51 protein-coding genes and 2 tRNA genes are annotated in these 54,488 nt (G+C 42.6%); 27 read left to right on the plus strand and 26 right to left on the minus strand.

Features of this window, described 5'->3' with window-relative positions:
• Positions 1-293 precede the first annotated feature (293 nt).
• Positions 294-1,535 (minus strand): HDOD domain-containing protein, encoded by a 1,242-nt coding sequence (locus F0227_RS16465; protein WP_253822123.1) that lies wholly within the window; start codon positions 1,533-1,535, stop codon positions 294-296.
• Positions 1,536-1,928: 393 nt separating this feature from the next.
• Between F0227_RS16465 and F0227_RS16470 the strand changes: the two genes are divergently transcribed.
• Entirely contained in the window at positions 1,929-2,228 is a 300-nt protein-coding gene (locus tag F0227_RS16470) for an isoamylase early set domain-containing protein (protein WP_171754336.1), read from the plus strand.
• 117 nt (positions 2,229-2,345) lie between these two features.
• Here the strand turns inward: F0227_RS16470 and F0227_RS16475 are convergent, their stop codons facing one another.
• The 6 genes from F0227_RS16475 to uvrY form a co-directional block, all read right to left on the minus strand.
• Positions 2,346-2,861 (minus strand): EamA family transporter, encoded by a 516-nt coding sequence (locus tag F0227_RS16475; RefSeq protein ID WP_171754337.1) that lies wholly within the window; start codon positions 2,859-2,861, stop codon positions 2,346-2,348.
• A 208-nt stretch (positions 2,862-3,069) separates the two neighbouring features.
• Positions 3,070-3,145: transfer RNA gene (locus F0227_RS16480), tRNA-Gly, on the minus strand.
• A 22-nt stretch (positions 3,146-3,167) separates the two neighbouring features.
• Positions 3,168-3,241, minus strand: a tRNA-Cys gene (locus tag F0227_RS16485).
• Between the two features lie 166 nt (positions 3,242-3,407).
• On the minus strand, positions 3,408-3,965 hold the full coding sequence (gene pgsA, locus F0227_RS16490) for a CDP-diacylglycerol--glycerol-3-phosphate 3-phosphatidyltransferase (RefSeq protein WP_171754338.1): 558 nt from the start codon (positions 3,963-3,965) through the stop codon (positions 3,408-3,410).
• Positions 3,966-4,011: 46 nt separating this feature from the next.
• A complete protein-coding gene (gene uvrC / locus F0227_RS16495) occupies positions 4,012-5,844 on the minus strand; it encodes an excinuclease ABC subunit UvrC (RefSeq protein ID WP_171754339.1) in 1,833 nt (610 codons plus the stop codon).
• Complete coding sequence (gene uvrY / locus F0227_RS16500) at positions 5,844-6,488, minus strand: UvrY/SirA/GacA family response regulator transcription factor (protein WP_171754340.1); 645 nt, start codon at positions 6,486-6,488, stop codon at positions 5,844-5,846. Before uvrY ends, uvrC begins: the two co-directional genes overlap by 1 nt.
• A gap of 287 nt (positions 6,489-6,775) precedes the next feature.
• Here uvrY and F0227_RS16505 point away from each other — a divergent pair, with 287 nt between their 5' ends.
• On the plus strand, positions 6,776-9,139 hold the full coding sequence (locus F0227_RS16505; RefSeq protein WP_171754341.1) for a DNA polymerase II: 2,364 nt from the start codon (positions 6,776-6,778) through the stop codon (positions 9,137-9,139).
• Here F0227_RS16505 and F0227_RS16510 read toward each other — a convergent pair.
• Complete coding sequence (locus tag F0227_RS16510) at positions 9,136-9,909, minus strand: nucleotidyltransferase domain-containing protein (RefSeq protein WP_171754342.1); 774 nt, start codon at positions 9,907-9,909, stop codon at positions 9,136-9,138. The genes F0227_RS16505 and F0227_RS16510 overlap by 4 nt on opposite strands.
• A gap of 225 nt (positions 9,910-10,134) precedes the next feature.
• Here F0227_RS16510 and yeiP point away from each other — a divergent pair, with 225 nt between their 5' ends.
• Entirely contained in the window at positions 10,135-10,704 is a 570-nt protein-coding gene (gene yeiP / locus F0227_RS16515) for an elongation factor P-like protein YeiP (RefSeq protein ID WP_171754343.1), read from the plus strand.
• Between the two features lie 12 nt (positions 10,705-10,716).
• On the plus strand, positions 10,717-11,055 hold the full coding sequence (locus F0227_RS16520) for an HI1450 family dsDNA-mimic protein (RefSeq protein WP_171754344.1): 339 nt from the start codon (positions 10,717-10,719) through the stop codon (positions 11,053-11,055).
• 115 nt (positions 11,056-11,170) lie between these two features.
• On the opposite strand, the gene rluB is transcribed toward F0227_RS16520, so the two are convergent.
• From rluB to F0227_RS16535, 3 genes are all read right to left on the minus strand, one after another.
• Complete coding sequence (rluB, locus tag F0227_RS16525) at positions 11,171-12,064, minus strand: 23S rRNA pseudouridine(2605) synthase RluB (protein ID WP_171754345.1); 894 nt, start codon at positions 12,062-12,064, stop codon at positions 11,171-11,173.
• Between the two features lie 182 nt (positions 12,065-12,246).
• Positions 12,247-12,867, minus strand: a complete 621-nt coding sequence (locus tag F0227_RS16530; protein WP_171754346.1) for an L-threonylcarbamoyladenylate synthase — start codon at positions 12,865-12,867, stop codon at positions 12,247-12,249.
• Positions 12,868-12,869: 2 nt separating this feature from the next.
• Entirely contained in the window at positions 12,870-13,742 is an 873-nt protein-coding gene (locus F0227_RS16535; RefSeq protein ID WP_171754347.1) for a PHP domain-containing protein, read from the minus strand.
• A 289-nt stretch (positions 13,743-14,031) separates the two neighbouring features.
• On the opposite strand from F0227_RS16535, the gene F0227_RS16540 reads away from it, so the two are divergent.
• The 15 genes from F0227_RS16540 to F0227_RS16610 all read left to right on the plus strand — a co-directional run bounded on the left by F0227_RS16540 (position 14,032) and on the right by F0227_RS16610 (position 28,658).
• Positions 14,032-15,603: an anthranilate synthase component 1 gene (locus F0227_RS16540; protein ID WP_171754348.1), complete on the plus strand. Its 1,572-nt coding sequence runs from the start codon at positions 14,032-14,034 to the stop codon at positions 15,601-15,603.
• Positions 15,603-16,190 carry an aminodeoxychorismate/anthranilate synthase component II gene (locus F0227_RS16545; RefSeq protein ID WP_171754349.1) on the plus strand — a complete coding sequence of 196 codons (588 nt, stop codon included), beginning with the start codon at positions 15,603-15,605 and terminating at the stop codon, positions 16,188-16,190. The genes F0227_RS16540 and F0227_RS16545 overlap by 1 nt, the downstream gene beginning before the upstream one ends.
• Positions 16,191-16,226: 36 nt before the next feature.
• Positions 16,227-17,225, plus strand: coding sequence for an anthranilate phosphoribosyltransferase (gene trpD / locus F0227_RS16550; protein ID WP_171754350.1), 999 nt, complete (start codon positions 16,227-16,229; stop codon positions 17,223-17,225).
• Between the two features lie 6 nt (positions 17,226-17,231).
• Positions 17,232-18,629, plus strand: coding sequence for a bifunctional indole-3-glycerol-phosphate synthase TrpC/phosphoribosylanthranilate isomerase TrpF (gene trpCF / locus F0227_RS16555; protein ID WP_216613451.1), 1,398 nt, complete (start codon positions 17,232-17,234; stop codon positions 18,627-18,629).
• 9 nt (positions 18,630-18,638) lie between these two features.
• Positions 18,639-19,829, plus strand: coding sequence for a tryptophan synthase subunit beta (gene trpB, locus F0227_RS16560; protein WP_171754351.1), 1,191 nt, complete (start codon positions 18,639-18,641; stop codon positions 19,827-19,829).
• Positions 19,829-20,635: a tryptophan synthase subunit alpha gene (trpA, locus tag F0227_RS16565; protein ID WP_171754352.1), complete on the plus strand. Its 807-nt coding sequence runs from the start codon at positions 19,829-19,831 to the stop codon at positions 20,633-20,635. The genes trpB and trpA overlap by 1 nt, the downstream gene beginning before the upstream one ends.
• Positions 20,636-21,201: 566 nt before the next feature.
• On the plus strand, positions 21,202-22,494 hold the full coding sequence (locus F0227_RS16570) for a cation:dicarboxylase symporter family transporter (RefSeq protein ID WP_171754384.1): 1,293 nt from the start codon (positions 21,202-21,204) through the stop codon (positions 22,492-22,494).
• Between the two features lie 129 nt (positions 22,495-22,623).
• Entirely contained in the window at positions 22,624-23,160 is a 537-nt protein-coding gene (locus F0227_RS16575; RefSeq protein WP_171754353.1) for a septation protein A, read from the plus strand.
• A gap of 50 nt (positions 23,161-23,210) precedes the next feature.
• Positions 23,211-23,612: an acyl-CoA thioester hydrolase YciA gene (yciA, locus tag F0227_RS16580; protein ID WP_171754354.1), complete on the plus strand. Its 402-nt coding sequence runs from the start codon at positions 23,211-23,213 to the stop codon at positions 23,610-23,612.
• Between the two features lie 84 nt (positions 23,613-23,696).
• Positions 23,697-23,993, plus strand: coding sequence for a YciI family protein (locus tag F0227_RS16585; RefSeq protein ID WP_171754355.1), 297 nt, complete (start codon positions 23,697-23,699; stop codon positions 23,991-23,993).
• A gap of 1 nt (position 23,994) precedes the next feature.
• Positions 23,995-24,393 (plus strand): GspS/AspS pilotin family protein, encoded by a 399-nt coding sequence (locus tag F0227_RS16590; RefSeq protein ID WP_171754356.1) that lies wholly within the window; start codon positions 23,995-23,997, stop codon positions 24,391-24,393.
• A 166-nt stretch (positions 24,394-24,559) separates the two neighbouring features.
• Entirely contained in the window at positions 24,560-25,705 is a 1,146-nt protein-coding gene (locus tag F0227_RS16595) for an ABC transporter substrate-binding protein (RefSeq protein WP_171754357.1), read from the plus strand.
• An 11-nt stretch (positions 25,706-25,716) separates the two neighbouring features.
• Complete coding sequence (locus F0227_RS16600; protein WP_171754358.1) at positions 25,717-27,405, plus strand: thiamine ABC transporter permease; 1,689 nt, start codon at positions 25,717-25,719, stop codon at positions 27,403-27,405.
• Complete coding sequence (locus F0227_RS16605) at positions 27,371-28,021, plus strand: ATP-binding cassette domain-containing protein (RefSeq protein ID WP_171754359.1); 651 nt, start codon at positions 27,371-27,373, stop codon at positions 28,019-28,021. The genes F0227_RS16600 and F0227_RS16605 overlap by 35 nt, the downstream gene beginning before the upstream one ends.
• On the plus strand, positions 28,011-28,658 hold the full coding sequence (locus tag F0227_RS16610; RefSeq protein ID WP_171754360.1) for a CDP-alcohol phosphatidyltransferase family protein: 648 nt from the start codon (positions 28,011-28,013) through the stop codon (positions 28,656-28,658). The genes F0227_RS16605 and F0227_RS16610 overlap by 11 nt, the downstream gene beginning before the upstream one ends.
• Positions 28,659-28,739: 81 nt before the next feature.
• Here the strand turns inward: F0227_RS16610 and pepT are convergent, their stop codons facing one another.
• The 4 genes from pepT to F0227_RS16630 form a co-directional block, all read right to left on the minus strand.
• Positions 28,740-29,963: a peptidase T gene (pepT, locus tag F0227_RS16615; protein WP_171754361.1), complete on the minus strand. Its 1,224-nt coding sequence runs from the start codon at positions 29,961-29,963 to the stop codon at positions 28,740-28,742.
• Positions 29,964-30,143: 180 nt separating this feature from the next.
• Positions 30,144-31,076, minus strand: a complete 933-nt coding sequence (locus F0227_RS16620) for a class I SAM-dependent methyltransferase (RefSeq protein ID WP_171754385.1) — start codon at positions 31,074-31,076, stop codon at positions 30,144-30,146.
• A 5-nt stretch (positions 31,077-31,081) separates the two neighbouring features.
• Complete coding sequence (locus F0227_RS16625; RefSeq protein WP_171754362.1) at positions 31,082-31,762, minus strand: TIGR01621 family pseudouridine synthase; 681 nt, start codon at positions 31,760-31,762, stop codon at positions 31,082-31,084.
• A 184-nt stretch (positions 31,763-31,946) separates the two neighbouring features.
• Positions 31,947-33,380, minus strand: a complete 1,434-nt coding sequence (locus F0227_RS16630) for a sodium-dependent transporter (RefSeq protein WP_171754363.1) — start codon at positions 33,378-33,380, stop codon at positions 31,947-31,949.
• 522 nt (positions 33,381-33,902) lie between these two features.
• On the opposite strand from F0227_RS16630, the gene cls reads away from it, so the two are divergent.
• Both cls and F0227_RS16640 read left to right on the plus strand, forming a co-directional pair.
• Entirely contained in the window at positions 33,903-35,357 is a 1,455-nt protein-coding gene (cls, locus tag F0227_RS16635; protein WP_171754364.1) for a cardiolipin synthase, read from the plus strand.
• 66 nt (positions 35,358-35,423) lie between these two features.
• Positions 35,424-36,617, plus strand: a complete 1,194-nt coding sequence (locus F0227_RS16640; protein WP_171754365.1) for a cystathionine beta-lyase — start codon at positions 35,424-35,426, stop codon at positions 36,615-36,617.
• Positions 36,618-36,764: 147 nt separating this feature from the next.
• Here F0227_RS16640 and F0227_RS16645 read toward each other — a convergent pair whose 3' ends face one another.
• The 8 genes from F0227_RS16645 to pspA form a co-directional block, all read right to left on the minus strand.
• Complete coding sequence (locus tag F0227_RS16645) at positions 36,765-37,424, minus strand: PilZ domain-containing protein (RefSeq protein WP_171754366.1); 660 nt, start codon at positions 37,422-37,424, stop codon at positions 36,765-36,767.
• Positions 37,425-37,643: 219 nt separating this feature from the next.
• The gene (locus F0227_RS16650; RefSeq protein WP_171754367.1) at positions 37,644-38,207 is read right to left on the minus strand and encodes a DNA-3-methyladenine glycosylase I; all 564 of its coding nucleotides are present in this window, start codon (positions 38,205-38,207) and stop codon (positions 37,644-37,646) included.
• 74 nt (positions 38,208-38,281) lie between these two features.
• The gene (locus F0227_RS16655; RefSeq protein ID WP_301338371.1) at positions 38,282-41,401 is read right to left on the minus strand and encodes an efflux RND transporter permease subunit; all 3,120 of its coding nucleotides are present in this window, start codon (positions 41,399-41,401) and stop codon (positions 38,282-38,284) included.
• Positions 41,394-42,500: an efflux RND transporter periplasmic adaptor subunit gene (locus F0227_RS16660; RefSeq protein ID WP_171754368.1), complete on the minus strand. Its 1,107-nt coding sequence runs from the start codon at positions 42,498-42,500 to the stop codon at positions 41,394-41,396. The genes F0227_RS16655 and F0227_RS16660 overlap by 8 nt, the downstream gene beginning before the upstream one ends.
• A gap of 1 nt (position 42,501) precedes the next feature.
• A complete protein-coding gene (locus F0227_RS16665; RefSeq protein WP_171754369.1) occupies positions 42,502-43,536 on the minus strand; it encodes an efflux RND transporter periplasmic adaptor subunit in 1,035 nt (344 codons plus the stop codon).
• A gap of 141 nt (positions 43,537-43,677) precedes the next feature.
• A complete protein-coding gene (gene pspC, locus F0227_RS16670) occupies positions 43,678-44,070 on the minus strand; it encodes an envelope stress response membrane protein PspC (protein ID WP_171754370.1) in 393 nt (130 codons plus the stop codon).
• The gene (gene pspB / locus F0227_RS16675) at positions 44,063-44,296 is read right to left on the minus strand and encodes an envelope stress response membrane protein PspB (protein ID WP_171754371.1); all 234 of its coding nucleotides are present in this window, start codon (positions 44,294-44,296) and stop codon (positions 44,063-44,065) included. The genes pspC and pspB overlap by 8 nt, the downstream gene beginning before the upstream one ends.
• A 12-nt stretch (positions 44,297-44,308) precedes the next feature.
• Complete coding sequence (gene pspA, locus F0227_RS16680; protein ID WP_171754372.1) at positions 44,309-44,977, minus strand: phage shock protein PspA; 669 nt, start codon at positions 44,975-44,977, stop codon at positions 44,309-44,311.
• A gap of 192 nt (positions 44,978-45,169) precedes the next feature.
• Here pspA and pspF point away from each other — a divergent pair, with 192 nt between their 5' ends.
• From pspF to F0227_RS16710, 6 genes are all read left to right on the plus strand, one after another.
• The gene (pspF, locus tag F0227_RS16685) at positions 45,170-46,162 is read left to right on the plus strand and encodes a phage shock protein operon transcriptional activator (RefSeq protein WP_171754373.1); all 993 of its coding nucleotides are present in this window, start codon (positions 45,170-45,172) and stop codon (positions 46,160-46,162) included.
• Positions 46,163-46,403: 241 nt separating this feature from the next.
• Positions 46,404-48,026 carry an ABC transporter substrate-binding protein SapA gene (gene sapA / locus F0227_RS16690; protein WP_171754374.1) on the plus strand — a complete coding sequence of 541 codons (1,623 nt, stop codon included), beginning with the start codon at positions 46,404-46,406 and terminating at the stop codon, positions 48,024-48,026.
• Positions 48,026-48,988, plus strand: coding sequence for an ABC transporter permease subunit (locus tag F0227_RS16695; RefSeq protein ID WP_171754375.1), 963 nt, complete (start codon positions 48,026-48,028; stop codon positions 48,986-48,988). Before sapA ends, F0227_RS16695 begins: the two co-directional genes overlap by 1 nt.
• Positions 48,975-49,862, plus strand: coding sequence for an ABC transporter permease subunit (locus F0227_RS16700; protein WP_171754376.1), 888 nt, complete (start codon positions 48,975-48,977; stop codon positions 49,860-49,862). The genes F0227_RS16695 and F0227_RS16700 overlap by 14 nt, the downstream gene beginning before the upstream one ends.
• The gene (locus tag F0227_RS16705) at positions 49,862-50,857 is read left to right on the plus strand and encodes an oligopeptide/dipeptide ABC transporter ATP-binding protein (RefSeq protein ID WP_171754377.1); all 996 of its coding nucleotides are present in this window, start codon (positions 49,862-49,864) and stop codon (positions 50,855-50,857) included. Before F0227_RS16700 ends, F0227_RS16705 begins: the two co-directional genes overlap by 1 nt.
• Positions 50,854-51,648, plus strand: coding sequence for an ATP-binding cassette domain-containing protein (locus F0227_RS16710; RefSeq protein WP_171754378.1), 795 nt, complete (start codon positions 50,854-50,856; stop codon positions 51,646-51,648). Before F0227_RS16705 ends, F0227_RS16710 begins: the two co-directional genes overlap by 4 nt.
• 59 nt (positions 51,649-51,707) lie before the next feature.
• Here the strand turns inward: F0227_RS16710 and F0227_RS16715 are convergent, their stop codons facing one another.
• The 3 genes from F0227_RS16715 to F0227_RS16725 all read right to left on the minus strand — a co-directional run bounded on the left by F0227_RS16715 (position 51,708) and on the right by F0227_RS16725 (position 54,133).
• The gene (locus F0227_RS16715; protein ID WP_171754379.1) at positions 51,708-52,547 is read right to left on the minus strand and encodes a transporter substrate-binding domain-containing protein; all 840 of its coding nucleotides are present in this window, start codon (positions 52,545-52,547) and stop codon (positions 51,708-51,710) included.
• 230 nt (positions 52,548-52,777) lie between these two features.
• Positions 52,778-53,158: a DUF2750 domain-containing protein gene (locus tag F0227_RS16720; protein ID WP_171754380.1), complete on the minus strand. Its 381-nt coding sequence runs from the start codon at positions 53,156-53,158 to the stop codon at positions 52,778-52,780.
• A gap of 69 nt (positions 53,159-53,227) precedes the next feature.
• Entirely contained in the window at positions 53,228-54,133 is a 906-nt protein-coding gene (locus F0227_RS16725) for a manganese-dependent inorganic pyrophosphatase (RefSeq protein WP_171754381.1), read from the minus strand.
• Positions 54,134-54,488: the final 355 nt, after the last annotated feature.

Genomic DNA, 54,488 nt, shown 5'->3' on the forward strand with positions numbered 1-54,488 from the left:
ACTTGAACCGGCACAGCGCGAACGCCGAGGGATTTTAAATCCCTTGTGTCTACCAATTCCACCACCAGGGCACGCAATTCTTTATTGCGATGCTGTTAACTGAAAAGTTATGACACCATCTTAATACTGAATTAAATTCAATATTCAAAATTTGTTTTCCGGTCAACAATGTTATCGCTGTCGGAACAGGGCTGTACTTTACTGGATTCAGAAAATGAGTCAACCCTATTTTTTGACCTTTTGATTCGTATGACTATTTTTTAGTCTAAACGGTGGCAAAAACGCCCTTTTAACTACATTGAAAGGGTCAATTTACCCGGAGAACGTGCGACAACCTCTTTAATAGCCCCACCATCCATTTGAACATTAGCAAACCAGAAAGGCGCATGCTTATCTACAAACGCATTACTCTGCTTCATCAGGTCATAAATCGAAAATGCTTTTGCCTGACCAAGAGCGACACCATGCAAACTTCTCTCCAAAATAGGCACCTCTTCGATATCTTCTAAAAGCGCATTTTTTAGATGTACAGCTCGTGGGCCCCACTCAATATAGTCAACAACTTTACGAGAAATCGTCTTATCAAGTTTAAACAGTACGTTGGGTAACACAGACAGAGTCGGACTCACTTCAGAACATAAGTCATACTCATCGGTCTGCTTATCCGCAATATACCGTCTCATCACTAACGTTAATGCCTCGTCAAACACCTGACTAAATAGGTTACATATTGCAAAATAAGAACAGGCTCTAACCATGCCAATAAGTACGCCTTCATCAGGCTCTTTGTAATTAGCATCTTCTAAACGCATTCTGGTTACATTTGCCATCACCACCGCATGTTGCCACAACTTCGGTGCGATAAGACGAGTGTTTTTATCCGACCATTTCAGTAGTGGCTTAGCCATTAGAACCGGAAACAGCTTTTTACAATTATCGATACCAATAAATCCGATGGCGACTTTAGGATCGTCTGTGTTTTTAGGGTACTTACCTAATAGGTTACAAAAACTGTCGTTACTCACCAGATCAAGCACATTACTTGTTAAAGAAGGACTTTCAGTAGCCAAGGAACCTAGCCGAGAGAAACTCAATGATGCAGAGTAAGCAAATGAGGAGAAATGTCCGTAATCAGGAAAATCTTGAAACAACTGCTCAGGCTTCATCTCTTGCAGTTTCTCTAGCATCAACCTTTCAGTGGTTACTGAAACATTCTTCACCACCATATCTAACATCATCTGCTGTTCTTCAATCTTCTCAATACGCTCAACCACTTTCTGTCTTTCACAGTCCAATAGGTCACGCTGAATCTCTGTTACTCGGTGTTTCTCTTCATTTGAGGCAGGGTCACTATATTGCCCTTGCTGGCTCAATAAGCTGTCGACATTTGACTGTTCAACAACGTACTTCATGTTCACCAACCACTGGGAATAACGTTTAGTCGTCTGTAAAGATATTTTCTGAGCAGCAAGCTGCGCTTTACTATCATAGCGTTTATTCGTAAATAACTGTTTTGTAGAGTCAGATAGGTTCAATCGTTTTTACCGCTTTCTTGCTGATAACCATAATTATAAACAATTACAGCACAATATCTCCGAGGTACATAGTATCCATGGTAGAAACTGACTATAAATTGTCAAACATCGCTGTTTGCTTAAGTAACGAATGCAAACATTTCAAAAGTTGAAATTTGGTAGGATTATACAGAAATTCGTTAGCGAAATAGAATAATCTACTATTTTTTATAGTAACCCATTGGTTTCATATCAATTTCTTCTCTGCAACAACTTTTTTATTATTCTGTAACTACTGAATTTTCATAAAGTTACCATGTTTTTTACATTAAAATGACTTGAACTAGCGGTAAAAATACACTAAACATTAACCTTTGAATGTATGTTTATATTTTGTACTTATAGGAAGATAAGATGTTAAAGAAGCGTTTTTTTAAGACCAAAGATGAAGTTGAAGTAACTTTTGAATGGCCTCAAGGGGAAGAGTCTAGCGTTGCAGTTGCCGGTGATTTTAATGGCTGGGAAGCGGCTCCTCTCAAGCTGAATAAGAAGAACAAAGCTTATTCACTAAGAGTGAGATTAGCAAAAGACTCAAGTTTTCAATTTCGCTACCTTATTGATAATGAAACTTGGGAAAATGACCCTGCGGCAGATGACTACGTTAGAAACAGCTTCGGCTCAGATAACAGCTTAATCTCTACCGCAGCAGAATAAGCGTCACGCAGATACAAACAGAGAGAGCCTAATCGCTCTCTCTGTTTTATTGATCATTAAATATGGAGTTTTGACTTTCTTATCCCGAGTTGAGGTTAGTTAGTCAGCTTGGTCTCTTTAAGACTCGACATCAATAGCCTGTGTTACCACATGCTGCTCACTCGCTTGTTCATTAACAACTTGAGCTGGCTGTTTGTACTTATTACCTAACGAAAATAACACCACGGTGAGTAGAGCACAGACAAATGCCGCCCAATGATAGCTATTAAATGTCTCCTTAAACAGCCACAGGCCAACAATCAAAGAGGTGGTTAGTATTGAGAGTACCGCATATAAAACGTAGCTTGTGGTTCCATAGCGGGAGTAAAGTAGATAAAAGCCTAAGTAAGTTAGAAACAGCCCCACCCCACCAATAGTTACCCACTGCCAGTTCTCTCGCAACACTTCTCCATATCGACTACTGCCAATAAATGGAGAAATAACAACCGCAAGAATGACGCAAATCACCGACGTTAAGACCATAAACGACAATGGCCCATCTTCAACAACGACCTTTTTTTGGCCGGCAGCAAACATCGCGTTACCCACCGCCGCAATAAGAGCAAAAAACAGTGCACCAAACAGACTGGTCATAATACCTACTTTTCTATCTTGTCATGGAAAGAGAAAACAGCCACTCATTTCTGATACGGCTATCCACTTTGAAGTGACGCACTAGGTTATCTTCTTTAGAACATTAGGCGAGAACTCACCTCAATAAGGTGATTCCCTGCTAACTGAGCGAATGTCACTTCTTTGGAAATGTAAAAAGCCCCGACATTTCTGTCGGGGCTTCAAAATTTGGAGCGACACACGAGGTTCGAACTCGTGACCTCAACCTTGGCAAGGTTGCGCTCTACCAACTGAGCTAGTGTCGCAATATATTTTCATAAGAAAATATGGAGGCGCGTCCCGGAGTCGAACCGAGGTCCACGGATTTGCAATCCGCTGCATAGCCACTCTGCCAACGCGCCTTCTTGAGTGTGGAAGCTTGTTCCTGACTACGGGGAGGCATTTTACGGATTCACTCTACTGAGTCAACTCAAATTTTCTATTTTTGATTTGTTTGATTATTTAAACGTCAAAATAGGTCAAAACAATCTATTGAGCCACCACATTTACTTGATAGATCGCGGTTTATTACTGATGCTCTTCGTTTAGCAGATCATCTTTTGCTGCGGCTAAGTACTGCATCATAGACCAGTAGGTTAAGAATGTCGCAACGTATAGCGCGCCATAACCAAGCCAAACCATCCAATCATCATAACGCCATACCAATACCCATAAAGCGAACATCTGCGAAACCGTTTTTACTTTACCAATCCATGATACGGCAACACTTGAACGTTTACCTATTTCAGCCATCCACTCTCTAAGAGCAGAGATAATAATTTCTCGTGCAATCATGGTAATGGCAGGGATGGTTATCCAGATGCTGGCGTAATGCTCGGTAATCAAGATTAGCGCAGTCGCCACCATCACTTTGTCTGCAACGGGATCTAAAAACGCACCAAATCTTGATGTTTGCCCTAGCTTTCTCGCTAGCATACCGTCTAGATAATCCGTCACTCCTGCTACCCAAAATATCATAGCGGCAACAAAAGGGGCCCATGTGTAAGGAAGATAGAATATGACAACAAAAACTGGGATCAATACCAGCCGAAGAAGTGTAAGAATATTGGGTATGGTAAAACGCATTTTATTAGGCTCTTATAAATGGCCTGCTAATGGTGCGGGAAAAACGTTACTCTTTCAATGCCTGATGTATTTTTTCTGCTAAAGAATAGCTAATTCCTGGAATTTTGCTGATATCTTCGACACTTGCTCGCTTAAGCTCTTGCAAACCGCCCATATATTTAAGCAAAGATTGACGCCTTTTAGCACCAACACCTTCAATTCCTTCTAACGGGCTCGTTCTTCGAGTTTTCGCTCTTTTCGCTCTATGTCCGGCAATAGCATGATTATGGCTTTCATCTCTTATATGCTGAATAAGATGTAACGCGGGAGCATCCGTAGGCAGATTAAACTCATCACCTTCTATTGTGATTAAGGTTTCAAGTCCTGCTTTTCTTGTCACCCCCTTAGCAATGCCGATGAGTCTTGGGCGTTTTGGCCAATCATCCCAGTGAGAAGAGATGATCTCTTTCGCTCGATTCAATTGACCTTTACCACCATCGATAAAAATAATGTCCGGGATTTTTTCTACATCGAGCTGCTTGCTATAACGACGCTCTAGCACTTGACCCATTGCAGCGTAATCATCACCTCCGGTAATACCGGTGATATTGTAACGCCGATACTCTTGCTTCACCGGACCTTCCTGATTAAACACAACGCAAGACGCAATTGTGCTCTCTCCCATTGTATGGCTGATATCAAAGCACTCCATACGTCGGATAGAGGTAATGCCCAGTTCATCTTGCAGTGCCGTAACACGTTGATGAATGGTCATTTTATGATTAATTTTGCTGGTAATGGCGGTTAATGCATTGGTGTTAGACAGTTTAAGGTAACGGCCTTTGGTCGACGTTGGGCTAAGGTGTACCATCACTTTCCGTCCGGCAAGCTCGGTTAACACGTCCGTTAACGGCGCAATATCATCAACCAGTTCTTTATTGACGATCAACCGGTTAGGTATGGTTCTTGTTTCGCTATGGTTGAGATAATACTGACTTAAAAAGGCGTAAAATACCTCTTCTCGTTCGGTGTTATTTGGAATTTTAGGAAAATGACTCCGGCTGCCCAAAATCTTACCCTGACGAATCATTAAAATATGTATACAAGCGATGCCGTTCTCTTGTGCGAAACCAAGTACATCCATATCTTCCATGGTATCTTCAGAGACAAATTGCTGTTCCTGCACACGTCGAATCGCTTGGATCTGGTCGCGAAGTTTCGCTGCTTCTTCAAAGCGTAATTCTTGGCTCGCCTGCTCCATTTTGTTGACTAACTGAGTCATCACCATCTGATCTTTGCCCTTTAAGAACAGGGTCACCAGATCAATGAGCTCAGCATACTCATCATCAGAAATTAGTTTAGAGACACAAGGAGCGGCACAGCGACCAATTTGATACATAAGGCAAGGACGAGAACGGTTACTGTAAACCGTATCTTCACACTGTCGCACCGGCAGGATTTTCTGCACAAGATGGAGTGTTTCTCTTACTGCACCAGAATCGGGGTAAGGTCCAAAATATTCGCCTTTTCTCTTTTTCGCACCACGATGCATAGAAAGCCGTGGATGACGATGATGACTTAAGAAAATATAAGGATAGGATTTGTCGTCGCGTAACAGTACGTTGTATTTGGGCAAATACTGTTTAATGTAGTTATGTTCGAGAATCAATGCTTCTGTCTCGGTATGGGTGACCGTGACATCAATTCTGTCTATATGGCTAACCAGCGCCCTAGTCTTCTCGCTGTCTACTTTGCTACGAAAATAGCTGGAGAGACGCTTCTTAAGATCTTTGGCTTTACCGACATAAATAATATCAGCATCGGCGTTATACATTCTGTATACGCCGGGCTGATTGGTAACCGATTTAAGAAAGGTTTCTGAATCGAAATTGGAGGGCACTAAAGAGTCTCTGTATCTAACATTCCATGTCTAATCGCTAAGTGAGTAAGTTCAACATCACCATTGATATCCAGCTTACTAAATAGACGATAGCGATAGCTATTGACGGTTTTAGGGCTTAAGTTTAGCTGTTCAGAAATATCTGTCACACGTTGGCCTTTGGTAATCATCATCATGATTTGAAGCTCACGTTCTGACAAATCTTTAAACGGATTTTCTGATGCAGATGAGAATTGGCTTAATGCCATCTGCTGAGCAATTTCAGGGGAAATATAACGTTGCCCACTATGCACAACACGGATAGCGTTCACCATCTCGTCAGGGCCGGCTCCTTTGGTTAAATAACCAGACGCGCCAGCCTGCATCACTTTAGTTGGAAACGGGTTTTCCGTATGAACCGTTAACACAATGATTTTAATATCAGGATTAAAGCGTAAAATCTTTTTAGTCGCTTCCAAACCGCCAATTCCTGGCATATTCATATCCATTAGGATAACGTCAGCATGGTTGCTGCGACACCATTTTACAGACTCTTCACCGCTGTCAGCTTCCCCTGCCACGTTCATTCCACGGACGTCTTCAATAATACGTCTTATCCCTGTGCGAACCAGCTCGTGATCATCTACAAGGAAAACATTAATCAAACTTGTATCTCCACACAACTCACATTGGTTCTGCACTCACCACAAGCGGTGAAGTGCAACAAACTCAACTATCTTAACTCATTTTGCGCAACTTTGCGTAGCAACAATATGCTTTATTCCACAAAGTTTAGCAAAAACTTATTTAGTGTAACTATCAAGCTTCTAATTTCTCGAGCTTTTTTAATTGTCGATGGTTAGCATCGCTGTATAACAGTACCTGTTCATCTTTCTATTTTCCATCATTAATTGTTACTATCGACACATAATCATCAATCAGCATAAAAATATTGAATATTAACAACGGATTTATCCTCACTCGTCAGGTGCGAGACGTACAGGACCAAACAGTAATAGAGCTGTGGCTAAGTACCGCAGAAGGGCCAACAAAGCTGACCATTTTGTCTGAGCAACCCGTTGTGTTTATTAACAGTGATGATGCCGTTTTCATTGAAACCCTACTACAACGCCATCCCTTATCCATAACGCTTTCCCCTCTTGAGCTGAAAACCTTTCAAGGTCACAACGTAACGGGGTGTTATGCACCTACCAATTTTGTTATTAATCAGTTTAATCAGTTACTAAAAGATAACGAGATCATCAGTTTCGAAAACGACGTTAAACTTGCAGATCGCTTTCTTATGGAGCGTTTTATACAAGGGAGCGTTGAGTTTGCTGGCAATAGGGAAGATAAGCGTGATCATCTGCGTTTTCATGATGCTAAGTGTCGCAAAGGGAATTATCACCCGACTCTTTCTTATGTCTCTCTAGATTTAGAGTGCTCTGAAAAAGGCATTTTATACTCTATTGGTTTAGCGTCACCACTTAACGAAGTGGTCATAATGATTGGTGAGCCCGAACAAGCGGATACGGCGATTTTGTGGGTCAAAGATGAAAAAGCCCTTTTGCTGGCGATGGTCGAGTGGTTTAAAAGGTATGACCCAGATTTAATAGTCGGTTGGAATGTTATCGACTTTGACTTTCGCCTATTAGATAAGCGTGCGCAATGGCACAATATTAAACTCAATATGGGCCGGGATAACAGTGCCATCTATTTCCGCCAGTCTAATCAGTCCCAGCAAGGTTTTATTACCATTCCCGGACGCGTTGTCCTTGATGGTATCGATACCTTGAAAACCGCCACTTACCAATTCTCTTCATGGTCTTTAGAGTCAGTATCTCAGCAACTATTAGGAGAAGGGAAAGCGATCCATAACGTCCATGATCGTATGGATGAAATAAATCGAATGTACCGCGACGATAAGCCCTTGCTGGCAAAATATAACTTACAAGATTGTCGATTGGTCAACCGCATATTTGAAAAAACACACCTGATAGAGTTTGTTATTCAACGAAGTAAATTAACCGGTTTAGAACTTGATAGAATGGGAGGCTCAGTTGCCGCGTTTACCAATTTGTATCTACCAAGATTGCACAGAGCCGGTTATGTTGCACCCAATTTAACCACCGAAGAGTGGCTAGCGAGTCCCGGTGGTTTTGTGATGGACTCTATTCCCAACCTCTACGACTCCGTTTTAGTGCTGGACTTTAAGAGCCTTTACCCATCCATAATCCGCACTTTCTTAATTGACCCTATGGGGCTTATTGAAGGATTGAAACTCGACGAGGGTAAAGAGCCAAATCAAGCAGTCAGCGGATTTATTGGTGGACAGTTTCACCGAACAAAACATTTCCTACCGCAAATGATAGAACAGTTGTGGGCAGCCCGAGAAAGTGCGAAAGCATCCAATGAACACGCCTTCTCCCAAGCCATTAAGATCATCATGAACTCATTTTATGGGGTATTAGGCTCAGCAGGATGTCGATTTTACGATGCTCGCCTCGCCTCCTCTATCACCATGCGCGGTCATGAGATCATGAAACAGACTAAAATATTAATTGAAGAGAAAGGTTACCAAGTCATTTATGGTGATACCGACTCTACTTTTGTCGCGTTAAACGGCCCTTATAACCAGCAACAAGCGGATAACGTGGGTGCTGAGCTTGTTTGCTACATAAATCAGTGGTGGACCGAACATATTGAATCTCAATTTGGTCTAACTTCTTGTTTAGAACTTGAATATGAAACCCATTATAAAAAGTTTCTTATGCCAACCATTCGAGGCGCAGAGGTTGGTTCAAAGAAACGTTATGCCGGACTTGTAGAACGAAATGGAGAGCAACAGATTATTTTCAAAGGTCTGGAAAGTGCTCGAACAGACTGGACAAAATTAGCGCAACAGTTCCAACTTAAGCTTTACCAGATGGTTTTTAACAATGAGAATCCTTGCGACTATATCCGACAGTACGTAGAAGCAACCTTGTTGGGTGAGCATGATCATTTATTGGTTTATCAAAAGCGATTAAGAAGAAAGTTGAGTGACTATCAAAAGAACATCCCACCGCAAGTGCGTGCAGCAAGGCTAGCAGATGAACACAATGCGAGACTCGGCCGAGCACTGCAGTACCAAAATAGAGGCCGTATAGAGTATCTTATTACGGTTAACGGCCCTGAACCCTCTGAGTACCGCCAAAGCGCCATCGATTATCAGCACTATATCGATAAGCAATTAAAGCCCGTTGCTGATGCTATCTTGCCGTTTGTCGGTTTCGATTTTGACGGGTTAAACGCCCCTCAGCTTGATCTATTTTAACCAATTCTAAACTCGGTTTTTTTAAAAGCTTTGACTAGCCAATCGCCAAAATCATCAATTAACCCAACCACAGAACGTTTTGGGACGTAGCGGCCAGAGAGCAGTATTTCTAAACGTTTTATCTGCTGCTCTTTCTCCGGGTGATAGCGAAGAAAATGTTGACCGCACTCTATCGGGTCATCAAACCAATGCTTATCTTTATGCATGATTAACGAGTAGCTGGCTCGCAATAATTTTTTGGCTAAAACAGCTTGATGCCTAATCTGTTCAGACTGAGACTTAGCTAGCGCGATTTTACGTCGATAGTGTTTAACCCACTCATCGACGTCCATATTCCAATATTTTGCTATCTCCCAACTCGGCTCAAACTCTCCATACCGACTAGAGAGATCATCACCATATATGCACACCGAACAGTGCTTAAGCATAAAGCCCCAAGTGAATATGCTTTCCAACTGCAATATTTCATGAGCTTTAACAAACTGAAATGACAGCTCAGTGATAAATGGATACGCTTTTTTGAAACGCCATTTAATGGTATTCACTAGTGTTGTGGTTCTGTCATCCAAATTACCATTTGTCACCACGATGATATCGACGTTTGAGCGTCCTTCAATGGCGGTTTTTCTCGCTACACTTCCATAAAGATACAGGCTATGTAGATTGGGGCCAAAACCACCACTAAGGGAATGAATAAGCTCTTTTACTACTGGCTGATAGGCATACTGAAATGGTTTATCAGGATCAATTAAGGGTAATGTTCTTGTCACGGCGATGTTCTAAAACCTTGGGTTGATCAAAATGAAGTGATTAACGCAATTATGCGCGAATCGGTTTGGATTTCAACAAAGACGTTGTATTCTACTCTTTTGCCCCAATTTAATCGCTATGACCAAGTAACAAAATGATGCTTGCTCGGCGAGTTGAGTAAATTGAATAAATACAATAAATTTAGAATATTTTAAGAATAAATAGATTAACAAAGGATAAATCCCATGCCTAAGGCAAGTGAACTAAAAAAAGGTTTTGTTATTGAATCTAACGGCAAAATGTTGCTTATTAAAGATATCGAAATTACCACTCCAGGTGGTCGTGGCGGCGCAAAAATATATAAACTTCGCTGCGCTGATCTAGCAAACGGCTCAAGAATAGATGAGCGTTTTAAATCCGATGAAGTTGTTGATACTGTTGAGATGACCAAGCGCTCATCCACATTTTCCTACACTGACGGTGACGAATATGTGTTTATGGATACTGAGAACTTTGACCAGTACAGCTTTAACAAAGAAGATATTCAAGACGAACTGCTATTTATTACCGAAGATATTCAAGGTTTATTCGTTATCTTGGTAGATGGCAAAGCGGCCTCTATAGAATTACCAGCCTCCGTTGAGTTGGTGATTGAAGACACTGACCCATCCATTAAAGGTGCGTCTGCATCCGCCCGTACTAAGCCAGCTCGTTTTGCTACGGGTTTGTCTGTACAAGTTCCTGAATACATCGCCTCTGGTGACAAAATTAAAATCAACACCGCTGAGCGTAAATACATCAGCCGTGCAGACTAATAAGGAGTCATAATGTCGGATCAAGAAAATTCATTAGAGCTAATGTCGTACGATGATGTTATTGAAACGGCTTACGATATTTTTTTGGAGATGGCTCCAGACAATTTGGAAGCCGCTGATGTCATCATCTTCACTGCTCAGTTTGAAGATAGAGGCGCTGCCGAATTAGTAGAAACCGCAGACGACTGGATAGAACATGTGGGTTTCGACATTGATAAAGAAGTGTACGCTGAAGTGCGTATCGGTCTGGTCAATGAAGAATCTGATGTACTGGATGAAGTGTTCGCCCGCTTGCTTATTAGTCGCGACGCAGAGCACAAGTTTTGCCATGTGCTTTGGAAAAGAGACTAAGACAGAGAGCCACAACTCTGTATCGCGTTACTCAAGTATCACGTAACTCATCTACCAAGTAACATAAAGGGGCTAGCTAGCCCCTTTATTTATATCTGTTGTCTCGACCAAGTCACTACTTACGAGAGCGACGGCGCTGTTGGTTGCTGCGTCCCTTTGGAGTACTCACTCGCTCTTCATGGCGCTTAACTGCGCGGCGAATCTTCTGGCTACGAGAGCGCTCACGTTTACGTGAGGTATTATTAACATCGATTAAACTGGTTTTCTCTGCTGGAAGTTCAACTAACTCTCTTAAGTAGTTTACTTCTTTCAGCTCCAGCTCCATCCATCCACCACGAGGCAGTGTCTTTTCTAAGAAGATATCACCATAACGAACACGCTTTAGACGACTTACTGTGGTGTCTTGAGATTCCCACAATCGACGTACTTCGCGGTTTCTACCTTCATTAATCACCACATAAAATGTGTGATTCATTCCTTCGCCACCAGCATGAACAATATCTTCAAATCGTGCCATGCCGTCTTCTAACTTAACGCCTTTAACGAGGTTACGAACGTTTTGTTCGGTAACATCACCAAATACACGTACAAGATATTCACGTTCAACTTGTCGGCTTGGGTGCATCAGTCGATTTGCCAATTCACCATCCGTCGTAAATAACAAAAGACCAGAAGTATTAGCATCTAGACGACCAACTGAAATCCAACGTGAACCACGAATTTTAGGTAAGCGGTCAAAAACAGTGCGACGACCTTCAGGATCATGACGAGTACACAGCTCACCTTCAGGTTTGTAGTAAGCTAATACACGACAAACAGCAGCTTCGGTTGTTTTTAAATTAACGGTATGCCCATCAATACGTACTACAGCGTTGTCATCTTCCAGACGCTCGCCTAGCTTAGCTACAATGCCATTAACACTAATACGGCCCGCTTTAATTAAAGCTTCTAGTTCACGTCGTGAACCATGCCCGGCAGTTGCGAGTACTTTCTGTAATTTTTCGCTCATCTATAACCCTTTTCTGTCGTCTTCACAGACGTCAATAATTTCAATTAACTAAACACTAATTTAAATACGCTAAATTTTTAGCAGCTGGGAATTATACATCAATTGAATTATTTTATTGCAGTATTTTTGACAAAAAAATAGCAGCCAAATCTGACTGCTACATAACGCGATTACGGAATCGATTACTCAAACGGAGTAGGATCCCCGGCACCACGTCTAGCGACGACTGCTTCGTCTTCGCTAAAGTCAATAACCGTCGTTGGTTGCTCACCTAAATAACCACCGTTCATGATTAAATCTACTGCGTGTTCCAATTTGTCACGAATATCTTCAGGATCAGATTCCGTATCATTGCTTCCCGGTAGAATTAACGATGTCGACATTAAAGGCTCACCTAATGCTTCCAGTAAATCCAAAGCGATTTTATTATCTGGAACACGAATACCGATGGTTTTTCGCTTAGCATTCATTAATCGACGAGGTACCTCTTTGGTCCCTTTAAAAATAAAGGTATAAGGCCCAGGGGTATTATTTTTTAATAATCGAAACGCGGTATTATCTATCCGTGCGTAGATTGAAAGCTCAGATAAATCTCGGCATAGCAGAGTAAAGTTATGCTTATCATCTATTTTACGAATGCGACATATTCTTTCTAATGCTTGTTTATTTTCCAACTGACACCCTAGCGCATAGCCAGAGTCGGTTGGATAAACCACCACACCGCCATTTCTAATAATTGCGACAGCTTGGTTAATTAATCTAGCTTGTGGATTGTCAGGGTGTAAATAAAAAAACTGACTCATTGTTACTCCTTACCACCGATAATCTCGGTATTTTCTACTGGGGTTATGCCCCAATCTTTCCATACAGGCTCTACACCAGAAGGCAGCCAGAGGTTTCGACCAAGCTCCGTCCAAGGGGAAGGATAATGAAAGTCAGAACCTTGTGAGGCTAATATACTGTATTGTATAGCATAATCCGCCAAGTTTCGCCTCTCTTGTTGCGACTGTTGAGGTAACGACACTTCCATCGCGTCTCCTCCGGCTTCTACAAAAGAGGAAATCAGACGTTTAATCCATTTTGCCGTCAGCTTATAACGGCCGGGATGCGCGAGAACAGCTTGTCCTCCGGCATCATGAATAGCGGAGACCGCTTCTTCAATCGAACACCAACTTGGCGGCACATAACCTGGGTTATTTCGGGTTAAGAACTTTTTAAATACCTGCTGCATCGTTTTGGCGTGGCCATTTTCCACCAGCCACTTAGCAAAATGCGCACGGGTTATCGGTGCTCCATCTGCAATGATAGATACTTCATCATACACTGGTGCGTTCACGGCTTTAGACAAACGTTCAGCCATTAACTTGGCTCTATCCACGCGTCTCTGCTGTTGTTGCTCAATCAAGGTGGTCATCGCGACATTGTTGTTATCGATGTTAAGCCCAACAATATGGATGTCTTTGTTTTGCCATAACGTCGATATTTCTATCCCGCTAATCAGCTGTATAGGTAAGTTCTGCTGCGCAATATAACGTTGAGCAGCGAGTGAACCTATTACCGTATCATGGTCGGTAATAGCCAGCACATCGATAGAAAACTCTAACGCTCTATCAACGATGGCTTCCGGTGTTAAGCGACCATCTGAAGCTGTTGTATGACAATGAAGATCTATTTTCATTTAAACCTTGACTTTACTCGCAAGTACTAGTTTACTAGTACGAAATATCAAACAGGAATCGAAACGCCCATGTTACTAGAAACCACTCAAATGCCTAGCACTAATGTTACAAGCCAAACGCTTGTTGCATCATGGTGGCGTATTTGGATAGAGTTTAGTGGGCGATGCTATTAGGTCAAATATCTAGAATAGTTTATAAAGCCCGCTAATTGAGCGGGCTTTTTTGATCCACTCCCCTTTTAGAACAAAGAAATAGATTTCGATAAAATGACTGAGTTAAGGACGTCTTATGAATAAGGCAATAAAAATAGAACAGAAGGGACAGTTAGATGTTTTGACGCTGACGGTTCCCTATTGCGCGGATCCAACAGAACTGTTTCAAGTACTTTGCGCAGATAAAACCAACAGTCTTTTATTAGAATCTGCAGATATCGATTCAAAACAAAACCTAAAAAGTATGTTGTTGATCGATACAGCGGTGCGAATTGAATGCCGTGGCAATAACGTGGTTTTAACGGCACTAACAGAAAATGGCTCACACGCGATTCAACGTATCGCTTCCCATATTACTGATGAAGTGCAATCGACATACTCTGACAACTGTTTAGAGTTGAAATTCGTCACTCCCGATACAGAATTAGATGAAGATGGTCGCATGAAGGAAGCGTCTTCTTTCGATGCACTGCGTATTGTTCAACATAGCTTTGACATTGAAGGTAAAGATAACTTCTCACTATTTATGGGCGGGCTGTTTGCTTTCGATCTGGTTGCTAATTTTGAGCCTATCGGAGCTGCAACACAAATTAACAACTGCCCCGATTATGTCTTTTATCTTGCTGAAACATTAATGACCATTGATCACCAGCAACAATCATGTACCGTCCAAGGCAGCGTATTTGATGGGACTCAACAGACCAAGCAGCGATTATCTCAACGTCTAAACGACATCTCCACGCTAAGCCACAAACCGGCGCCGTTAAAAAAGGCACAGAAGTTAAAAGAGTGTGCCGTTACTACAAATATCTCTGATGACGAGTTTTGTAACACCGTCACCGATTTAAAAAAGTTTGTGGTACAAGGGGATGTGTTCCAAGTTGTTCCGTCTCGACAATTTACCTTACCGTGCCCTTCTCCACTGGCCTCATATAAACAGTTGAAGCAGAGTAACCCTAGCCCATATATGTTTTATATGCATGATGCGCTGTTTACTCTATTTGGCGCATCTCCAGAAAGTGCGCTCAAATATGAAAAACAGTCTAACCAAGTTGAAATCTACCCCATCGCAGGAACTCGATTAAGGGGCAAAAATGCCGATGGTTCAATCAACCTAGATTTAGACGGACGCATTGAGCTGGAACTGCGCAGTGATAAAAAAGAGAACGCCGAACATATGATGCTAGTTGATCTCGCCAGAAATGATGTGGCGAGAATCTCCGCGCCGGGAACCCGTTATGTTGCGGATTTACTGAAGGTTGACCGTTACAGTCACGTCATGCATTTGGTATCCCGAGTTGTTGGCCAACTGCATGATGATCTCGATGCGTTACACGCTTATCAGGCTTGCATGAATATGGGCACGTTGACCGGTGCACCGAAAATTCGAGCCATGCAGTTAATTCGTCAAGTAGAAAAATCTCGACGAGGCAGTTATGGTGGCGCTGTTGGTTACTTAACGGGTCAAGGGGATCTCGATACTTGTATTGTTATTCGTTCTGCGTATGTCGAAAATGGCATAGCGCAAGTTCAAGCTGGAGCGGGTGTGGTTTACGACTCGGATCCACAAGCTGAAGCTGATGAAACCCGCAACAAAGCACAGGCAGTTATCTCAGCCATTCAACATGCTCACTTGGAGAATCTATAATGGCGAATGTTATTTTTATCGACAACTTTGATTCGTTTACTTATAACTTAGTCGACCAGTTTCGCGCTCTTGGTTATCCGGTAACCATCTATCGAAATCATATCTCTGCCGCCGTCATTGCAGCTGAGATAGACAAGCTAGACAATCCTGTCGTCGTGCTTTCTCCCGGTCCCGGAGAGCCCAAAAACGCTGGCTGCATGCCAGAGTTGATTCAGCGCTTAAGAGGCCATGTTCCTATGATTGGGATATGTTTAGGTCATCAAGCAATCGTCGAAGCCTATGGCGGTACAGTGGCCGGAGCCGGAGAGATTGTCCATGGCAAAGTATCTATGATGGCGTATACCCCCCACGTGATATACCAAGATTTACCCGCCAACATCGCTATCGCCAGATACCACTCATTAACTGCGATCTCAGTCCCTGAGACACTGACCATCACCGCAGAAGTTGATGGACTGGTTATGTCGGTGCTAAACGAACAAGATAAAGTGTGTGGATTTCAGTTTCATCCAGAATCCATTATGACTACCTATGGTGCTAAGCTGTTAAAAAACACCATTGAGTGGGCGTTATCCAATCATCAATAAATTAAAATAGACCCAACAGAATAAATAGGAAGTCAGATGCAAGATATTATTAATAAATTATATGATCAAACCTCCCTTAGCCAACAAGAGAGTCACGCGCTTTTTGACTGTATCATCCGAGGCGAAATGGATCCTTTACAGTTAGCATCGCTGCTTACCGCGCTGAAGATAAAAGGCGAAACACCTGACGAAATCGCAGGAGCCGCAGAAGCGTTGCTCGCTAACGCCAATCCATTCCCGCGCCCCGATTACGAGTTCGCCGATATCGTTGGTACCGGAGGCGATGGGTCAAACACTTTTAATATCTCTACCACCGCGGCTTTTGTCGCGGCGGCATGTGGTGTCAAAGTCGCCAAGCATGGTAACCGAGGAGTGTCGAGCAAATCCGGTTCTTCCGATTTATTGGACTCTTTTGGCATCAACTTAGCCATGTCTGCTGACGATACGCGCAAAGCCGTTGATGACTTGGGTGTTGCCTTCTTATTCGCTCCTGAATATCACGGTGGCGTACGACACGCTATGCCCGTCCGTCAGGCGATGAAGACACGTACCATCTTTAATATTTTAGGTCCGTTAATTAATCCGGCTCGGCCCCCCATTGAACTGATGGGCGTGTATGATCAATCATTGGTTAAACCTATTGCTGAAACGATAGCCAAAATGGGACTTAAACGAGCGGCGGTTGTTCATGGCAGTGGCTTGGATGAAGTCGCCATCCATGGGGATACCGTTGTGGCAGAGATCATTGATGGTGAGATAACAGAGTACACTTTGTCTCCTGCGGATTTTGGTGTTGAACGCTACTCTTTAGACGACATAAAAGGTGGAACACCTGAAGAGAATCGCACCATTATCAGCAATATATTGACCGGAAAAGGTAGCGAGGCTCAAACCGCCGCCGTTGCCGTTAATGTTGCGCTACTATTGAAACTATTCGGCAATGAAGATCTAAAAGCAAATACTCAACAGGCGATTTCTGTAATGAAATCAGGCAAAGCATTCGAGCTAGTTCAACAACTGGCCCAGCGAGGATAACCGCAGATGTCGACTACATTTACTCAACAAAATCGCGAGATGGCGCAAGTACTGTTCAAAATTGTCGAAGATAAAAAACAGTGGGTTGAGCAGCGTAAAGCTACCCAGCCATTGGCAAGTTTTATCGACACTCTAGAGCCATCAGATCGAGACTTTTATCATGCTCTTTCGGGCGACAAGGCGGCATTTATCCTTGAATGCAAGAAAGCATCCCCATCAAAGGGCTTAATAAGAGAAGAGTTCGATCTGGATTACATTGCGTCCGTTTATAAAAACTATGCTAGCGCCATTTCTGTTCTTACCGATGAGAAATACTTTCAAGGTAGTTTCGATTTTATAAATCAAATCAAAAACAACGTTGAGCAACCGGTTCTGTGTAAAGACTTCATGATTGACCCTTATCAAGTCTATTTGGCTCGCTACTATGGTGCCAATGCCATTTTACTGATGTTGTCTGTGCTTGATGACGCTCAGTACCTGAAACTCTCTGAGCTAGCTCACTCTCTCAACTTAGGCATTTTGACCGAAGCGAGTAATCAAGAAGAAGTGGAGCGAGCCATTGCGCTAAAAGCGAAAGTCATCGGAATTAACAACCGCAATCTACGAGATCTCTCTATAGACCTAACTCGTACTCGCGAACTTGCCCCACAAATCCCCGCAGAGACCGTTGTTATTTCTGAATCAGGAATTTACAGCAATCAGCAAGTACGTGACTTACGACAATATGTCGACGGTTACTTAATTGGCAGCTCATTAATGTCAGAAGAGAACTTAGAGCTAGCGGTAAGAAGCGTACTGGTTGGAGATAATAAAGTGTGTGGCCTAACCCACCCTGATGACGCTGCGGCCGTTTATCAAGCCGGCGCGGTGTACGGCGGCCTGATATTTGCCAATGGTTCTAAGCGACAGGTGGATATAGAACAAGCTCGCCTTACTATGAGCGGTGCACCACTTAAATACGTTGGGGTATTTCAAAATCAAAGTCTGGATGATGTTATCTCTACAGCGAATCAACTTGGCTTATCCGCGGTTCAGTTACATGGCAAAGAGTCTCAAGACTTTGTTGACCAACTAAGAGCTCAATTGAACAAACATTGTGAAATTTGGAAAGCGTACGGGGTCACTGACACCCTGCCTGAACTGTTAAGCAGTAACGTGAATAAGCATCTTCTCGACAGCAAAGTCGGCACGCAAACGGGTGGTACCGGACAAACATTTGATTGGCAATTGGTTAGCCAAACAAAAAACATCATGCTTGCTGGCGGTTTATCACCAGAAAATGTGAAACAAGCCGCTTCACTCGGCTGCCTCGGTCTGGATCTCAACTCAGGTGTAGAAAGCGCTCCCGGAAAGAAAGATGCTCAATTACTGCAACGCGCATTTGAACAAATTAAAAACTATTAAGGATATTGTATGGCTAAGTTAGACGCCTATTTTGGTGAGTATGGTGGTCAGTTTGTACCTCAAATACTGGTTCCTGCACTGGAGCAACTTGAACAAGAATTTATTGATGCTCAACAAGATCCTCAATTTCAGAGTGAGTTTATGACGCTACTGCAAGAATATGCAGGCAGACCTACCGCATTGACATTGTGTCGAAATATCACCAAAGGTACCAAAACAAAACTGTACCTAAAACGAGAAGATCTACTGCATGGCGGTGCACATAAGACCAACCAAGTATTGGGGCAGGCATTGCTAGCAAAGCGAATGGGCAAAAAAGAGATCATTGCCGAGACGGGGGCCGGTCAACATGGTGTTGCAACCGCACTAGCCTGCGCACTGTTAGATCTAAAATGTCGCGTATATATGGGAGCGAAAGATGTAGAGCGCCAAAGCCCTAATGTGTTCCGTATGAAATTGATGGGTGCAGAAGTGATCCCCGTTCACTCAGGTTCTGCCACACTAAAAGATGCTTGTAATGAAGCACTACGAGATTGGTCTGCCACCTATCAAGATGCTCACTATTTACTTGGAACAGCCGCTGGCCCACACCCTTTCCCAACCATAGTGAGAGAGTTCCAGAAAATGATCGGCGAAGAGACCAAGAATCAAATACTGGCTCGTGAAGGACGTCTACCTGATGCTGTCATTGCCTGTGTTGGCGGCGGTTCTAACGCCATAGGCATGTTTGCAGATTTTATTGAAGAAGAGAGCGTCGAGTTAATTGGCATTGAGCCGGCAGGTAAAGGCATTGATACTGACCAGCACGGCGCCCCACTAAAGCATGGTAAAACAGGCATATTCTTTGGTATGAAAGCACCACTGATGCAAGATGAACACGGACAAGTAGAAGAGTCTTACTCTGTTTCTGCTGGCTTGGATTTCCCATCTGTTGGGCCACAACATGCTCATTTAAATGCCACGGGTCGAGCCAAATATCACTCAGCTACCGATGATGAAGCATTAAATGCGTTTCAGCAGTTAGCCAAAACAGAGGGAATTATCCCGGCATTGGAATCAGCACATGCCCTCGCCTATGCCGTTAAACAGGCTTACGCAGAACCAGATAAAGAGCAGCTTTTAGTGGTAAACCTGTCTGGTCGAGGTGACAAAGACATATTTACTGTTCATGACATACTACAACAAAAAGGAGAGCTGTAATGGATCGCTATCAATCACTTTTTCAACGGTTAAAAAACCAAAATGAAGGTGCCTTTGTTCCTTTTGTCACGGTAGGCGATCCAAATAAAGAGCTCTCTCTACAAATTATGGACACCTTGGTAGAAGCCGGTGCGGATGCCTTAGAGCTGGGGATCCCATTCTCTGACCCGTTAGCAGACGGCCCGACCATACAAGGCGCAAATATCCGAGCTCTGGACTCAAACGTCACGCCGAGCATATGTTTTGAGTTGATTTCTCAAATTCGTCAGCGCTACCCTCAATTGCCGATAGGCTTACTTATGTATGCCAATCTAGTATACGCGAACGGCATTGATAATTTTTATCGCCGATGCGCCGAAATAGGGATAGATTCGGTGTTGATTGCCGATGTACCAACAAATGAAAGCGCGGACTTCATTCAAGCGGCGAAGAAGCATGGCGTTCACGCTATTTTTATCGCACCTCCAACAGCCAGTGATCAGACCTTAAAATCGGTTGCAGAGCTAGGCGGCGGCTACACCTACCTACTTTCAAGAGCAGGGGTTACCGGTGCAGAAACCAAGGCCAATATGCCCGTCGCTCACCTAATGGATAGATTAAATCAGTTTTCAGCACCACCCGCCCTGCTTGGTTTTGGCATTTCTCAACCTGAACAAGTCGTGGAAGCGCTAGATGCAGGTGCTGCGGGTGCTATCTCTGGTTCCGCTGTCGTTAAGATCATCGAATCAAATCTGGATGACGCTCAAACCATGCTCAATGAGCTCGCTACTTTTGTTGGCAGCATGAAAGCAGCAACAATACGTTAGTTACTTAGGGTCTGTTGACCTTTCGCGACTATTTTTGCAGCAGTTTGTTGTTATTTTATACAAGGCAGCACCTGTGAAGTGTAGCCATCTACACAAATCAGGTGATAACGCAGTAGAAAGCAACAACAAACGCTGCCCGAAGGGTTCATCTGAAAACGTCTTGAGCTGTGTTATGAGTCGTTTACATAGAATAACTATGCTGCTCTCCTCATGCCTTGCTCAAACCGTTTTCAGATTGAACAAAATCTGTTCTCGAAAGATCAACAGACCCTAAGCATTTTAATCAAGTAATTAACCCTTAATCGCCATGCACGCTCTCTGCAAATTCAGAGAGCGTGTTGTCATTCATCTCGACTGTTTATTTAGTGCAAACTTCACGGTAAAACCCCTTCCACAGGTTAATTTATTAAAGTGTCGCCGCGATCTCATTCTGGTAAATGACAGCTTACTCATTACTTAACCTACGTCATTAAAATAACAATTGATCATCGGAATTATTTGTAAATCCAATTCGAACTGTGTAAAAGGTTTTACGGAATTATTGTCTGGCTTTTAACGCCGAATCGATACTAATCCCCAAGATTGTTCACTTTCCACGTACGGAGGTTGTTGTAGTGGCCGAAAAGAAAAACTTATTAACTAATATTGGTGTGCAAGTTGTTATTGCCATGATTCTAGGTACCTTAATTGGTGCTGTTATGGGTCAATCTGCTGCCATGTTTGCACCTTTAGGTGCGATTTTTATTAACCTGATTAAAATGCTCGTTATCCCTTTAGTCGCGGTTGCCCTAATTTCAGGTGCAGCGGGTCTAGGTGATAGCCATTCTGCTGGTAAAGTTGGTGTTACAACGCTAGGATTTTTCGCTTTAACGTCAGCGCTTGCTGTTGCTTTAGCACTATTCATGGGTGAAGTGTTCCAACCAGGTACTGGTATCGATGTATCGTCGGTTGAAGGTATGTTCTCTGCTGAATATGCATCTAAAGGTGAATTGCCAACATTTTGGGCAACGGTTGTAGGTATGATCCCTACTAACGTTTTCCAATCATTGAATGAAGCAAACATTCTGCAAATTCTCGTTTTCTGCTTGTTCTTTGGTATCGCCATTTCCAAATTGGAAAAAGAGCGCCGCGCTCCGTTAATGAATGGGGTAAATTCCATTGTTGACGCTATGGTTTGGATGATCAATAAAGTAATGATCATTGCACCTATTGGCGTATTTGGCCTAATGGCTGAAGCGGTAGGTACATTTGGCTTCGGTGCATTGATGGTGGTATTTAAGCTATTCATCGTATACATCGCCGCTATCTTAATTTTTGGCTTTATTGTATACCCAGCCCTAATTCACTTGTTCACTAAGACATCGGCTCGTAAGTTCCTAACGGTAATGAAAAAGCCTCAAGCGGTTGCGCTATCAACGGCTTCTTCTATGGCGACACTTCCTGTCACTATGGATGCGGTTGAAAACGAACTGGGTGTACGTAACTCTACTGCGTCATTTGTGCTGCCATTAGGTGCAACAATCAACATGAGTGGTAACGCAATTTACTACGGTTTGGTTGCGATTTTCTTTGCACAGCTGTTCCACATTGACCTAAGCATGGGTGCTTACATTGCCATCATCATTACGGCAACATTAGGTGCGGTTGGACAAGCAGGTGTTCCTGGTCCTTCATTCTTGGTAGTAGCGGTACTTCTTGCTGCTGGTATCCCAATTGAAGGCTTACCACTTCTGTTCGCATTGGATCGTATTTTTGACATGATTCGTACTGCATTGAACATCACTGGTGATGCTGCATGTGCCGTTATTGTTGACTCTATCATCGAAAAAGATTTAGAGCTGCAAAAACAACAAGCATAAGTAGTCACAACCACTAAACGGATGGCCGCAATTTGCGGCCATTTTTTATATCTAATTTCTACAAACTGTTTAGCATTGCCGCTAAATTCGTTAGACTGTGTACAATTTTCTATCCTATAGTAATGAAAAATGAAACAACTTATTGATTTTATTCCATTAATCATATTTTTTGCACTTTATAAAATGTACGACATTTATACCGCTACAGGTGCATTAATTGTCGCTACCGCCATTCAAATCGCTCTAACCTACTTCATTTATAAGAAAGTAGAGAAAATGCAGTTGGTGACATTTGTTATTGTTACCGTCTTTGGTGGAATGACCATCTTCTTCCACGATGATAACTTTATTAAATGGAAAGTTACCATTGTCTATGCGCTATTCTCACTTGGCCTGTTTGTTACTCAACTTATGGGTAAGCCCGTCATTAAAGGAATGTTAGGTAAAGAGATTACCTTGCCAGATTCTGTATGGGCTAAAATCAACTGGGCTTGGGTTGGGTTCTTTATTTTATGTTCATTACTCAATATTTATGTCGCTTTCAATTTGCCTCTGGATGTTTGGGTCAACTTTAAAGTCTTTGGCTTGTTGGCGGCAACCTTTGGTTTTACCTTGCTTACGGGTATCTATATCTACAAGCACCTACCTAAAGAAGAATCTAAATAAAATGCTGTACTCTCAACCTCCCGGTTGAGAGTTTTCTATTGGAATGTCTTATGAACAATGATGTTAGCTCCGCACCTCGCGGGCAAATGTTGCTGCGTACTCTTGCGATGCCAGCAGATACCAATGCCAATGGTGATATTTTTGGTGGTTGGATTATGTCTCAACTCGATTTAGCCGGGGCGATTCTGGCAAAAGAGATCTCTTCAGGACGTGTGGTAACCGTTTCTGTCTCCAGTATCACCTTCAAACAACCTGTTCGCGTCGGTGATGTGGTGTGCTGTTATGGCGAATGTATTAAAATTGGACGCACATCAATGTCGGTGAATTTACAAGTCTGGGTAAAACCTGTAAATGTAAATGGTATCGGTGATCGTTATCAAGTATGTGAAGCAACGTTTAATTATGTGGCGATAGACAGTAATGGTCGACCTCGTCCAGTAAAAAGTGTGTAAACTTACACTTCTAATACACGGCTACGATGCACAACGATAAATCTTGTATTATGTAGCCTATCAAACAAGTAAAAGGATAGATTCATGTGGTATGTCATTTTTTCTCAAGATGTTGAAGATTCTCTACAAAAACGCATGAGCGTAAGAGACAAACATTTGGCTCGTTTACAGCTATTACAAGATGAAGGACGTCTTCTGACAGCAGGACCAATGCCTGCCATTGATTCTGAAAACCCTGCAGAAGCGGGCTTCACTGGCTCAACAGTTATTGCTGAGTTTCCTTCTTTAGAAGACGCCAAGCAGTGGGCTGATGCCGATCCTTATATCGACGCTGGTGTCTATGAAAACGTCATTGTGAAACCATTTAAAAAAGTATTCTAGAATGACCTCATTAACTCGATACACTCTCTTATCACTCATTGCCGTATTTCTTTTCGGTTGCAGCGGCAATACCGATAAACAACGCCAAATTGAAGCGATCGCTCAGCATCGAGCAACAACGCTATCCAATAGCTTACCTATTGAGCACGGCCCCTTAACCATTATGCAAGCGAAAGCCGTTGGAAACAGTGTTCAGCTTATGATGATATATAATGGTGAGGCGGCATCATCTGCTCAGCAGCTGCTTGAAGGAAGCATTCGTTACTATTGCAATAACTCTGAAGTGAAGGCAAATCTTGTACACGGCGTAATCTACAATATTAAGTTACGCAGTCCGCGAGGAAAATTACTGGCTGAAAGAGTGATAACTGAGAACAGTTGCGCTAAAAAAGCAGAGTAATCACACACCAATTAATAGGAGCACTATCCGTGCTCCTTCAATTATTGCTACCTTTTATATATCCATATAAATATTTTCATTCATAATGAATAGAAAGCGTATGATGTCCGGTCTACTGGGTAACATTGACGTTTTGTCATTAAAATGCAACTTTGAAAGGAAGCTTATGAAGAAAATAGCACTACTCGCCACTGCAATTGTTGGTTTATCCTCTACCGTCGCCTATGCGTCCGATTGGCAACAAATAACAGACAAAGCTGAAGGCCAAACTGTCTATTTTCATGCGTGGGGCGGAAGCCAAGAGATCAACGCTTATTTGAAATGGACGGGTAACCAACTTAAGCAAAAATATGACATTAATTTTAAGCATGTCAAAGTCACGGACATTGCAAAAACCACCTCACAACTGATTGCAGAGAAAACTGCTGGTAAGTTAGAGAATGGCAGCGTTGACATGGTATGGATTAACGGTGAAAACTTTAAGTCCATGAAGAATAATGAGCTTTTATACGGCCCTTTTGTAGAAAAGCTACCTAGCTGGAAGTACGTTGATAAATCTCTACCTGTCGATAGCGATTTTTCAGAGCCAACTGATGGTCTCGAAGCACCATGGGGAGTTGGACAACTGGTCTTTATTCATGACAGTAAAACACTCAGCAATCCACCAGCATCATTTTCTGAGCTTCTTAGTTACAGCAAAGCGTTCCCGAATCGCATTAGTTACCCTAAACCACCAGAGTTTCACGGAACCAGTTTTCTTAAAGCACTGCTAATTGAGCTTACCAGTAGTGACCCCTCTCTTTATAAGCCCGTTAACCAACAAGATTTTGATATCATAACCAAACCGTTGTGGGACTATTTAGATCAACTGCACCAGTCGGCATGGCGTGAAGGTAAACAGTTTCCGGCTAGCTCATCTGAAATGGTTCAACTATTAGATGATAGACAGCTTGATTTAAGTATTACTTTTAATCCTAACGCTGTCTTCTCAGCACAAAACAGTGGCAAATTGGCACCGTCAACTAAGACTTATGCCATGGATGCGGGTGCTTTATCGAATATCCATTTCTTAGCCATTCCATTTAATGCCAACGCGAAAGAAGCGGCGATGGTCTCAATCAACTTTTTATTGAGCCCTGAAGCGCAGTCCCGTAAAGGCGACCTTTCAATATGGGGTGACCCCTCTGTGTTAGAGAACCAATACCTGCAAGGAACGGCAAAAGAGACTCGTTTGTTTAAGTCGCTACCAGAGCCTCACCCTAGCTGGCAAGTCGCGTTAGAAAAAGCGTGGCTAGAAAGATACGGTAATTAGTTGTCATTACTATGCTAAGAGCGGCTTATCTACTTCTCATTGTCGTGTGCATCTTGCCTATCGTTCCCGGAGCGATAGGCGTTGTGCTATCTTCACTAGGTTATCTGCCGCCAATTGGTTTAACCACCGTCTCATTTGATGGTTTTGCTGCGGTATTCAGTTGGAGTGCGGTGTGGAAATCGATTTCACTCACCTTGAGCAGTACAATACTAAGCAGTGTTATAAGCTGCTTTCTGGCATTTTCGATTATTCAAGGTGCTTGGCATAGTAAGTTTTGGCGCATCATAGAGAAGTCCCTTGCACCACTGCTCGCCATGCCGCATGTTGCCTTTGCCATTGGTTTTGCATTTCTGTTCTCGCCAACCGGTCTGTTTTCTCGCCTATTTGATACACTGTTTGAATTAGATTCTATCTCGTTCTTAGTGAAAGACTCGTTTGGTATTGGTTTATCTTTAGCACTTGCGTTAAAAGAAGTGCCCTTTTTGCTGTTAATGAGCATCCCAATACTAAAGCAACTGAAAATCGATCAGTTAGCAAAAGTCACCACCAGTTTAGGCTATGCGCCTGCACAGTTTTGGTGGAAATGCATCTTTCCACAATGGCTGGTTAAAATCCGTTTTCCACTTATTGCCATTATTGCCTATAGCGCCTCAGTGGTAGATCTAAGTTTGATTCTGGGCCCAACTAATCCGCCGACATTTGCCGTTCTAGTGTGGCAGTGGTTCTCGGAACCAGATTTATCACTGTTCCCAAGAGCGGGGGCAGGTGCTGTGATTTTGTTCTGCCTCTGCTGCCTTTTAATTGCTTTATTAAGGTTCATTGAGTGGTTCGTTATCCAGCATAAAAGAGAGTGGCAGTACTCTGGGCGTAGCGGAAAAATGCTGTCAGGAAAAAACAGTTTCTCGCTACTTTTGTTGATCAATATTTTAATCGTTCCAATCACTCTGCTTTGGTCTTTTGCCGGACGGTGGCGCTTTCCAGATATTGTTCCAAGCCAGTTCACCACAAGGTTCTGGACAACCGAGTGGGCGTCAATATGGCCAACCATCAGCGACAGCTTTTTATTGGCATTTGTCTCTGCAACGTTAGCGCTATTTTTTGCTCTGATTGCTCAGGAGTACCAAAAGAAGCATCATGTGCACATTCCTAAGCTTTTAATTGCGATTCCGATACTGGTTCCTCAACTCTCTCTACTGTTCGGTATCCAAGTTGCCACCTTATACGTAGATAGCAATAACTATCTGCTTTGGGTTATCTGGTCGCATATATTCTTTGCTTTTCCCTATGTTTTCTTAGCGCTAGACGGCCCTTGGCAGAGCTATGATGATGGCTACAGCAAGACGGCATTAAGTTTAGGCAAGTCTCCTTTTTATGTATGGCTAAAAATCAAAGCCACCATTCTATTTCCTGCCATTATGTTTGCTTGGGCAACAGGGGCAAGTGTTAGCTTAGCGCAATATTTGCCGACATTAATGTTAGGTGCTGGACGCATATCAACCATTACAACAGAGGCCGTCGCACTGTCGAGTGGTTTTGACCGACGAGTAACCTCTATTTATGCTTTATGGCAAGCATTGTTGCCGTTACTCTTTTTTAGCATCGCTTTTTTGCTAAGCAGAGTTAAAAACTTATCTTTCTCAAACCATAATAGGAAACCAATAACCAGTGGCTCTTATTCTAAAAAACCTCGTCATCTATAATCGAGAAAAAAATGCCCTATTTGATCCCATTAGCTTTCAGGTTAATCCGGGAGAGACATTAACCTTAATGGGGCCAAGTGGTTGTGGTAAATCGACTCTGTTAAGTGCCATAGCTGGTCACTTAAATGATGAGTTTTGTTATCAAGGTTCTCTATCCCTGAATGAACAAACACTCGACGACAAGCCAGCACATAGTCGAGATGTGGGTATCTTGTTTCAAGACGACCTGCTGTTCCCTCACCTATCTGTTTGGGAAAACCTTGCTTTTGCCCTACCCAACTCGGTAAAAAAAGAGCAGCGTAAACAGCAAGCGCTGCAAGCTCTGCAAACGATTCATTTACATAAACTGGCCGACGCTAAGCCAGATCAGTTATCTGGTGGGCAGCGTGCCAGGGTTAGCTTATTACGAATGTTACTGGCAAAGCCTAAAGCCATTCTTTTGGATGAACCTTTTAGTAAACTCGATAAAGAGTTAAGAGAGCAATTTCGAGACTGGGTGTTTGAGCAGATAACACAAGCACAAGTTCCAGCGCTGTTGGTTACGCATGATAGTTCAGATGTTCCGCAATCAAGTCGCTGTCTCGTTTGGCCTTGGAGGGATGAAAATGCTGGATAGATTTGCTATTCAAGTGATTCGCTCACCTCTGGCAATGTGTGCCAAGGTGATTGATCGTGCTGGTATTTCCGCTAATCAAATTACTCTGGCGGGATTTGTCATCGGCTGCTTGGCACTGCCTGCCTTGTACTTCCATTACTACTCAATCGCTCTGCTATTTATCATTTTAAATCGGATCTTTGATGGTTTAGATGGTGCAATCGCACGTATTCAAGGAATTACCGATTCTGGTGGCTTTCTAGATATCAGTTTGGATTTTCTCTTTTACTCACTGATCCCATTTGGCTTTGTGTTGGCAGATCCAGAAATGAATGCCGTAGCGGGAAGCTTTCTCATTTTTGCATTTATTGGCACCGGCTCTAGCTTTCTGGCATTTGCGGTTATGGCAGGCAAACGGGAAATAGATAATCCCGTCTACAAGAATAAGTCTCTGTACTATATGAGTGGGCTAACAGAGGGCACGGAAACCATCAGCTGCTTTATCCTGTTTTGTCTTTTTCCTGCTCATTTCTCCGTCATCGCGTACGTATTTGGCTTAATGTGTTGGTTTACCACTATCAACCGAATCTGGGCTGGTTTTACAACCTTAAAAGATATTGAGCAGAGAGATGAACAACAAAGTCACGGTATGAGTTAGAGACAGAGACAGAGACAGAGACAGAATGATGACGTAAATAGGAGATTTACGCCATCAAATAGATGTTTATAGAAGATGCGGCTATTTACGCGCAACGTTTTCTGCGATTTTTACAATAACGTCAACCGCTTGCTTCATGCCATTAATGGTAATAAATTCATGGATACCATGAAAATTATAACCTCCGGTAAAGATATTAGGGCAAGGTAATCCCATAAAGGAGAGTCTTGCTCCATCGGTTCCACCTCGAATAGGCACGATATCAGGCTCGACTCCACACTCTAACATCGACTGTTTGGCAAACTCGATGATATGTGGATGTGGCTCCACCATCTCTTTCATATTGAAGTAACTATCATTAATCTCGACGCTAACACTTCCCTTATCTAGCGTGGCGTTCAACTCATCAACTTTGCGGCTGATAAACTGTTTACGCTGCTCAAGACCATCACGTTCAAAATCACGAATGATGTATTGTAGCTCTGTTTTGGCAATGCCCGATTTAATAGAGGTTAAATGATAAAACCCTTGGTAACCATCTGTGCATTCCGGTGTTTCTTCACTAGGCATAGACAATTGGAAACGTGCAGCAATATTCATTGAATTAACCAAGGTGTCTTTTGCCGTACCGGGATGAACACTCACGCCGTGACAGATAACATTGGCGCTGCTGGCGTTAAAGTTTTCATACTCTAGTTCACCAATTGAGCCACCATCAATAGTATAAGCCCACTCAGCGGCAAATTTTTCCACATCAAACAGGTCTGCACCTCGACCAATCTCTTCGTCTGGTGTAAAGCCAATGCAGATGTCGCCATGGCGAATTTCTGGATGAGCCATTAAGTACTCGACCGCCGTTAAAATCTCGGCAATACCGGCCTTATTGTCTGCCCCTAATAAGGTCGTTCCATCCGTGGTAATCAGGTCGTGGCCATGTAAGTCATTCAATTGAGGATATTGAGTTGGCGACAGTTTCTCACCACTATTACCCAAAGCAATCTCCCCACCTTGATAGTTGTTAATGATCTGAGGGCGAACATTTTTCCCTGACTCATCAGGTGCGGTATCCATGTGAGCAATAAAGCCAATGGCAGGAACCTGATCACCACAATTAGATGGCAGCTTCGCCATAAGATAGCCATTGTCATCCAAACTGACGGATGTTAACCCTAATGACTCCATTTCTAATTTTAATTGTTCTGCAAGTTCCAACTGCCCTTCACTACTCGGGCATTGACTATTATCACTGTTCGATTTTGTATCTACCGCAACATAACGTAAAAAACGCTCTACTAAATTTTCCATTATTTCCTCTTATTTTATTTACTTTAACGTGATTAAACGTCAAAAGTGTCTCATTCAGCGACAGACGCGCACCCTAGCCAGCAAAATTGATCATCTTAATCAGTGCTTCGATACGTCCATCTTTATTAACCCGGCATGGATAGTTGAGGACTGATTTCGCCCTCTCGTCACCCATTGAGATTATTTAAATACCAATACTTTTAAGCTGGCGTTTTCATCAACATCAGCAAATTCAGCGGGGTTTTCTAATCGATACTGGTAGCTCAGCTGCGGTGCTTCTAACTGCATTGAGTCAATCAAAAAATCAGGGGTCACACTAGGCGAGTTAACACAGGCTAATACTTCGCCATTTTCAGTCATTAGTTCAGGCAAACGTCTTAATATTTTTTTGTAGTCTTTGGTTAAAGCAAAACTGCCTTTTTGAAATGATGGCGGGTCAATAACGATTATGTCATAAGGGCCACTCTTGCGGATTTTCCCCCAAGATTTAAATATATCGTGAGCCATAAAACGGACTTTATTCAAGTCATGATGATTTAGACGGTGGTTCTCACGGCCTTTATTCAATGACGCTTTTGCCATATCCACATTCACCACTTGATCTGCACCACCTTCAATAGCCGCTACAGAAAAACCGCAGGTATAAGCGAACAAGTTCAACACGTTCTTGTTATGACTTCTTTCTTGCAACCATTCCCGCCCTAATCGCATATCTAAGAACAGACCAAGATTCTGATTTCTTCCTAAATCTAACTGATATTTAAGGCCGTTTTCTATTCCAATAGGGTGGCTTTCGACGTCATCAAAAACAACTTGCGACGGCGCACCATTCTCATAACGGTGTTGGAGCAAAATTGACTTGCCAAGTTTCTCTTGCCATAACGCGGTTTTGGCTAATGCTTCTAGCGACTGAAGCAAGGTTTGCAGAAACAGCTCATCGACAGGTTTAAATAGTGCAACAACTAAGTGGCCTTGAAGCCAATCACACGTTAACTGCTCCAATCCCGGCCATTGCTGACCTCGGCCATGAAACAGACGACGCAGCTCATTTGGCGTGTGTTCGAGTTGTTCAATAATATGATTATAAAAAGTTGATATTTGTTGATGATTCATAGGATTTACTTGATTTTTGGCCAATCTAATTGCCATGGTTTATCCCACTGATTTATGCACTTTTGTGCTTCCGAAGAGAGCCATTTTTCGCCATCAGTAGGGTGTGAGATAAAACTGTAATCCATGCCATCTAAACGAAAACGCATAGCATAGGCATGCAAATAGCCTCTATCAGTCTTAGATTTGGTATTGTAAATAGGATCACCAAGAATAGGCGAACCAATCGAGTTTAATGCCACTCGAATTTGATGTGTTTTCCCGGTATAAGGTTTACAAATGAACCAACGTTCACCTTGTTGCCCTGTTTGAGAGAAAAACTGAGTAATGGCCGGGTTTACATTACTTTTGAGTAGCTTCCATGATGCTCGTCGAGAACGTTCCATGTCACCAATAATGCTGCCCTGTTTCTTTTTAGGCTTGCTCTCACCAATAGCGAGATAATATTTTTCTATCTTTCTAGTGGCAAACAGTTCAGATAACTGTTTTGCTGCGTGAGAATGTTTCGCTAATAGCAGTAAGCCCGATGTCATTTTGTCTAGACGATGAACCAGATATAGTTTGTCGCACTTAATCGCCCTTGCGACCTCACACAACAACATAGTGTCTCCATCATCTTTATGGACGCTAATCCCTTGATGTTTATTGATCACTATAAAGTCATCGTACTGATAAAGAATATCAAACATAGTAGCCACTCCTTTATGGAGGCTGAGTATATACCTCTTTCTATGCATTGCGCGATATTTTCTTCTCTCGCTACATGAAAACAGCGAATAAGATGAAATAATAAACAACGAAAAAGCGGGAGCCATTACTGGCTCCCGCTTATTAATACACTCTTTATGTAATAAAGGTTTTAGCTCACGACAACTATAGTTTCTTAGAGAAGAGACCTGTCAACGCGATGATACCAATACCTAGCAACATGATTTCCCCTTTACCACTGTCAAAGCCACTCTTAATACCAGAGAAAGCAACGATAGCGATAGCAAATGGAATCACATATTTTACTAAGTTGTACCATAAGCCAAATAGTGGGAATGATACTTTACCGTCATTGGTGATCTCTTTTTCAAGTTCTTCACGAGTCAGTCTCCAGCCAGCGAAGATACAAACCAGCATACCACCCACAGCAAGGAAGATTTTGTCTGTCAACAAGTCAAAGATATCAAATGCACCAGTACCAAACAGCTGAGGTCCAACGCCACCCAACGACAGAGAAGCGAAGACACACAGAACAGCCATTACAGAACTTGCTGTTAGAACTGCCGTTGTACGTTTCATGCCTTTCTCATCAATTAGGTATGAAACCACAACTTCTAGTAGAGAAACAGACGATGTTAATGCCGCAACACTTAAACCAATGAAGAATAGCAACGCAAGCAGTACGCCAATGATGCCACCCATTTCAGCAAACAATTGAGGTACAACAACGAATACAAGACCCGGACCAGCCGCTGGTTCCATATTGAAAGCGAACATCGCAGGGAACATCGCCAAACCAGCCAAAATAGCAACACCGGTGTCCATAGCGGTTACCATCGCAGTAGTCTGAACTAAGTTTTCCTTCTTCTTAAGGTAACTACCATAAGTCATCATACAACCCATACCAAGGCTTAATGAGAAGAATGCTTGTCCTAGCGCCGCTAATACAACGTCACTATTTACTTTAGAGAAGTCAGGTTTGAATAGGAACTCTAAACCAGCCGTCGCACCTGGCAGGCTTAAGCCTTTCACTGCAACTAAAATTAAGATGACGAAAAGTAGAGGCATCAAAATCTTACCGGCTTTCTCAATACCGCCTGAGATACCTTTTACTACCACGACAATGTTAAGTAGCAGGTAGAAGCCCATCCACATTAGTGGTTGAACAGGATCAGAGATGAATCCGCCAAATGAGTCGCCAATAGCGGCTGGAGTACTGAGCAATCCAGTTGCTATCTTATAGATGTAAGCAACGGCCCATCCACCAACAACAGGATAGAAACCCATTATCAAAAGACCAGCAAATACACCCATCACACCGACAAACGTCCAACGGCGATCGGTTGTCTTAATTGCACCAACCGCTGATACACCTGATTTACGACCAATAGCGAATTCGGTCAGCATGACACTAAAACCGATAAAGATAACGAATAACAGGTAAATAGCGACAAATGCACCACCGCCACTTTCTCCTGCTGTGTATGGGAATTTCCAGATATTACCCAGACCAACAGCTGAACCCGCTGCGGCCATAACGAAGCCTAATTTTGATCCCCAGGTATCACGGGGTTTTGTGGTTGTATTACTTGTTGCCACGGTTACTCCAAATATTCTGTTGTGTTTGCATATTTTTATTAGGCGTCTATAAAAAGGAATAAGTGTAAACTATACTGTACACCATTCTAAAAAATGATTAGCGCCCTATCAGTAGCAAGTAAAACAGTTTGCGAGTAAAATTAAAAGCCCAATGAGTGTATTTTTCGTTAAATTATCTAATTATTAATGTTAAATGCTCTAAATTTGAACAATATCAAATTTCTCTCCTATCTTTGGCTATATTCAGCCAATAATTAACTGATCGCATATCTACCTCGTGAATATTCGACTCAATTGGCAATTTTTCATCAATTTCTCCTATCTACCGATTCACAAACAGTCAACAAATCATTAAATTTAACATTTTCATAAACGATTTTTACAAACAAACCGATCAATATAACCCGTTGTTAAAATTTGTCATATCATCCATGCAACGGCATGGGTATACTAAGATTTGTTGAAAAACATGCGCGTAAAATCAACAGACCCTAGCCTTGCTATAACCACAACAGAGAGCATATGGAACAGTTTTATCAACTATTGGCACTGATTGGTGTTGGCTTGTACTGGATATTGGTTGCCGGTGTTACTTTACGAGTCGTATTGCGAAGAAGAGCAGTCAGTGTTTCATTAGCATGGCTGATGATTATCTATATCATTCCTGTTTTAGGTGTATTTTGTTACTTCCTATTTGGTGAGCTCAATCTAGGCCGTAAACGCGCCCAACGTGCTCATGAAATGTTTAGTCACTACGAAGATTGGTTCAATCAACTACACGACTGTCAAGCTCATCTACCGGACTTAATGAGTCCTCAAATAACCAAGATTGATGAGCTCTGCACCAATAGAATGGGGATTCCTGCTCTCTGTGGTAATAACCTGTCTCTACGAAGTTCTCCCAGTAACATCTTACGTTCAATTATCGAAGATATTGAATCCGCCCAATCGCACATTCGCATGGTGTTTTATATTTGGAACCATGGCGGCCTCGTTGATGCGGTAGGTTCGGCACTTATTCGTGCCGCCAAACGAGGTGTTGATGTAAAAATCTTACTCGATTCTGCTGGGAGTCATCGTTTCTTCCGCAGTCATTGGGTCGACATGATGACCAAATCAGGCATCAAAATAGAGCAAGCATTAGCAGTAAGCCCATGGCGGGTCTTTTTACGACGACTAGATTTACGTCAACACCGAAAAATCATTGTTATTGACGAGCAAGTTGCTTATACCGGCTCTATGAACATGGTTGATCCGGCCTTCTTTAAACAAAATGCTGGGGTTGGAGAGTGGATAGATGTCATGGTTCGTATCACAGGGCCAACAGTCAATGTCTTATCGGCAATCCACGCTTGGGATTGGGAAGTAGAAACTGGAGAGCGCATTTTACCGCAACTTCCCCACTGTGTTGTACCTCAGACAGAGAACCCTCTCCCTGTTCAAGTTGTGCCTTCCGGTCCCGGAATGCCGGATAACTTAATTCAACAAGTATTAACCCTCACTATTAATCAAGCACAAGAATCGGTGCGAATAACAACACCCTACTTTGTTCCCAGCGAAGAACTTCTTGAAGAGCTAAAAATGACCGCTCAACGAGGGGTAAAAGTCGATATTATTCTGCCTAAGAAAAATGACTCTGTTATGGTTCAGTGGGCTTCTCGAGCATTCTATGAAGAACTTTTGCAGTGTGGTGTAAGAATATATGAGTTTGAAGGCGGTTTACTGCACACAAAATCAGTGGTGGTGGATGGAATATACTGCTTGGTAGGCACAGTAAACCTTGATATGAGAAGCCTTTGGCTGAATTTTGAGCTGACCCTAGCAATAGATAACGTAACGTTTACAAAGCAGATGTCAGAACTGCAGCAGAGTTATGCGGATTTATCGGTCCCTGTTAGCCTTGAAGAATGGCGGCAGCGAAAAATGTACTATCGCTTTTTAGAAAGGATATTTTTCTTGTTTAGTCCGCTGCTATAACACTTGCCATCTTTGTTACAACATGGTTTAAATAGTGTTATACCGCTTACAGAATAGGAAAGTTCGATGACCGAACATAAGCAAACAAAAATGGTCACCGCTGGTCGCAGCAAAAAATGGACTAATGGCGTAGTAAATCCTTCCGTACAACGCGCTTCCACGGTTGTTTTTGATACCGTTGCAGAAAAGCAGCACGCCACTAAAAACCGAGCAAAGCAAACCCTCTTTTATGGTAGACGTGGCACCAGCACTCATTTTGCCTTGCAAGATGCCATGGTAGAAATTGAAGGTGGTGTTGGCTGTGCGCTATACCCTTGTGGTGCAGCCGCTATCACCAATGCCATACTGGCATTTGTTAAAACCGGTGATCACATCTTGATGGTGGATACCTGCTACGAGCCAACTCGCGATTTTTGCCAACAAGTGCTAAAGAGAATGGGCATTGAAACCACCTATTATGATCCTCTAATCGGCGAAGGCATTGCTGAACTGATTCAACCCAATACACGGGTTCTATTTCTTGAATCTCCGGGCTCTATCACGATGGAAGTGCAAGATATCCCAACGTTGAGTCATATCGCCCATCAGCACGATCTCGTGGTAATGCTCGATAATACCTGGGCAGCTGGTGTTAATTTCTCACCGTTTGAATTTGGCGTAGATATTTCCATTCAAGCAGGTACAAAATATATTGTCGGCCATTCAGATGTAATGCTGGGAACGGCGGTTGCCAATCAACGCTGTTGGGATAACTTAAGAGAACAGAGCTACCTGATGGGACAATGCATCTCTCCTGATGATGCTTATCTTGGCTTACGAGGTCTTCGTACTCTTGATGTACGATTAAAACAGCATCAGCAGAATAGCATCACCGTTGCACAATGGCTCGCAGAGCGACCAGAGGTTGACCATGTAAGGCATCCCGCGATGAGCAGCTGTCCCGGACACGAGTTTTTCTTGCGTGATTTTACTGGCAGCAATGGACTATTTTCATTTGTGTTAAATACCAGCAACAGCAAAGCGACAACCGCTCTGCTTGATGGAATGAAACACTTTAGTATGGGTTACTCTTGGGGGGGATTTGAAAGCTTGATTTTGGCCAACGAACCCAGCTCATTTAATGCACTTAGAACCGTGGCTCATCCAAAGTTCACTGGCACCCTCATTCGTTTGCATATCGGTCTTGAAAATGTAGATGATTTAATTTTAGATCTTGAACAGGGTTTAGCTCGATACGCACAAGTACTGTCAGAGCAGTAACGATATTACATTCTACGGCATGAATCCGTAGCACAGAGCAGGAGTCAATAAAGCGCACCCTTTGGCAGCGTCCTGTACCATCAGGTCACTTAAATAAAAAAACGTCGGCATTTCTGCTGACGTTTTTACATTCAAATCAATCATTTTTTAATGATCCAATACGACATGCTGTAGTACTTCTAATCTCAACTCGTCGGATATATCCAGATAATGGTCAAATTCAATGCCTAACACAACACCATCCAACTGTTTCCGGAAATTGACGACTGAACATTTAGGGTGAACGTTTTGTAGATGCTCTATTTCGGGATCAACAGCAATCTCTGTCCCTATCTCTACCTCTAACGGCTCTTTGATGAGCAATGCACATCCAGAGATAGAAATATCTAACAGTTCAGCACGGTAGTTTTTCTTGCCAATTTTTGCCGATGCACCAATATGCACCTTAAAACGTCGGTTCTCTCGAATGGGCTTACTTTCAACTGCTACCGGATAGTTAACAAACATCAACCAAGTACCAAATAACTTTATACCCGCTATTCGAGACTTAAATGCAATAACATGCCCTTCTTCGGTATCTGCCATACCACGAACAACAACAGATACATTATTCACTTTGCGAACAACTAACTCTTCCATTGAGCGGTTATTCAATTCAAAAATTAAGAAGTTATTCTCTTTTAAGCCAACAAACTGGCAACCAACCGTATATTGATCTTTTGGACCAAAACTTATAACTGCAGAAAGCCGCATACCAAACTGAAGGTACTTCTTAAGGTCATGCAATGTTGGATCAGCCACGCTCATTCAATACAACCTAATTTAAGGTTTCTAACCGTCTCTATTCATTTACTAGATCATTCTGCTTTCAAATCAGAACCTTGATCTACAGCCAATACAATCTAGGTGGACAAGCACTTAAAGATTACTTGAGTATAAGTATATTAGAATATCCAATATATAATTGAGGTCAATACATATTAACTATAGATATAAACGTTGTATTTATCCTTAACACTGTCGACGCTATTTATTCATTTTACTTGGACAGCCAATTAAATGGTCATCAACCATTCCTACTGCCTGCATAAACGCATAACAGATGGTTTCCCCGACAAATTTGAAGCCTCTTTTTTTCAAAAATTGACTCATTTGCTTAGATTGTTCCGTTGATGTCGGCACCTCTTCCATTGAGTTCCAGTGATTTACCATCGGCTCTGATCCAACAAACTGCCAGAGTGCCTTGGAAAGCGAACCATACTCTCGTTGCAGCTCAATCGCCGCTCTCGCGTTTGAGAAAACCGACGCGATTTTGCCTTTATGTTTAACCACATCAAAGTTGGCGATGATGTGTGCGACATTGGACTCATCTAATTTCGCAAGCTCTTCGATATTATAGTGCTGAAATGCCTCCCTATAACCCTCTCGCTTCTTCAGTATGGTTATCCAGCTCAGTCCTGCCTGAGCTCCTTCTAACGTAATAAACTCAAACAAGACTCTATCGTCATATACGGGTACTCCCCACTCCGCATCATGATATTCTTTTTCCAATACATGGTTCATCGCCCATGCACATCTTCTATCTGTCATTGTTCTTCTCCAAAAAGACGACCTCCAAATAAAGAGAGGTCGTCGTATATCTATCATTTTGTCAGCGAATTGGCTCAGCTAGGGTCAATAAGTTTAACCTTATGGAAAATCTTATACAGCACTGGAACCACAATTAACGTCAGAATAGTCGCAAACCCTAAACCGAACATGATGGTGACGGCCATAGGTTTAAAGAATGTATCAGGCAATAGTGGCACCATACCTAAGATAGTGGTAATGGCTGCCATGCAGACTGGCCTAACACGACTCAGCGCGGCATCAATTACGGCATCATATGGAGCTTTACCCGATTTCATCTCAATTTCAATCTGGTCCAGTAGCACAATGCCATTTTTGAGTAACATGCCTGACAAACTTAAGAAACCAAGTAACGCCATAAAGCCAAATGGTGTATCCAATAACAATAAACCAGACGCCACTCCAATAACGGCAAGGGGCACAGTAAACCAGACGATTAAGGGTTCCTTCACCGAGTTAAACAGGAATACCGTAACCAAGAACATAAACAGATAACCCAGCGGCATAGTGCTAAATAGTGATTCCTGTGCGTCACTGGATGATTCGTATTCTCCACCCCACTCTAGCGAATAACCAGCTGGCATCTCTATCGCATCTATTTGACTCATTAATCGTTTCTGAAGTGTCGCCGCGGTTTCCTCTCCTAAAATATCCGGATCCGCCATTATCGTTAACATACGTTTGCGGTTTTTTCTTATGATCAATGGGTCTTCCCAGCGAATGTCATACCCTAGCGTCACTTGTTGCAACGGGATATATTCTCCAATGGCAGCACTCCATATCTTCATACTCTCGATGTTATTAATGTTCTCTCTTTCATTTTCAGGCAGCCTCGCCACAATTGGCATCAGCGTCGTACCGTCTCGATATACACCAATAGATTTACCTGAGAACGACATACTCAAGAAATCATCAATATCAGATTTGGTAACGCCATATCGACGAGCCTGACTTTCATTAAATATAGGTTCAATGACTTTGGTTCTTTCACGCCAGTCATGGCGGACATTGGTTGCCATTGGATCCGCATACATAATATCCATCACTTGTCTGGCGATACCTCGTAAAATAGTAGGGTCGGAACCAACAATTCTCGCCTCTATTTTCGCCCCTCCGCCGGGACCCAGTTCGATTTTTTTCAGCTTGTAATTCACTTCTGGATAATGATTTTCAATATGAGTTCTGAACCTTCTCATCAAATCATCCAGTACATCAGCAGACGTTACCCTTGTTGCGATTTCACCATAGGCAGAGTAACTTTTTTCGGGTGCATAAGTGAGCATAAACCGCTGCAAACCTTTCCCGGCAGTTGTCGTGATATGCTCAACACCTTGCTGTTCAGAAAGCCACGACTGCAACTGTTTCAGCTTATCGTTTGTCGCTCTAATATCGGTACCTTCTGGCAACCAGATGTCCGTCATAAATAGAGGTGTTGTAGAGGAAGGGAAAAAGGATTGTTTTACCTGGGTAAAGCCATAAAGGCTTGCCGCAAGCATAACCACAAGCGTCGCCACCGTTATCCATGCCCGGTGCATGCAAAACTCTAAGAAACGTCGATAGACCACAAATATAATGCCATTATATGGGTCATGTTCTTCCGTGTCGTTATCCCCTGATTGTGGTTTAGTTTCTTTAAAAAATAGATTGGCAAAGAAAGGGGTCAGTGAGATGGCAGTAAACCAGCTCAGCATGAGTGAGATAAGCAGAACCGTGAAAAGCGTACCGCAATATTCACCGGTGGCATCGTCTGATAAACCAATGGGAGCAAAAGCGGTCACCGCAATTACCGTTGCGCCTAAAAGCGGCCATTTGGTTTGGGTAACAATGTCCGTCGCGGCTTGTATTCTGGTTCTTCCTTTTTGACAGCCTATCAGTATCCCTTCCACAACCACAATAGCATTGTCCACCAACATCCCTAATGCAATAACAAGTGCGCCGAGTGATATTCGTTGAAGCTCGATTCCCATATACTGCATGAAAATAAAGGTTCCCAAAACGGTGAGTAATAGAATCAATCCTATTAAAACACCAGAACGAACCCCCATAAAAAAGAGCAGCACCACAATAACAATCGCTACTGCTTGCCCTAAGCTAACAACAAAGCCACTAACCGATTTATCCACCTCGTTTGGCTGGCTATACACTTCCGAGATTTCAATGCCAATTGGCTGCTGGAACTTAAGCTCCGCTAATCGACGATTAAAGCGTTTGCCCACTTCAACAACATTGACACCTGAACTAAATGAAACCCCGAGATTGAGCGCTAATCGCCCGTTATAGTTGATAATATTGCTAGGAACTTCGACATAGCCTCGTTTAACTGTCGCCACATCTTTAAGGAAAATAAGCCCTTGAGCCCCCCCTTCCGTCAAAATAAGATCACCAAGCTGCTCGACATCTTCGAACTCACCTGTCGGATGGATACGAATATATTCATCACCAATCCTCAACGCTCCTGCATCAGAAACGACATTTTGCGTGGATAGCAGGTTAAAGATGGTGTTTGGAGCTATGCCTAAAGAACTCAGCCTTTTCATCGAAACTTCCAGAAAAACTTGTTCTTGCTGTTGGCCTGACACATTGACCTTACCAACCCCGTCAATCAACTCTAACTCTCGGCGCAAGTAGTCAACGTAGTCTAACAACTCTTTGTAGGAGTATCCTTCCCCAGATACTGCCAGCAAAATACCAAATACATCACCAAAATCATCAACCACTAAAGGAGCATTAACCCCCGGTGGCAGTTGTGCAGTGAGATCATTCACTTTCCGTCGTAATTCATCCCATATTTGTGGTAAATCGTCAGGGCCATAATTGTTTTTCATTGTGACGGTTATTTGAGATAAACCACGACTGGAAATTGAATTCACTTCGTCCACATACACCAGTTGCTGAATCTCTTTCTCAATGGGGTAAGTCACCTCTTCTTCAACTTGAACCGGTGTAGCTCCCGGGTAGTTGGTGACTACCAAGGCATCTTTTATGGTAAAAGCGGGATCTTCCAAACGCCCAAGTTCAAAGAATGCCGACGCGCCACCAATTAAGAAAATAAGAGAGAGCATCCAACTAATGACGCTATTTTTGATAAAATAAGCGGCTATCCCCTTAGTATCGTCTGTTGAGTGGTCTGCTGATTGGTCCATTTTATCACTCATCGCCTTCACTCCCTGTTGACAGTTCGTTTACTAACTCCACTTTCATTCCATCTCTTAGCCTCGAGACACCAGCAACAACGATACTGTCACCTTGAGTTAACCCGCTAACTACCTGAACTTTTTTGTAATTGACTTTTCTTGTGACCACCTTAGTTTTACTAACACTATTATCTTTACCAACAACCCAAACGTATTTATTCAATCGATCTAGGTCTTCACCGTCAGGGGTAAATACCGCTTCTATTGGGATAGAAATTAACTGAGATGCCGAGTTTAAATCACCAATGCTGCCTTGTATTGGGGCAACATCCACCGCCATACCGTCTAGAACGATGTCATTTTCAGGCATTGGCATGGTTAGAGTGACGGTATACGTTGCACTCTCTGCATCTTGCTCTGTGGTATATTCTTTTAGCGACGCTCGGTAAGTATTACCATTGTTGAGGCGCACATCCGCTTGAACTTGTTGATAGTCATAATCGCTTGGCGAGCCCGCAAATAACTTGTCTGGCACCTGAATAACAATATCAACTTGTTTAGGGTTGTGAATATTGACCACCTGCTGACCAATATTAATATTCTCAAACTGTTCAACATTCACTCGAGAAATCAAGCCGTCATAGGGTGCATTTAAAGTGGTAAATGAGAGCTGTAAACTGGCAAGGTCCAGTTCAGATTTTGCTATCATGCGTTGAGCGGCTAACTCATCAAATTGCGATTGTGCAAGCAAACCTTTTTTAACTAACTGTTCAGAACGCTTATATTGACTGTTTGCGACTGAATAGGAGGCTCTGGCATTATCAACCGCCAACTGATAATCCGTTGGATCAATCTCCGCAATCAACTGTCCTTTAGTGACTCTGTCACCATCGCGAACCATCAGCTTGCTGACTTCGCCCGAGACTCTAAAACTTAACCTAGCTCTATCAGCTGCATTTGCAATCGCGGGAAAAAACATTCGATCGTCGACACCCGTCGTTGATCCTACTTTAACCACTTTCACTTTAGCAATGGCGGGTACTTTTTCAGGCCCGTTGTCTTTACACCCCGCGACAATGCCCAATAAAGAGAGGATACAAACTACCGTTTTAACTCGCATATTATAACCCTCTCTCTTTTATCCACTCACGAACCTTCATTCCGGCTTCAATCTCTGCAACACCGGAAACAATGATTAAATCACCATCGTTTAATCCAGAAAGAACTTCGCCTTTGTCCCCTAGCGACACTAATGTCTGTTCCGTGATCCCTTCTTCGTTTACCTGCCATACATACAGTTTGCCGTCTTGTTGAAAAAGTGCGGATTCAGGGATAGGGGTAACTCCCCCTTTGGGAATTAATATCTTTATTTGTCCTGACATTCCCGGCAATACGCCAACATCTTCAGGACGCTTCATAATCATTGTGGCTTTATAACTGCCAGTTTTAGGATCGGCTTCGGTATCCAACTCTTGAAGCTGCACAGAAAATGACTCTTGAGGGAATGAATCGAAAGTCATGGTGGCTTTTCTGTTCATCGCGTACTCAAAACGAGATAGCAAATAGTCTGGCACTTGAAAAACAACTTTAAGTAACTGAGTAGTTTGAATATTCATTACTGGTTGATTGGCATTAATGAATTCAAACTCCTCAACATTCACTATTGAGACGCTTCCATCATAAGGGGCGATTAACTGGGTATAACCAAGATTGGCACTTGCTTGGTCAAACGAAGCACTGGCCGATTTATAATTGGCCTGAGCTTTATCAAAATCTTGCTCAGATACCACTTGATCCTTTCGAAGCTTACTCATTCGCTTAAACTGAACGTTAGCCAGCTCGAAGTTTGCTTCTGCCTGTTTTTTTAGCAGAGAGTATTTGTCCGGATTAAGTGCCGCAAGAACATCCCCTTGTTTGACATTTTGCCCAGCTCGCACCTTTAAAGACGTTAACTGCCCTGGCACTCTAAATGCCAAAACAGCTTTATCCCCTGCTTCAGCAACAGCAGGAAATGTGCGTAATAAATCACGATTACCGACAGAAACCGTTAATAATTTGGCGGGACGAGATTCTGGTTCAGGTACAGGAGGGGCTTTATCTTTACAGCCAATAAGAAAAGTGACTGATATTATCAGATAAGTTAATGACTTGTGCATACCACATCATCCATGTTGATTAGCGTTTTAATTAACATAGATGAATATGCAAAGAGATGCCAGTGTTCGACCCTTTAACTTACTGATATATAAGCTGGATCATAAAAACAACTAGCATCCAATTATTTTGTCAATATGAGCTTACAAGTTGTTAAACTCTCTATTAACTTTAAACCGGTCTGACGTGACATATGCTTCAACTGTTCGTATCTGCTTTTCCACGGTATTTAGATCATGTTCAACGTTTAACAACAATTTCTCTGGCGTCTGTCCTGACTGCCAAGGCTTGTTTTTAATTGTATGATCTTGCTTAGATTTTATGGTTTCCTGATAATCATACGGCTGTTTTTCTAACATCAAGGTGAACGCCACATAAGCCAAGATAACCAGAAAACTTCCACCTAACAAAGCAGCAGATACCACCAGTATCCTAACCAACCAGATCTCCGCACCAAAATAGTTAGCGATACCGGCGCACACACCTGTTAACTTACCATTGACGGGATCTCGATACAGCTGCCTATTATTAGTCATAATGTTGTCTCCAACTTGGCGACTCAGAGTCGAGTATTTTTTCTAACGTTACAACTCTTGTCTGTAACTGCTCTGCTTTATTCGATAAAGATTGCAGCTTCTCATAATCTTCCGTTGTTAGACCATGCTCAGACTTCTTCTTACTTCGATAATGAAGAAATAACCAAAGCGGTGCTACAAAAATCAAAAATACAATGATTGGCCCAGTAATTATTGCCGCTGTCATAGTTACACCTTATTATTTTTCGTTATTCATCTCTTGCTTCATTCTTTCTAGTTCTTGCTCGATACCATCTTGCGCTTGCAAATTTGCGAACTCTTCATCAAGAGATTTAGCTTTGCCTGACAATTCATAGCTATCTGCTTCCGCTTCGAGTTGATCTATTTTTCTTTCATACTGTTCAAACTTAGACAGAGCTTCTGCCGTTCTGCTGGTATGAAGGTGTTTCTGCACATCTCTTCGGCTACCGGCGGTTTCACGACGAATAACTAAAGCCTGTTGCTTAGCACGAGTTTCATTTATTTTCGCTTCTAACTTACCAATTTCACTTGTTAGTTTGTTGATGGTTTCTTCGACCAACGTTTGCTCAGTATGCAAGCCTTTAATGACATCTTGCAACTTCTGCTTCTCTATCAAAGCCGAACGGGCAAGATCTTCTCTCTGTTTTGTTAATGCCAGGCTAGCTTTTTGCTGCCAATCATTAATTTGTGATTCTATGCTGTCGACTCTACGCGCCAACTCTTTTTTGTCCGCTATCGCTTTGGCTGAGTTGGTTCTTACTTCAACCAATGTATCTTCCATCTCTTGAAGTATAAGGCGTATCATCTTCTCTGGATCTTCTGCTTTATCCAGCAAAGCGCTAATGTTTGAGTTTACGATGTCGGCAAAACGCGAAAATATACCCATGATGAAGCTCCTGTTTCTGTCTTTCATTACAATAATTTTTGTGCTGATGCGTTTTACATTCCAATAATTGTGCCAACTATTAATTTCATTATATATCAACAAGATAAGTTAAACTCGTTAATATCACCATTCCATGCTACGATGAATATAACCAACTTTTGGTTAATTTAACCAAGCTTATGAGGCAGACGGATGGAACAACAAACCCTAATTGGCGAATCACCGAGTTTTTTATCTGTGCTCGACAAAGTGTCTCGCCTTGCGCCGATAGAACGTTCCGTCCTAATCATTGGTGAAAGAGGAACAGGCAAAGAGCTTATCGCGCAACGGTTGCATTACTTGTCTCGGCGTTGGGATAACCCCTTAGTCACTTTAAACTGCTCCAGCTTAAACGACAGTCTTATTGACTCTGAACTCTTTGGCCACGAAGCAGGTTCATTTACCGGTGCAAAAAACCGACATCTGGGACGGTTTGAACGAGCGGAAGGAGGAACTCTATTTTTGGATGAACTTGCTACCGCGCCTCTTTCCGTACAAGAAAAGCTATTGAGAGTCATCGAATATGGCCAATATGAACGTGTCGGAGGCAGTAAAACACTCAATGCCAATGTTCGGCTCATCTGTGCAACCAATGCCAATCTTCCTCAATTAGCTGAGCAAAACAAGTTTCGGGCGGATCTGCTCGATAGGCTGGCATTTGATGTGGTTCATCTCCCCCCGTTAAGGGAGAGAGAAGAAGACATTATGATTCTTGCTCAGCACTACGCCATCAAAATGTGTCGGGAACTCGAGCTATCTCTATTTGTTGGCTTTAGCCAATATGCACAGCAACAACTATCGGCCTATACTTGGCCGGGAAATATCCGTGAACTTAAAAATGTAGTCGAACGAGCCGTTTATCAGCATGGCAAATCGGAGTACCCTATTGAAGAGTTGATCATCGATCCTTTTGTACAGCAGTGGGACCGGACGACCGTTGTTCAAGAAGAGAGTCATGAACCGGTGGCCGATGATATGAATTTTGACTTTCCTATTGATTACAAACAGTGGCAAGAGTCTTTAGATATAAAATTACTCAATAAAACGTTAGCTGAAGCAAGACATAACAAACGTATCGCAGCAGAGTTGCTAGGACTCAGCTATCATCAATTAAGAGGTATGCTGAGGAAATACAATTTGTCTTAAGTGACATATCAGCGATCAGGTTGACTGCACAGCTGATGCTTGCCTTAAAATCATTTTAGCAGCTTGTTCTACAGCTAAGCAATTCTCGCTGAGCAAGCAGCTTAAGGTCACTTGAGTAGATATAAAAGCGATAACTTTAGCTCTATCAGCTATATATCCTTGGTCTGACTAAGTAAAAAGTGGTAAATTAGCCAGTTCATTAGGCGAAAGCCTATCTTTTGAAATACGAACAGTTTCTTCTATGAAAGCATTTATACAGTTTACTTTAAGCATCTGCGGCTTAAGCTTATTATCCGGTTGTGGAGAGGTTCCAGAACAAGATAAAATTCGAGAGCAAGGTTTTGTGTTTTGTGGCCAAGAGGGAGCCCCCAGTTCATTTAATCCTCAATTAGTGGATAGCGGTATCACCTCTGAGACGTTAAGCCCGCAAATCTTCGACTCGCTGCTTACCCTAGATCCTGATAGCCACAAGCCAATGCCTAGTGTTGCAACCAGTTGGTCCAGCAATGATGATGGAACAGAGTATACTTTTAAGCTAAGAGATAATGTCTCTTTTCAAACTACGGATTGGTTTACCCCCAGTCGTAAACTCAATGCTTCCGATATCGTATTCAGTTTTAATCGCATCATCGATAAACAGCACCCGTTTCACGAGGTGGGTAATAGCGGCTACCCTTGGTTTACAGGTATAGACTTCACAGGACTGGTGAAAAAGGTTGAAGCTATTGATGATCACCAAGTGAAATTTGTCCTCAATCATGCAGACAATACGTTTCTATCTAACATTGCGACTACCTACTCTGTTATTCATTCCAAAGAGTATGCCGATCAATTACTTGAGTCCAAGAAGAAAAACAATATCGACTATAAGCCTGTAGGTACTGGTCCATTCTATCTGGATGAGTATCGATCTGGAGATCTGGTACGCTTAAAAAGGCACAACGACTATTGGCGAGGCAAGCCAACGATTGGCCAAATTGTTTTTGATATTTCTTCTCGGGGTACTGGCCCTTTAGCGAAACTGTTAAGAAATGAGTGTGATGTACTAAACTCACCCATTTCTAGCCATATTCCTATTATCAAACAGCACCAAGAACTTAAGCTGGATATTAAGTCATCAATGAATGTCGCATTCATTGCTATCAATACTAAGCATAAAGCGTTGCAAGATGTTCGAGTAAGAAAAGCACTCAACTTAGCCGTCAACAGAAAGAATATTCTCGATTCGGTCTATTACGGAACAGGCGAGCAAGCGTATTCAATACTTCCTCCTAATTCATGGGCCTATCAAAAAGACACCGTTCATGTACGTTATGACCGAAACTATGCCATCGCATTGTTAAGAGAGGCGGGATACCTAGACGATTTACAGCTAACAATGTTAGTGCCTTTAGAGCCGACGGCCTATAACCCTAGCCCAAGAAAAACAGCAGAGTTAATACAAGCGGCATTTTTCGATATTGGGGTCACCCTTACCCTTTATACTGGCGACCAGTTCGAGCGCTCAGAATTAGGTAAGCAGAGTAATTTCGACTTACTCTTAACAGGCTGGAGTGCCAGTACTGGTGACCCTGACAATTTCCTTCGTCCGCTACTGTCATGTAACGCTGAGCAGTCAGGGCTAAATGCGTCAATGTGGTGTAACTCAGATTTTGATTTCTTGCTCGATCTTGCTAAAGAAACTAACCAAATTCGCTACCGGATCAATCTCTATAAACAGGCGCAAAACATAATGAATGAAGAGGTGCCTGTCATTCCATTAGCCCATGGCGCACAATTTCAAGCCTACCATAAGTCGCTGCAAGGATTTGATATTAGCCCATTTAGCTCTCAAAGCTTTCATAAAGTAGAAAGGACGAAATAATGTTTAATTATACCGTTCGCCGATTCAACCTATTTGTTATTACGCTATTAATTCTTACTATGATTGGTTACAGCATTTTGCTGCTAGACCGTTCATCTGTATGGCATGACAGTAATTTTTGGGATGGCTGGTTCCAGTACATTAAACATCTTGTTCGATTAGATTTTGGCGTCAATAATCAAGGTTTCCCTATTATTGATGAACTTCTAGTTGTGTTCCCTGCAACATTAGAACTCTGTCTATTTGCTTTTGTTCTTGCTCTATTTGTTGGTATTCCATTGGGAACACTCGCAGGGATGAGACAGGGAAAAAGCATTGATACATTAATCTCTTTTATCTCCATGACAGGTTACTCAGCACCACTGTTTTGGGTCGCTCTATTAATGATCATGTTCTTCTCTTTGCACCTGCAAGTGTTGCCTGTCTCTGGTCGATATAACCTGCTGTACGAGATTGACCACGTTACTGGCTTTGCCATTATCGACGCCTTTATGTCAGAAAGAATGTATCGTGCAGAAGCGTTACAGAGTGTACTGTCGCATCTCATTTTGCCCTGTTTAGTTCTCGCTCTGGCTCCAACTACACAAATTGTCAGATTAATGCGTGCCTCTGTCGCGGAAGTCATGAGTCAAAATTATATTCGCGCCGCACGGATCAAAGGTTTATCTAAGTATGAGATTGTTACTCAACACGTCATACGGAATGCATTACCGCCAATTATTCCTAAGTTTGGTTTTCAGCTTTCCAGCATGCTGACATTTGCCATAATCACAGAATCTATTTTCAACTGGCCCGGCATAGGTCGCTGGTTACTTAATGCATTAGCAAACCAAGATTACGCGTCTATTCAAGCGGGAGTTATTGTGGTGGCAACTTTTGTATTGTCAGCCAACATCTTGTCCGATCTTATTGGTACCATGGTAAACCCACTGGTAAGGAAAGAGTGGTATGTTAACAAGTAGTATTTATCAGGAAGAGCACATACCGACACAGTTTGAACGCTTTGCTAAAAGCTTTAAGCAGAACAGTTTAGCTATGTTTGGCTTATGGTGTCTGTTGTTGATCATTATCATCACTCTTGCGTCACCATGGATAACGCCCCATGACCCGCAACTACAGACCGGCGATCTATTAGTACCACCATCATGGAACCATCAAGGTAGCGTCGAGTATTTTCTCGGCACAGATGATCTAGGTCGAGACATTCTGTCACGCATCATCACAGGCTCGCAGCTAACCTTTGGCGCATCGATTGTCATTGCCGTAATATCCGCGGCAGTTGGCTGTACTATCGGTATTCTGGCTGGCATGACCAGAGGATTACTCTCCAGTACATTGAACCACCTGTTTGATACAGTAATGTCCATACCTTCATTACTGCTCGCTATCATATTTGTTGCCTTTCTTGGTATTGGCGAATTTAATATTTTATTAGCGATATGTTTGGCTCTCATACCTCGCTTTATTCGTTCTCTTTATACCGCCGTTCATGGCGAGCTAGAAAAAGATTACATCATGGCAGCAAGGCTAGATGGAGCGAACAATTTTTACCTTCTTACTAACTCTATTTTTCCTAATATACTCTCGGTGATTGCAGCAGAATTTACCATGGCGATTAGCATAGCAATATTAGATGTGACCGCCTTAGGCTTCCTCGGACTAGGCGCTCAAGCACCAAGTACAGAATGGGGCGCGATATTAGGAGATTCAGTGGAACTGATTTATCTGGCTCCATGGACGGTGACACTTCCCGGAATGGCAATTCTATTTACCGTCGTTGTTGTAAACCTTGTGGGTGAAGGCGTACGACAAGCACTTAATGCGGGGATAGAATAATGCCGCTATTAGACTTTAGACATTTGACCATAGAAATTGAAACCCCTCATGGTCTGGTAAAAGCCGTGGATAGAATGAGCTTAACCATTCAGGAAGGTGATATCCGTGGTTTGGTTGGCGAATCTGGTTCAGGTAAAAGTTTAGTGGCTAAGGCCATTGTGGGGATATGTAAGGAAAATTGGCGCGTAACCGCAGACCGTATGCGGCTTGGAAATGTGGATCTGCTACAGTTGACGCCCAAAGAGCGGCGACGTGTTATCGCAAGAGACGTGGCGATGATTTTTCAGGAACCTTCTACCTGTCTTGACCCTTCAGAAGCGGTAGGCCATCAACTGGCGGAATCTATTCCATCCAAGTCCTTTAATGGCCGTTGGTGGCAACGAATCAAATGGCGTCGCAAGCAAGCTATCGCACTGTTACACAAGGTGGGCATTAAAGACCATCAGCGCATAATGAGCAGTTACCCTTATGAGTTAACCGATGGTGAATGCCAGAAAGTCATGATTGCCATGGCCATTGCGGCAAAACCGCGTATCTTGATTGCGGATGAACCAACCAATGATTTGGACCCCATTACACAATCTCAGATATTACGATTATTGAGTCGGATGAATCAGGTAAATAACACAACAATACTGTTGATTGGCCATGATTTGACTACCATCACTCAGTGGGCAAACCGTATAACGGTCATGTATTGTGGCCAATCGGTGGAGTCGGCTGCCACTGAGCAGATTTTGAGTTCACCTAAACATCCATATACCGTTGCACTGCTTAAGGCAATGCCTGACTTTAGTGAGGATATTCCACACAAACAGAGGCTACAGTCTCTACCCGGCTCTATTCCACCGTTGCAGCATCTGCCAATTGGTTGCCGCCTTGGGCCCCGCTGTCCGTACGCTCAACGCCAGTGTGTTGAAATCCCCTATTCGAAAAAAATTAAGAATCATAAGTTTTCTTGTCATTTTCCATTGAACACGGAGAAAAAATCATGAGTGCCTTGCTTGAAGTCGACCAACTCTCTAAGCGATTTACTACTCGTTCAGGTTTATTTGGCAAGAAAATTCAGCAAGCGGTTATGCCTGTCAGCTTCTCGCTTGAAGCGGGAGAGACCATAGGGTTTATCGGACAAAATGGTTCGGGTAAATCAACGCTAGCGAAAATGTTAGCTGGGGTGGTTGAGCCGTCAGCAGGCGAGATACGTGTTAATGGTGAGAGATTGGAGCACAAAGACTACTCAACCCGTTGTAAGTTGATTAGGATGATTTTTCAAGATCCAAACACCTCACTAAACCCTAGAATTCAGATTGGTAGAATACTAGAAGGGCCATTGAAGCGTAATACTGAAATGTCTCCTGAAGCGAGAATGAGAAGAGTTAAAGACACCTTAGCTCGCGTAGGCTTACTACCAGAACACGCCTACTTCTATCCGCAGATGCTTGCGGCAGGACAGAAACAGAGAATCTGCTTAGCAAGAGCACTGATATTGCAACCATCCATCATTATTGCAGATGAGGCACTTAACGGCCTAGATATGGCCATGCGTTCTCAGATCATTAATTTGTTTCTTGAGTTGCAAGAAGAGATGGGCGTGTCGTTTATTTATGCTTCGCAACATATCGGTATTATTAAACATATAACCGACAAAGTTATGGTTATGCATGAAGGTGAAGTTGTCGAATATGGTTCTACCAAGAGTGTTTTGAGTTGCCCGCAACATACCGTTACACAACGATTAGTAGAGAGCCATTTTCATAAAGCACCGAACTATAAAAAATGCTCTTAGCAACCGGAATTATCACATTAATCGTGCAGTCAAAATAAGTTGGCTGCATTAGCTACTGATCACTCTAATCGGTTAATCACTACGTTCTCAGCCAAATAGATAAGTTCTATATAGTCACTGTATATATTCTCTAGCGTACCATCACGCCACATTGACTCTAACTTCGCGTTAACTTGAGTAATAATCTGCTGTTTATCTTGTAAATCTGATGCTTTGGAAAAGAGTAGATAGGCAGGATTAGCTTCTTGAATAGGGATATCAAGCACCGATATCTTAGAGGATAAGCCTTGTTCATTCGCCTCAAAAAGGCCAACAATTTTATCATTGATATAGGCATCTGCTCGGCCAGCCAATAACACCTTAAACCCCGTGCTTGCAGACTTCACCTCAATCACTTTTATAAGGCCCAGTTCTTTGGCGTGGTCAAAATCATCAGAAACACTATGGCCTCGCGTTATCGCCACGGTTTTACCAAAGAGATCGGACAGCTGACGGAAAGTAAATGTTTTACTCCTATCCGTAAAAATCACATACTGACCGATACGCATAGGCAGAGCTGAATAGTATGCAAACTCTTCTCTTTCGATGGTTTTAAATGCCGCGAACAGCCCATCTACACGACCCGTTTGCACCTCATTTAGTGCCCTCTTCCAAGGTAAACATTCAATCTGATACTCTCTTCCGACTCGTAAGAAAAGCTCTTCGATTATGTCGGAGTATAGCCCTCTGGCGACTGTGCCTTCACACCAGATAAAAGGTTTAAAATCTAATGTTGCGAATTTTACCGGCTGCTGAGCATTTGCTACTAAAGAGATGAACAGCAACAGTATAGCGCTAACTCGAATGCCATAGTTTTTGATAATTATATCCTTATAAAAATCATCATCAATTATATTCAAGTAACCTCGATATGCTTGTTCTACGAGAATTTATTGGCTTCTGATCAAGGCACTGATTTGAAAACATAGTCATTCTACGGTAAGAAACAGCAACACAGAGCAAGGACCAATTAAACTCACCCTTTGAGAGCTGAATCCTGCACCTTGAGGTCACTTGATTATAATATTCAGATTAGACGACATTGAAAAATATGCAATACCGCCTAACGAGACTGAATCAAAGCTTTTATTTATGATTTCTTCTTCAATTCAAATTCGAACTCATCAGGATACAGTACCACACCCTCTTCGTTTAAATTTGGAAACACCACCACAGCTAACTCATCATCTTCCAAACCCATTGTCCAGCGGCTCTGCCACTTGGCTAATGAGATAGACTCAGCAACACACTCTTTCCAATCCCCTGTTGCCCACTGCTCGGCAAACTGACGATTTGGCCAAACAGGAACCGCATCTTCATCATCGGTGTTGAGCATAACGCAGCCATGTTCATCTTTTAATATCCAAACCTGTCGATTTGAGGTTATCTCTTTGATGCAATAGCGAAAACGAGCCTCACTATCCATTTTATTAATGTCATCGATTTTTTCTTGCGTTAGCTCTGTGGTCATCACTGCCTCTCATAAAAAAGGCGAAGGAGCTAAATAACCTTCGCCTAATACATCAATACGTTGTTCTAGCTATACCAGCTCAGCTTGCAGCCAAGGCCAGCCTTGTTTCTTACGGCTTAGTGTATCCGCCATCATCAACATGCCTTGCTGTTCATGTTTCACTAGTTTCTCAGCCCACTCACCTTTATACAATAAACGTGTTGTCGCTGAAGTAATGTCAGTTAGCATCACCGCAGCAAAAGCTAATCCTTCTTCGTCACAACGACGCTGAAGATCCGCTTCCAGAGCTTCAATCATACCGTCCACTTGTTCAAGCGTCGCCAGCTCTACTTGACCAACAACCACTTGACGCTCATTAAACGGATACGCTTTAAGGTCTTTTTCAACCAGCTGTGCCGCGGTTAATCCTTCAATATTTGTTTTTGCAATCAGTAGGTTTTTAATAAATGCGTCAAGATCAGTGACACCCGCATAACCCGCTAACTCCGCCACTGCATCCTTATCTTTATCGGTGCAAGTTGGAGAGGCAAAACCAACCGTATCAGAAAGAATCGCAGACATCATTAACGTCGCAAGTGGACGAGTAATTTCCACTTCTTCCATCTTAAATAAGTTAAATAGAATTGTGCAGGTACAGCCTACAGGCCAAATCCATGCTTCCAAAGGATTCACTGTCATCACATCACCAAGGCGGTGGTGGTCAACAATACCTAGAATTTCTGCTTCATTCACATCATCCGGTGCTTGAGCAAGGTCAGAGTAATCCACTAACCAGATTTTCTCGCCAGCAACACCCGTGCACATTTCCGGCGCTTCCACACCAGCTTGTTCAACAATATATTGCGTTTCTCTATTTAACGGGCCTTGGCGAACTGCTTTTGCTTCCAGACCACGAGCTTTCAATAATTCAGTAGCAACAAGAGCGCTACAGATACTATCACTATCAGGGTTCTTATGACCGACAACTTGAATCATGTTTTTTCCTATACATGTCTAATTATAGTTCTACTAGCAATATCTATTGCTGTATCACATTTTATATCAATATGGGTGAATGATAGTGCTTAGAACACCATGATACAACCCTGTTTCTATTGGGTGTTACTTTACCTGATTTATTTATTTTGTCATCGCGTCAGAACGGTTTTTAATTAATATACTCAAATGACCTCAAGGTGCTTGTTCAGCGAGAATTTATTGGCTGCTGATCAAGGCACTGATTTGAGGGCATAGTCATTCTACGGCAAGAATCAGTAACACAGAGCAGGAGCCAATAAAACTCGCCCTTTGGGAGCACATCAACACGCCCATTTCTGCGTCAGATAATCTT

Source organism: Vibrio sp. 99-8-1 (assembly GCF_013114595.1).
GTDB lineage: Bacteria > Pseudomonadota > Gammaproteobacteria > Enterobacterales > Vibrionaceae > Vibrio.

Bases quoted from the DNA above. Each gene is read 5' to 3' on its own strand.
- F0227_RS16470 (WP_171754336.1), top strand. From the start codon at position 1,929: ATGTTAAAGAAGCGTTTTTTTAAGACCAAAGATGAAGTTGAAGTAACT.
- F0227_RS16475 (WP_171754337.1), bottom strand. From the start codon at position 2,861: ATGACCAGTCTGTTTGGTGCACTGTTTTTTGCTCTTATTGCGGCGGTG.
- pgsA (WP_171754338.1), bottom strand. From the start codon at position 3,965: ATGCGTTTTACCATACCCAATATTCTTACACTTCTTCGGCTGGTATTG.
- yeiP (WP_171754343.1), top strand. From the start codon at position 10,135: ATGCCTAAGGCAAGTGAACTAAAAAAAGGTTTTGTTATTGAATCTAAC.
- F0227_RS16520 (WP_171754344.1), top strand. From the start codon at position 10,717: ATGTCGGATCAAGAAAATTCATTAGAGCTAATGTCGTACGATGATGTT.
- rluB (WP_171754345.1), bottom strand. From the start codon at position 12,064: ATGAGCGAAAAATTACAGAAAGTACTCGCAACTGCCGGGCATGGTTCA.
- F0227_RS16530 (WP_171754346.1), bottom strand. From the start codon at position 12,867: ATGAGTCAGTTTTTTTATTTACACCCTGACAATCCACAAGCTAGATTA.
- F0227_RS16535 (WP_171754347.1), bottom strand. From the start codon at position 13,742: ATGAAAATAGATCTTCATTGTCATACAACAGCTTCAGATGGTCGCTTA.
- F0227_RS16540 (WP_171754348.1), top strand. From the start codon at position 14,032: ATGAATAAGGCAATAAAAATAGAACAGAAGGGACAGTTAGATGTTTTG.
- F0227_RS16545 (WP_171754349.1), top strand. From the start codon at position 15,603: ATGGCGAATGTTATTTTTATCGACAACTTTGATTCGTTTACTTATAAC.
- trpD (WP_171754350.1), top strand. From the start codon at position 16,227: ATGCAAGATATTATTAATAAATTATATGATCAAACCTCCCTTAGCCAA.
- trpCF (WP_216613451.1), top strand. From the start codon at position 17,232: ATGTCGACTACATTTACTCAACAAAATCGCGAGATGGCGCAAGTACTG.
- trpB (WP_171754351.1), top strand. From the start codon at position 18,639: ATGGCTAAGTTAGACGCCTATTTTGGTGAGTATGGTGGTCAGTTTGTA.
- trpA (WP_171754352.1), top strand. From the start codon at position 19,829: ATGGATCGCTATCAATCACTTTTTCAACGGTTAAAAAACCAAAATGAA.
- F0227_RS16575 (WP_171754353.1), top strand. From the start codon at position 22,624: ATGAAACAACTTATTGATTTTATTCCATTAATCATATTTTTTGCACTT.
- yciA (WP_171754354.1), top strand. From the start codon at position 23,211: ATGAACAATGATGTTAGCTCCGCACCTCGCGGGCAAATGTTGCTGCGT.
- F0227_RS16585 (WP_171754355.1), top strand. From the start codon at position 23,697: ATGTGGTATGTCATTTTTTCTCAAGATGTTGAAGATTCTCTACAAAAA.
- F0227_RS16590 (WP_171754356.1), top strand. From the start codon at position 23,995: ATGACCTCATTAACTCGATACACTCTCTTATCACTCATTGCCGTATTT.
- F0227_RS16595 (WP_171754357.1), top strand. From the start codon at position 24,560: ATGAAGAAAATAGCACTACTCGCCACTGCAATTGTTGGTTTATCCTCT.
- F0227_RS16600 (WP_171754358.1), top strand. From the start codon at position 25,717: ATGCTAAGAGCGGCTTATCTACTTCTCATTGTCGTGTGCATCTTGCCT.
- F0227_RS16610 (WP_171754360.1), top strand. From the start codon at position 28,011: ATGCTGGATAGATTTGCTATTCAAGTGATTCGCTCACCTCTGGCAATG.
- pepT (WP_171754361.1), bottom strand. From the start codon at position 29,963: ATGGAAAATTTAGTAGAGCGTTTTTTACGTTATGTTGCGGTAGATACA.
- F0227_RS16620 (WP_171754385.1), bottom strand. From the start codon at position 31,076: ATGAATCATCAACAAATATCAACTTTTTATAATCATATTATTGAACAA.
- F0227_RS16625 (WP_171754362.1), bottom strand. From the start codon at position 31,762: ATGTTTGATATTCTTTATCAGTACGATGACTTTATAGTGATCAATAAA.
- cls (WP_171754364.1), top strand. From the start codon at position 33,903: ATGGAACAGTTTTATCAACTATTGGCACTGATTGGTGTTGGCTTGTAC.
- F0227_RS16640 (WP_171754365.1), top strand. From the start codon at position 35,424: ATGACCGAACATAAGCAAACAAAAATGGTCACCGCTGGTCGCAGCAAA.
- F0227_RS16645 (WP_171754366.1), bottom strand. From the start codon at position 37,424: ATGAGCGTGGCTGATCCAACATTGCATGACCTTAAGAAGTACCTTCAG.
- F0227_RS16650 (WP_171754367.1), bottom strand. From the start codon at position 38,207: ATGACAGATAGAAGATGTGCATGGGCGATGAACCATGTATTGGAAAAA.
- F0227_RS16655 (WP_301338371.1), bottom strand. From the start codon at position 41,401: ATGAGTGATAAAATGGACCAATCAGCAGACCACTCAACAGACGATACT.
- F0227_RS16660 (WP_171754368.1), bottom strand. From the start codon at position 42,500: ATGCGAGTTAAAACGGTAGTTTGTATCCTCTCTTTATTGGGCATTGTC.
- F0227_RS16665 (WP_171754369.1), bottom strand. From the start codon at position 43,536: ATGCACAAGTCATTAACTTATCTGATAATATCAGTCACTTTTCTTATT.
- pspC (WP_171754370.1), bottom strand. From the start codon at position 44,070: ATGACTAATAATAGGCAGCTGTATCGAGATCCCGTCAATGGTAAGTTA.
- pspB (WP_171754371.1), bottom strand. From the start codon at position 44,296: ATGACAGCGGCAATAATTACTGGGCCAATCATTGTATTTTTGATTTTT.
- pspA (WP_171754372.1), bottom strand. From the start codon at position 44,977: ATGGGTATATTTTCGCGTTTTGCCGACATCGTAAACTCAAACATTAGC.
- pspF (WP_171754373.1), top strand. From the start codon at position 45,170: ATGGAACAACAAACCCTAATTGGCGAATCACCGAGTTTTTTATCTGTG.
- sapA (WP_171754374.1), top strand. From the start codon at position 46,404: ATGAAAGCATTTATACAGTTTACTTTAAGCATCTGCGGCTTAAGCTTA.
- F0227_RS16695 (WP_171754375.1), top strand. From the start codon at position 48,026: ATGTTTAATTATACCGTTCGCCGATTCAACCTATTTGTTATTACGCTA.
- F0227_RS16700 (WP_171754376.1), top strand. From the start codon at position 48,975: ATGTTAACAAGTAGTATTTATCAGGAAGAGCACATACCGACACAGTTT.
- F0227_RS16705 (WP_171754377.1), top strand. From the start codon at position 49,862: ATGCCGCTATTAGACTTTAGACATTTGACCATAGAAATTGAAACCCCT.
- F0227_RS16710 (WP_171754378.1), top strand. From the start codon at position 50,854: ATGAGTGCCTTGCTTGAAGTCGACCAACTCTCTAAGCGATTTACTACT.
- F0227_RS16720 (WP_171754380.1), bottom strand. From the start codon at position 53,158: ATGACCACAGAGCTAACGCAAGAAAAAATCGATGACATTAATAAAATG.
- F0227_RS16725 (WP_171754381.1), bottom strand. From the start codon at position 54,133: ATGATTCAAGTTGTCGGTCATAAGAACCCTGATAGTGATAGTATCTGT.